Below are 55431 nucleotides of genomic sequence, written 5' to 3'. Positions count from 1 at the left end.
TAGATAAAGAGGCAAGCTTCCGTACCGGCCTCATCCGGGCGAGGGAAAATGCAGCACGGATCACGCTGTCCGGCACCGAGCGGCACATGAAGTCCTTTCTGGCAGGCCGAATTGATGATCTGGTAGCGAACTTTCGGGTCATAACATCTGTGAACCGCAATGTCGGCTTCTTCACCACTGGTTACAACTGGCTGATTCAGATCATCCCTGCTCTGATCGTCGCGCCGGCGTTTTTCCGCGGTGATATCGAATTTGGGGTGATTACACAGTCCGCAGCAGCATTCGCGATGCTGGTGGGCGCCTTTTCGCTGATAATCAACCAATTCAACTCGATCTCCAATTTTGCTGCCGTCGTGGCACGGCTGAGCACACTCTCGGCAGCGATAGAAAACCCCCGGCAGCATGTCCGATCGGAAATTCAGATCAACGACACCGGAGAGGACCTTGTTTATGAGAAGCTCACGATATTGTCAGAGCGGGATGACGCGCCGTTGTTACGGGAGCTGACCGTAGCCATTCCGTCTTGTGCCCGCGTACTGGTGACCGGCCGCGAAGACCAAGAGAATGCGTTTTTCAGGGTCACCGCAGGGTTCGCTTATCCGGGTTCGGGCAGAATCTTTCGTCCCGCCAACGCAGGGATACGCTTCCTGCCGCAGCAGCCCTATCTTCCGCCGAGCACGCTTCGACAGCTGATCGTTCCGTCGGCCGCGGGTGCTGAAAACCTGGATGAACGGATTTCGAGACTGCTTACCGAATTCGGACTCGGGCGCATTTCCGCAGCGGGGGGATTTGAACAGGTAGTAGAATGGGATACCCTTCTGACGCCAAGAGAGCAGCAGCTGCTCGCGATGGCGAGTGTATCCGTAGCGAGACCGCGCGTCATTGTGCTTGAGAGGACCGCGGCTACGGTGGGGTCGGACGAAGTCCGCAAGATTATTACGCGCTTTGCAGAGGACGGAATCGCCTGCGTTCATATTGGGAACGTCGCAGAGATATCATTTTATGATGCCATCCTGGAGTTTGCCGACGATGGCGCTTGGCAGTGGAGGAAACGGGCATAACCGCACAAGCGGTGGTGGCATGCAGCACAGAGACTGAGGCGAAAAGAAACTCGATGGGAGGCTGATGATGACGAATGCCGCTCTTTCAATCGATGACAACCAGACAAAGACGGCCCCGACCACCCCGCTTGGGGCCGAGGAACTCCGCTTGATGGACGCCTATTGGCGGGCATCGAACTATCTTTCGGTGGGGCAGATTTATCTACTCGATAACCCGCTTCTGAAAGAGTCGCTCAGGCGCGAGCATATCAAGCCGCGGCTGCTCGGCCACTGGGGAACGTCGCCCGGCTTGAACATGCTCTATGTGCACTTGAACCGGGTGATCAAGCGCGACGATCTCAACATGATCTATGTGATCGGGCCTGGTCATGGTGGGCCGTCGCTGGTCGCGCATGCCTATCTGGAGGGAACCTACAGCGAAGTCTACCCGAATATCGGGCAGGACGTGGGGGGTATGAAACGCCTGTTCAAGCAGTTCAGTTTCCCGGGTGGGATTCCGAGCCACGTTGCTCCCGAAACCCCTGGAAGCATCCATGAAGGCGGTGAATTGGGCTATGCCCTGAGCCACGCCTACGGCGCGGCCTTCGACAATCCTGATTTAATCGTCGCCTGCGTCGTCGGCGACGGCGAGGCCGAAACGGGCCCGCTCGCCACGGGATGGCACGGCAACAAGTTCCTCAATCCCGCCCGCGACGGATGCGTGCTGCCGATCCTGCATCTCAACGGCTACAAGATCGCCAACCCGTGCTTCCTCGCTCGCATTCCCCAGCCCGAACTGCAGAAGTTCTTCGAGGGGATGGGATATGCGCCGCTTTTCGTGGAAGGGAATGATCCGGACAAGGTGCAGCAGCAGCTGGCCGCGGCCATGGACACCGCCGTTACGGAGATCAAAAGGATCTGGGCGGAGGCGAGGGACAAGGGGAACGTCGGCCGTCCGGCCTGGCCCATGATCGTCTTCCGCACCCCTAAGGGGTGGACCTGCCCGAGCGAAATCGACGGCAAGAAGTGTGAAGACTATTGGCGCTCGCATCAGGTCCCGATGGGCGACATGGACAAGCCGGAGCACATCGAGATCCTTCAGCAGTGGATGAAGAGCTACAAGCCTGAAGAACTCTTCGACGGCGACGGTCGATTACGCGCCGAATTCGCGTCCTTGGCTCCGGCGGGTCATCGCCGGATGAGCGACAACCCGCATGCAAATGGCGGCCTGGTGTTGCGTGATCTGAAGATGCCGGACTTCCGCGACTACGCCGTCTCGGTGCCGAGCCCCGGATCGGTGACGACGGAATCCGCTCGCGTCATGGGCAAGTTCCTGCGCGATGTCATGAAGCTGAACATGGATAGCAAGAACTTCCGGCTGTTCAGCCCTGACGAGAACAACTCCAACCGTTGGCAGGACGTGATGGAAGTCACCAACCGTTGCTACATGGCGGAGATCTATCCCGAGGACGATCACCTGTCGCCCGATGGCCGCGTGATGGAAGTGTTGAGCGAGCATCAGTGCCAGGGCTGGCTGGAAGGCTACCTCCTGACGGGGCGCCACGGCTTCTTCTCCTGCTATGAGGCTTTCATCCACATCATCGACTCGATGTTCAACCAACACGCCAAATGGCTGAAGGTGTGCAACCACATTCCCTGGAGGCGGTCGATCGCCTCTCTGAATTACTTCCTGAGCTCGCATGTCTGGCGGCAGGATCACAATGGCTTCAGCCACCAGGACCCGGGCTTCATCGATCACGTCGTCAACAAGAAAGCCGAGGTGATCCGCGTCTATCTGCCGCCGGATGCGAATACACTGCTTTCGGTCACCGACCACTGCCTGCGAAGCCGCAACTATGTGAATGTCGTCGTGGCCGGCAAGCAGCCGGCTCCGCAATGGCTGACCATGGATGAGGCGATCAAGCACTGTGCCCAAGGCCTCGGCATTTGGGAGTGGGCCAGCAACGATCGAGGTTCGGAGCCGGACGTCGTCATGGCGTGCTGTGGCGACGTGCCGACGCTGGAGACGCTGGCGGCCGTGCAATTGATCCGCGAACATATTCCGGAGCTGAAGGTGCGCGTGATCAATATCGTCAATCTCATGAAGCTGCAGCCGTCAAGCGAGCACCCGCATGGGCTTTCCGATCGCGATTTCGACGCGCTGTTTACCAAGGACAAGCCGATCATCTTCGCGTTCCATGGATATCCCTGGCTTATTCACCGTCTGACCTACCGTCGCACCAACCACGACAATCTGCATGTTCGAGGATACAAGGAGGAGGGAACGACCACGACGCCGTTCGACATGGTCGTTCTGAACCAGCTCGATCGCTTCCATCTCGTCGAAGACGTCATTGATCGGCTGCCGCAACTCGGCGCTCGCGCGGCCTACTTCAAGCAGGCGATCCGCGACAAGCTGATCGAGCATCGGCAGTACATCCAGGAGCACGGCGATGACATGCCTGAGATCAGCGGCTGGAAATGGGGTGTCCGAGGACAGTCAGCCAGCCCGCGAGGGACGTCGACGGAAGGCGACAACACGTGAGCCGCCCAGTCGGCTGCTGAGGGGGCGGCTAGGCTGAGTTGCGATGAAACCAGTGCTGATACGCAAGTCACGCCTGACGACGCTCAGGCCGTCATTTGCGTGTTGGCACGGTGACTAGCTGTGTGAAGGCAAAATGGATCGCGAAGCTGTGGAATGGGTGAAGTCATGATCGAGATACCCCCCATCGCGCCACATATGGAGTCCGCGCCGAGCGACCAGGACTTGGCGCGATTGCAGTTAATGACCCTGCTGTACTACCTGCAATGCACCAATCCGGACAATGGGCTGGTGCGCGACAAGACGCAGGACGGTGCGCCGGCGAGCATCGCTGCGATCGGTATGGCGCTTGCCACCATTCCCGTCGTCGTGGAACGCGGCGTCATCATTCGCGAGTTTGCCGTCAAGATCGCCCGGCGTCGGTTGGAATTCCTGATGCATTGCCATCAGGGACCGGAACCTGACGCCTCCGGTTACAAGGGCTTCTTCTACCATTTCCTCGACATCGAGACGGGGCGGCGGGTCTGGCAGTGCGAATTGTCGACGATCGACTCGGCCTTTCTGTTTGCCGGCGCTTTGACGGCCGCTACCTATTTCGATGGGGATACCGAGGACGAGGTGAAAGTCAGGCATCTTGCTGCCTCGCTCTACGAACGGGCAGACTGGAACTGGGCGCGTGACCATGGTGCGACGCTGACGCATGGCTGGCGACCGGAGAACGGCTTCATTCCCTATCGCTGGCGTGGCTATGACGAGGGCCTGCTTCTCTACATACTGGGGCTTGGATCGCCGACCTATCCGCTGCCGCCGGAAAGCTATGCGGCCTATAGGGAGAGCTACGAGTGGCGTAACATCTTCGGGCGTGAACTGCTCTATTCCGGTCCGCTCTTTACGCATCAGCTTTCGCATATGTGGATCGATTTCCGCGACATCCGCGACGAATTCATGGAAGAGCACGACAGCGACTATTTTCAGAACAGCCGCCAGGCCACCTTCGTGCAGCAGGAATATGCGATCCGAAATCCGATGGAATTCGAAGGATATGGCGAACACTGCTGGGGATTTACTGCGTGCGACGGCCCCGGCTGGCGGACTCTAGAAACTGGCGGATTGCGCCGCGAGTTCTTCGATTACATCGCGCGCGGCGCACCGTTTGGCCCTGACGACGGGACAGTAGCGCCCTGGGTCGTCGTGGCATCGCTGCCTTTTGCGCCCGAGATCGTCATTCCAACCGTCCGCAATTTCGCGGGCATGAGTCTGGGGATGAAGCGGCTTTACGGGTTCAAGCCATCCTTCAATCAGACCTTCAAGGATGCGAGCAGTCCGACAGGGTGGTGGATCAGCCCCTATCATTTCGGAATCGATCAGGGGCCGGTGGCGCTCATGATCGAAAACTACCGCACTGGCTTCCTCTGGAATCTGATGCGCAATTGCGAACCCATCGTCCGCGGATTGCGCAGGGCCGGGTTTACCGGCGGCTGGCTGTAACAAAGGATGCGTGAAGGAAGCTCCCGGTGTCGCCAGGCAGCTGGAACATTTTGCCCGTAAGAATGGTTCAGCCCTCGTAGAAAACAGGGGAGTATTTCCTATGCCGGCGAAATCGAAATCACAGCAGAAGGCTGCGGGCGCTGCTCTCGCCGCCAAGCGTGGAGACATAAAAAAGAGCGAGCTGAAGGGCGCTTCAAAGGGCATGGCTGAGTCCATGAGCGAGAAGGAGCTGCACGACATGGCGTCGACCAAACGTAAAGGCAAACCGGAGCATGCCTCGAAATCGTGAGTGAGCGTCGCCATTGCACGCCCATCAAAGCTTGACCGATACAGCTTCAGGAAACGTCCGTCGTTGGGCAGAGGCGAACCATAGGTGTGGCGTACAATTTACACAGGAGCACACTTTGAACACGGCCAATCTTCAACTCGAAGGCCTCGTCATGGCAATCGCAGCCATGGCGGATGTCATTGTCGACAAGGGCCTGATTAGTCGCCAGGACCTCAATGCCGCCTTGGAAGCGACGGAGAGAGCGATCGCGGAGGACGGCAAGCGCGAACTATCCGATGCCAACCGTGCGGCGGCGCTGTTTCCGATCCGCGTCCTCCTGCTCGCCGGCCAAGATGCTCAGCGGGCGAAACGGTTCACCTTCTCGGATTATGCTGAACTCGTCGGCAGGTCGAGGTGAACACCGGATGTTGACGTATTCACGCCGGCATCGCCGGCTGAATAGCCATTCGCTGCCGGTTGCAAGCGCTGCTTATTCAGCAGTCGTTGCGACAGTATCGGCAAGCGAGATGGCTAATCGGCTTGCCTTGCAGCTTTAACCCAAGCTGATAGAGTGAATTGTATAAGCGCCACGCATTGTGCTGCCTGCATTTTTGTCACCATTTGAATGTGTTGAGGCACAATGGAAGCATTGAAGACTGCGAGTGTCAGCTATGGTGCCGAACCTGGATTGCGCTTTGCCCTGCTGCTTGACGGACAAGGTGGGTGCAGGCAACTGGACATGGCGCAGCTCTGCGCTTGGAGGCCGGAAGAAGGCGTCCTCTGGCTTCATCTGGAGCGCGATCACCCCGCCGCCGCTTCCTGGATTACGCACAAAAGCGCCCTCGATCCGTTTGTGGTCGAGGCGCTTCTGGAAGAAGAGTCCCGCCCTCGCGTCGAACCTGTCGACGATGGACTGTTGATTATCCTGCGCGGCGTGTGCGCCACGTCGCCGGAGGACGCGAAGGAGGCACCGGCGGATATCGACCTTGTGCCCCTGCATCTTTGGGTCGACACAAATCGCATCGTCTCGCTGCGCGACAGCGGTCATTACATTACCGCACTCCGCGACATCCGTTTGTCGCTGGAGAAGAACAAAGGCCCCCAGCGTACCGGCGACCTGCTTGCCCTGATCGGCGACAAACTGGTGCGCGATCTCGAAGCCGTGCTCGACGCCATGGACGAGGAAGTGGACGAACTCGACGAGATGATATTTCACGGTGAGGCGAGCCAGGTGCGCGAGCGCCTCAAGCTGCTGCGTCGGCGCGCCGTGCAACTTCGCCGCTATCTTGCGCCCCAGCGCGATGCGCTCAATCGGATAGAGCATGACGACGCACCCTGGTTGGCCGAGCGCGACAAGCTTCGCATGCGCGAGGTCATCGACAAGCTGATGCGCTTCATCGAATATCTCGATGCGATACGCGATCGCACGAGTATCCTGCACGACGACCTTTCGACCGTTATCAGCGAACGCATCGCCCGTAACTCCAACCGCCTGGCTGCGCTTGCGGCCCTGCTGTTGCCGCCGAGCGTGATTGCCGGCCTTTTCGGCATGAATGTTGGTGGCATTCCCGGCGTCAACGACACATGGGCCTTTGTGATCATCGTTGCATTCGTGACGATCATGGCGGTCGTGACACTGTGGATGCTGAAGCGCATCAACTGGCTCTAGGATCAGACACGAGCTGCATGCCAGCCCGGCCCGGCGCTTTACTCGACGCTGACATCTTTCCAGGTATCGAACGTCGCGGCCTGGCCGAGGCGCCGTCCCTGCCGATCGATGAGTTCCCAGACAATGGCATTTTCGATCCAGAAACGGCGGCCTGATTTGGCAATACGAAGGCCACGGTAGTCGGCAATAAAACCGTTGACTGTCACGGCATTGAGCAATCTTTCGCGCTCGGCCCGATCCGGCGCTTCAGCCGAAAGACGGGACGGCAAGGTAATGAACTCCGCCCATGTATATCCAAAGCAGGCCTGGGCGGCGCGGTTTGCATAGATGAAACGCGGATCGGCTTCACTATTGTGGGCAAGAACCACAGCCGGAGACTGGTTGTACAGCCACTCGGCACCTTGGCCCTCGGGTGTCAGAGGTCGTCCTACGCGGCGTTCAAAGCTCTCGGCCATCAGCGTGTAAAATGCCGGATCGGAGGACAAGTCGAGTCCTGCCATGTTGTAGTCGAATATCATGCCATGCATCCTTCAGCGACGACGAAAGTCGCTCCTTATGCCTGTCTTTTGTGAATTGGAGTCGAAAATGAGGCGCCCATTACCCGATATTGACGGCAGGAGCTGCCGGACGTGGCTTCATGAGGCAATGAGTTGGCCGGCCGGCATGGGCCGACCGCTGGATGCCGTTACCATTGAGCATTCGAGGCCGCTTCGATGGGCGCAGAGGGGGTATCTCCGAAAAGCTCCTGTGGTCTGTGGCCCGGTGAAAACTCGCCACCAAACGGGCCATGCGGTGTGACGAAAGCAAGATAGATCGCGATGGCAAATAGCGAAATCAGATACATGCCGAGCGGGAAGGCGAGGCTGAGGGATTGCGACTTCTGATCCCTATGCTGATGGCGCGTCATTTTTGAGTGCTCCGTGGAACGTCGGGCGTAACAAAAAGTTCTGCAGCGCTTTCCCGTTCGGGTCGGCTAGAGCGGTCGGGGAAAATCTCCCCCTTGGTCCTCGTCGCTTCGGGAAGACCGCCCAGGGCGGCTGGGCGGTCTTGCGGGATCCTGGGACCCGCGAAGCTTCGGGAGGGGATGCCGAAGCTCATTGGTAGCAGGAGAGAAGAGCTTGCTACCCGCCTCTCTTGAGGCTGGAAAAAGTCTAGTGCCAGGCGTGACGAAAGAGAATTATACAGTCGTCTTGTCTCGTCATACCTTCGGATGCGGCAGGAGACTCGTCCAGGAACTGGGCACGCTGCGGTGAAACCTTCGCGAGGCTGAAAACGGATAGTACCGGCTTGGGCTTTTCTTGGCCCTAGAGCCTTTATACGTGCCTCGGCGGCTCTCCAAGCGGCAGCTTCAGCTTGTCCGCCATGCGGGCGAGCTCCGGCAGGGAGGCAGCACGCATCTTCTGCATGACCTGGCTGCGGTGAACCTTCACGGTAATCTCGCTAACGCCCAGATCTCCGGCGATCTGCTTGTTGAGCCGGCCGGTTACTACCAGAGCCATTACCTCGCGCTCTCGCGGGGTCAAGCTATCGAACCGCACGCGCAACGTCTCCAGTGCCTTTTCATTTTCAAGCCATACGCGGTCGCGCGCCAGGCCGACGTAAACGGCATCGAGCAAATCCTGATCGCGGAACGGTTTCGTCAGGAACTCGATCGCGCCCTCCTTCATTGCCTGGACGGACATCGGAATGTCGCCATGCCCAGTGATGAAGACGATCGGGAGCTGCATGTTCGCCTGCGACAGCTGCCGTTGAAAATCAAGGCCGCTTTGCCCTGGTAGCCGGACATCAAGCACGAGGCAGGTCGGCCCGGCTGGCCGCCCAGAATTGAGGAAATCGCCCACCGAGGCGAGGAGCTTCACGTCAAAACCGACGGATCGAAGGAGACTGCCGAGCGCCTCGCGGATCGCCGGATCGTCATCGATGACAATAACGGTTGCTGGCGCCTCGGTCATCGTGAGCGCTCCCAAAGCTGAGCGAGCTCTCGTCGCGCGCTATCTGCGCCCATTATGGCAGCAGGCCGAGGCGGACTCGAAACGCTATAACGCCAAGGTGAACAGAACACTCCCCCTCTCTCCCTCCCGAGTTCCGGCACGCTAGAATGCCCCCTAATTACTTAAGCCACAAGGGCAAATGCGATGTGACCAGTCCGCCGGGTCAGCCGCTTTGCGCCTCCTCGTTGTGATGGTGCCGGCGTTAAACAACCTATACCATCGTATAGGCTCCGATGACTTTGTCGTCACTGCACGCTGTTGTATGTTGTCGCAGACGCTACAACGCTAGAATGCTTCACAACACCAAACGGCGAATTTTGGGGAGGCGGCAGTGCCAACCGTCAAGCCTCTGATTGCGATCGTCGATGACGACGTGTCGATGCGCGAGGCTATCGAAGGACTCATGAGATCGCTGGGATTTGACGCCGAGGCCTTTTCATCCGCGGACGATTTTCTGAGGTTTCCCGATCTCAATCGCACCGCTTGTCTGGTCACGGATATCCATATGCCCGGACTGAGCGGGCTTGATCTGCACCGCCACCTCGTTGCGCTGGGCAAGAATATTCCGACCGTTCTGATTACCGCCTATCCGGACGAAAATGCGCGCGCGCGGGGGTTCGGCCCGGGTATCGTCGGCTATCTGACAAAACCCTTTGGCGAGCAGGATCTCCTTGATTGCATCCGTTCCGCGCTGCCGCCTGGTAGCGACGACGGAGAGATCGATTTATGACTTGAGAGGAAGGCACCCCAGTCGTACAGCCCGGCCATGCTCCGACGAATAAAGCGCCTTCAGCAAGCTGTCGTCAGCTGCTGAACTCCTCCCGTTCCGAAGGCAGGGTGAACTGAAATACCGCCCCGTGAGGCTCATTCGCGCTTGCCCACAACCGCCCTCCATGGGCCTCTATGATCAGCCGGCAGATCGACAGGCCAAGTCCAAGTCCCTCCGCCTTCGTCGTGTAAAACGGCACGAACAGCTCCGCACTTTGCGGGTCGAGCCCGGTGCCGGTATCCCTGACGGCGACGAGCACCGCCGCGGATGCCTCAAGCCGGGAGGTGATCAGCAGCTCGCGCGGCCGGTCCGTCACCCCGCTCATTGCCTCGATGCCGTTCATCATCAGGTTGAGGATCACCTGCTGCAACTGCACGCGATCCCCCGCCACCGGCGGCAAGTCTTCCGCCAGCTCGGTGTGCAGCAGGATGCGCTGGCGGCGCAGTTCGCCTTGAAGCAGACCTACCGTATCCTCGATGAGGGCATTCAGTTCCACGCGCGTCGTGGCTGTTTCCGTCTTCCTGAGCAGCGAGCGCACCCGCCCGATCACCTCGCCGGCGCGGTGACCGTCCCGGACGATGCGCCCAAGCGCTTCCCTGGCTTCGCCGATGTTGGAGGGCTGGCTGGCAAGCCAGCGTAGGGCCGCATTGGCATTGGTGACGATGGCTCCCAGCGGCTGGTTGACCTCGTGCGCGATGGACGAGGTCAGCGCTCCCATCGTCGTCACCCGCGCTACATGCGCGAGTTCCGCCTGCGCCTTCTGCAATGCCTCCTCGGTCCGCCTGCGGTCTTCGATGTCGACGAGGAATCCGTACCATTTAAGGATATTGCCCCCTTCATCCCTGAGTGGCACGGCGCTTTCAAACAGCAAGCGATATTCGCCATCAGCCGCGCGGCGGATGCGCATCTCGGCTTCGAAAGGCTGGCCCGTGGCCAGAGATGCATGCCAGTTTGCGAGGTAAGCTTCGATGTCTTCCGGGTGAAATGGGGCTTCTGCTTCCCAGCTCCATCCCAGGGTTTCATCGAGGGACAAGCCTGTGAACTCCCGCCACCGCCGATTGATGAAATCGACGTGGCCATCGGGCAAGGCGGTCCAAACCATAGCGGGCACAGTCTCGATGACCTGACGAAGCTCTTCTTCACTCCGCCGGGCCGCCTCTTCGGCGCGTTTGCGTTCGGTGATGTCCTCACAGACGATCAGGAGCACGGTGCGCTTCTTCACCACCATCGCCCGGGCCGTCTCGCGGACGCAGAGCATCGAGCCGTCCTTGCGGATCTTGCGCAGTTCCCAGCTCATGGCCCGGCCAAGATGTTCGAGACAAGCGGCCGCATTCCTCTGGACGGCGTCCCGGTCTTCCTCGTGGAAGATGTCCCGTACGGGGCGGCCGATCAATTCGTCGACGGTGTATCCAAGCTGTTCTGCGCCAAAGGGATTGACGGACAGGATGGTGCCTGTGTCGTCGATCATGAAGTACATCGTCGGATTGTTCTCGAAGACCGCTCTCCATTGCTCCTCGCTCTCACGCAGCGCCTCTTCCGCCTGCTTGCGCTCCGTCAGATCAATCACGAAGGCGACGCCTTGATTATCGCTTTCTTCAAAGGTTGCCGCGCCGATCATCACCGGCACGCGGCTGCCGTCCTTTCGAAAGTACTCCTTCTCGATCGGTGGCCGGCTTCCGGTCAGTTTGTGCTCTTGTAACCACTGGACATCGCGCCCGTGCCAGTCCGGCGGTGTCAAGTCGGCCCAGCTCAAGCGCCCGGCGACAAGATCTTCACGCTGGTAGCCCACAATCTGGAGAAAGGCGTCATTGGCCTCGATTATCCGGCCTTCGAAGTCCCAGATGAAAATGCCGATGATATTGGCTTCGACCAAGCGCCGGATACGGGCCTCCCTCTCCCGCAGGACGGCCTCTATTTCGCTGCGGACTGCAACGTCTCGGGCAAGCTGAACATTGGCATTACAAAGACCGTGATAGGCTGTCTGAAGGTCGTCGGACAGCAGATTGAAGGCGGTCACCAGCCGCTCCAGTTCGTCCTCGTGCCGAGGGGGACGCCGCCGCAGCCGTAAATGCGGCGGCGGATCACTGATGCAGTAGGTGCTAACAAAGTTCGCGATAGCAAACAGATGACGCGTGATGAGATAATGAAAAATGTAAATGATGAACAATGATAGCAGTAATATTGTTGCTGCCTGCCCAAGGAAGATTGTCCATGCTCTATTCAGCAGCATACGATATATGCCGGCAAGCGTGGCTTCGATATGAAGTGTGCCGATCGTTTTCTCCTGTCCCTCCACATTGCGGCGTAGCGGATATTCCTGTGCGATGACGGATGAATCGGATGATTTCGCTCCAACCTGCACGGTAAACGGATTTCCGGTCGCGGTAGTCTCGCGGACCTCCACGGCGCTGATATCAGGAAGCTGGAGAATTCCGGTGAGTTGCAGCCGCAGCTGCGTTTGGTCCAAGGTCCAGAGACTTTCAGCCAGGCTGCCGAGATAGCTATTGCTGATCTGCTCAAGCCGTGACTCGAGGGCCGAAACATCGCGCCGGTAATCGATATAGAGCTGAAGCAGCGTCAAGATGAGCGTGATGGACACGCTAAAGAGGAGGACGCTGATCAGAAGGCGCAGCCCCAGGCTGTGGCGTATGCTGGCGGGCACCGCCAAACGTCCGCGCGTATGGGCTGCAAGTGCTCCGAGGACACCCGAATACCGTTTCAAGCGCTCACCATCCTTCGCTCCAGCGGCTCAATCGCCGACGCCCAAAAGGTCAAACGCTATTTCGTGGCGCGCTTAGTGCCCCTGGTTCCAACGGTGGCAGACTGAAGATAGCCGCATTCTTCCCTCGCACGCCGAGTAACGACCGCCGCTGGGCCGGGATCAGTCCGGCCTCTGACAGTATGGCCCTGTTTCCCTTGCTGTAACCGATGAAGATGATCGTCCACGTCAACGATTTTGTACGCTATCACTTGAGCGCCACTCAAGGCGAGGAATCTTTGCCCAGCCCGGCAGGGAAGGGTTCTCGAGCTCGATGACCGTTCGCTGTGAGAAGCGAAACTCGGCAATCGTCCGGGCAAAGTACTTTTCGAAATAACGGTCAAAGCTGCCATCCTTTTGCATTTCCTGTAGCCCGTAGCGGATTCGTTCCGCCAAGCGCGGTGCGGACTTCGAAACATAGGCGTACTGCGCGTAAGGGAAGTGTATGAGCAGATGCTGGTCGGTCGCCAGGTTCGGGTAAGCCTTTGCATCTTCATCATGTATTGCAGCAACCACGGTTGCACCGCGTGGAATCAGGTCGAAGCGTCCGCGTTCCAGCATTAGCATCAGCAACTTGGGATCTGTGGCAGTCACGACCTCCATGCCGTTGTGGCGAAATATCGCCGCCGTCGTCTCGCCTGACGCCCCGATCCGTAATTGCCTGAGGTCGGCGATATCTCGCACCTTTGCCACCCGGCCCTGATCGCTGGCGCGGATAGAGGCGATGCGATAGCCAAAAAGACCCTTGTCCAGCGGGATATCGATCGGGATCAAGTCCTCGTTCAGCGGTTCGAGGACCACGAGATTGATCAGATCACCTTTCACGGCCTCGCGCCTGAGCCTGGCGGTGCTCAGCTCCGTCATGGCAGGTTCGACTCGGTACGGCCCGTAGCGGGCAACGCTGCGTTCCAGCGCGGCATCCAAAAGCTCGTAGGTGTATCTTCGGCTAATCAGTTGCCGTTCGAACTCACTGCGGCGCACCACATCCTGGACCGGAGCCGCTGGCTCCGTGGCCATCACCCGCCACCCGCCTGCTGCAAGACAGCACAGCGCCAACAGCAGGGTGCTCACTAGGCTCGTCATTCGACGATGTGCAACCATGCCGGAACCCTCGGTCGGGGATCGCCAAGCCGCCTGGGCAAGTTCAGTCAAGGAATGCGGAGGCGGACAAGTTGCTAATATACATGAAAGCTTTAACCGGAACAATTTTGGCCGACGCGGGCTGAGTTACGGATATGGCTCAAGCATGCCGAACCACGCGACGAGGCCGATGACGAACAGTCCGAGGATAATCTCGGCTGCGGTCCCGACGGTTAATGCCGAAGTGGAACGGGATCTGCGTGCCAATCGAGGCACGAACACGTAGCGGTTCAAAATCGCCGTCAGCGTCATCATGGCGACCAGCCCGATTTTGATTGCCAGCAGCCGCTGATAGTCGATGGTCCAGTCAGTGGGTAGGCGGCCAAGAATTAGAAGCATGTTGGCGACCCCCGAGAGGACGACGATAGTCACGGCGACATGCCCGGCTGTCGAGAAGCGGATGAGCGCCGTTCTGGCCTCTTGTCTCTTTGAAGGGTCGGCCGACGGCCGCAGGATGATGAGCAAAGGCAGCAGCGCGCCGAGCCAGGCTCCTCCGGCAAGTATGTGGACGATGTCATTTGCCTGATGAAGGGTTCGCAGCCAGCCTTCGTTCATGGCAGCATGCCCCGTCACCGCTTGACTGCAGAGGAGCAAGGCGCACGTCGCTGCAGTTGCAGAAAGTCGGTGGCGAGGCGGCAGGGCGCCCGTGGCAAGAAGCAGCAAAGTAGCGACCACCTGGCACACCCAAGCGGTTCCGACGGTCGTCTCCGATGCGACGCTGGCCAGCATCTCGAAGCTGATCGCGTCCTGCCAGCCTTCTCCGATCGTGGCGGCACGCAACGGAAGTGTGGCGGCGGTCGCGATCGTCACGCACACGATAGCGGTTGTTCGGAATGGATAAAGGCGCGCCCAAACGTTCGACCGCAAACCGCTCGGCACGAGCGTGCACAAATAGACACTGGTGCCCCACAGCAAGAGCGTGGCAGCGTCGAAGAGAAACCGGCAAAGGATGAGCGCGGCGCCGGGACCGATCACGGCTTGACGGTGAAGTTGTAGGAGCCGCTGGTCTTGTGGCCGTCGGTCGAAAGCACGTGCCAGTCGACGATGTAAGCGCCGGGCTTCAGCGGGTCGGAGATGGGTACCATCAATGTCTTGTCGCCGTCCATCAACTTACTGTCGCCAAGCTTGACATCCTGCTGGTCAGGCCCGGTCACCTTGATGCCTGAGAATTTGAGGTTTAGCCCCTCGGTGAAGATCAGGTCAATCTCGCTCGGTGCTGCAACGGAAGCGTTGTCGGCCGGTACGGAGGACGTCAGGTGCGCGTGGGCGAAAGCCTGGCCCGCAAGCACCGCGCTCGCGATTGCGGCATAGGAGAGAAGGCGGGTAAGTCGTGGCATTGGGATGTGCCTTTCGGTTGAGGTTGGGACATGCGATGAACGCCCCGGTATTCCGGCGGCCGCGAATATGACCATCGGAAATGGTAGACATTCGCGGATCGGATTTATTCCGCGGCGTGTAGTCAAATCGCCTTGCCCCGAGTACGGTCGCGGCCTTCGCTGCCTGGAATACCGAGATCGAGCGCGACAGGACCGATGCCGTGGCGTCGGTTTTGCTAGTTGACGAGATCGAGAATCCCAAGCGAATTCCGCTCTGAAATGGCGCTTGCGGCGGATAGGCGCACCAGCACCACTGATACGATCGCGGCGCCGTTGAGGCCTCAATCCGGGCTGCCGGCAAAGCGGGCGGCTAACTTTCTCTTTCGGAACTCCTCGGTAACGAAATCCACGAAAGCGCGGGTCTTTGCGGGCAGGAGCGAACGGGTCGCGTAGTAAAGCGAGATTGGCCCGGCATCGGCGTACCAGTGCGGAACGAGACGGACGAGCTCGCCGCTGTCGAGGTAGGGCAGCGCGTCAGGTTTAGCGATCAACGTCACGCCGAGACCGAGCACCGCGGCGCGGCACATGGCAGCCGGATCGTTGACGACGATCTTTTCCTGAAGCTCGGCCGCCACCTCCTCGCCGGCGGCATTGCGCATCAGCCAGCGGCGAATACGGCCGGTATGCATCGAGCGCATCACGATGCCGTCGAGGCCCGCCAAGCCGGCTGGATCGGCAGGTGGCGTGCGGCTCTGCATGTAGGAGGGGGAGGCGACTGCGATCAGATGCGCGGGGGCAAGCGTGCGGGCGATAACGCCCGGCGTCAGCTCGAAGCCGCCGCCGATCGCCGCGTCATAACCTTCCGCGATCAGATCGACCGGACGGTTCTCGAAGGTCCATTCCGGCCGGATGTGAGGATAACGCGCGATGAAGTCCGGCAGCAGCGGCAAAAGATAAGCGATACCAAAAGTCGGGCTCAGGCTAACCTTCAGGATGCCGGAAGGCTCACCACGATCTGTGGAAATATCCGCGATCGCATCCTGCAGACGCTCCAGGTGGTCGCGGATTGCAAAAAGGAAGCGCTCGCCGGCTTCCGTCAATGTCAGTTTGCGAGTGCTGCGCTGGAAAAGCCGGACGCCGATATTGGTTTCGAGTGTTGCGACATTCCGGCTGACCGCGGCCGGTGTAATCGTCAGCCGGCGCGCCGCAGCCGAGAAGCTGCCGAGTTCGGCGCTGCGCACGAAGGACTCAAGATTCGCAAGCGTTTCCATCGCTTATTTTCAATCCTTGTTGAAGCGATCACGAACTCTTGGGTTGTAACACAAGACTCCGATTTTTGAGGAGAGCCAAAAAGGCGGACTTAAGCTATATAAATCCTAGGTATTTCTTGCTCATTCGTGCTTTCGGCGCTATTTGCATATTAGAGGACAGCAGGGCGCGCGGAGCCCTGTAGGGCAGTCGATAATGTTAACAAAAAAAGGCAAATATGGATTGAAGGCACTGGTCGATCTGGCGCGTCTCGCTCCAGGTGAAACCGCCTTCATCAACGATGTCGCCGCGCGCAACAATATCCCCAAAAAGTTTCTCGACGCGATCCTTCTGGAACTGCGCAATGTCGGCATCCTGCGCTCGAAGAAAGGGCCTGGCGGCGGATATTCGCTGTCGCGGCCCGCATCGGAAATTCGCATCGGTCATGTCATCCGCACGCTCGATGGCCCGCTTGCTCCCATTCGCTGCGCCAGCCGTACGGCATACGAAGCCTGCGACGACTGTTCGGATCCGGAAACCTGCCACGTCCGCAGGTCGATGACCGAGGTGCGGGATGCGATCGCCGATATTCTCGACAGCATGACGCTCGAACAATTCGTCGCAAAGGGCGGCAAAGTTGAAGGCCACGACGACGAAAAGGTCCCGGTTTCCGCCGCGAGTTGATCAGCGATTCTTCCGCAAGTGGTGGGTCGCGGCGCGGCGATGAAGGACATCGAGTGGGGTTCCCAAAGCTCGGATGCGAGCGTTTCGCCAGTGACGATCGAGGTTGAGGCCGATGCTCGCGGTATTTTTCCCGGCCAGTTCGAAAACCAGGCTTGAGGCATTCAACGCTAGTTCGCTCGCTACGGCCCGCGCGGCGGTCGCGGAGAAGTAGGCATCTTCGGCAGCCTGGCCAACGATGTTGATCTGGGCCATGTCGAGCTGGCGGCCGGCCCTTTCGAGAAGAGCGGATGCAGCCTCTGCGCTGATCGCCAGTTTGCCGACGTCACTTTCCTGCGTGGTGCTGACACCCGACGAAAGAACCGCGCGCGCGATCCCCAGATCGACAGCGGCATGCAGCAGTTCGCCGATCGCCGAGGGTGTTTTCGCAGCAGGAGCGATCGCATCCGCATTGACATGCACCTCGTTGGCAACGATCGCGGCCGTGCCATTGGTGCGCTGGCCAAAGCCGTCCCAATCATCGACCAGTTGAAGGCCGTCGCTGTCGCGTGGCACGTAGAGCGTGCTCTGATCACTTCGGATCGCGATCCAATCGACGAAGAGGACGGCAGGAGAAGATGTGCTGCGACCGTTCAGTCGGTGTCCGAGATCATTGGCGCTGGTTGCTGCGGTGTCTGGAAATGAAGCCGCTGCAAGGCGATCGCCGGCAAGTACGCGAGCGAAAAGCAAGCGCTTCAGCTCTTCGCTCGCGTGCTGCCGCAACCCTTCGAGCACGGTAAAGTGGACTTCGAGAAATTCACCGATCGAGGGGTCGCCTTCGGCGATAATCGCAACGATTTCGGCGAGCAGCGAATTGGTGACGTCCAGCCCCTCATATTCGGCAGGGACGGAGAGGGCGGCAAGGCCGGATTGCGAGAGCGCATCGATTTCCTGGTAAGGCAGGATGCGGTTGATGTCCCGCTCGCTCGCTTGCTGTTGAAAGGCGGCGGCAAGGCTGCGGGCCGTATTGATCGCCTCTTCCTCGCTTTCGATGCGCTGTGCAACCGGCCTCGTACGGTCGTGAAATTGCGATACGGTTCCCATCGGTCGGTCTCGTGTTCAGAGATGACAGGAGTGGAGGATTGCCGCCGGAATGATAAGGCCGGCTTTTCTACAAAATTAGTATGGTTTGAATTTTCTTACCAGGTTAAGAGGAAAGGCCACGCTCAACTCCTCACAAACCTGGCATTTCGCACCGCAGCAGCTTTCAGCCGTGCGCGGAATTGATTATGGCTCATGCGTCAGTACCCGCCAAGAGGTTTCCCATAATGCTATCGTCTGCCCGGCAACGCCTTCAGCTCGATTGCGGCGATATGCCTATTTATGCCATCGGGGACATTCACGGGCGTCATGACCTGCTGCAGATGGCCGAACACACGATTGTCAAGGATGCGGCGCGTCTGCCGGGCCGCAAGCTCATCATCGCACTTGGCGACTACATTGATCGCGGTCCCTCGTCGGCGCAGGTGATCTCGCATCTGATGTCGCCGCCGCCGGAGAATTTCGACCGCATCTGTCTGACCGGCAATCATGAAATGATGATGCTCGACTATATCGACGGGAATCTTTCATTTTCCGAATGGATGCGCATGGGCGCCGACGCGCTGCTGCGCTCCTACGGTCTCGATGCCGAGCATCTGCCGCTGATCTTTCCGACGGCTGCGAAACTCGACGGCTTCATCCGGCAGTCGTTGCCGCGCCAGCATATCGATTTCATGCGGGCAATGCCGATCCTGGTCGATACGCAGGACGCGTTGTTCGTGCATGCCGGGATCGACCCCGCCTTCACGCTCTCCGAACAGACGGACGAGGATCTCGTCTTCATCCGCGACCGCTTCTTCAACAGCAGCAGCTTGCTACCGAAGCTCGTCGTTCATGGCCATACGCCGGGTGACGAACCGGAGGTGCAGCCGAAGCGGCTCAATCTTGATACGCGTGCATTCAAAAGCGGAAGGCTGACCGTCGCCCGCCTGTGGCGGGGACGGGTTCACCTCTTTTCGACCTGATCAGGCCTCAGCAGCCTGGCGCTTCTGCGGAACTTCTTCCGTGTAGTAGCTGACATATTTGTGGTGGTAGCGTTCCGTGCCGCCGAAATTGCTGAACTTGCCGAGTTCGGCCATATCCGTCTTGTTGAGGATGACGCCGAGGATCTTCTGCTTGATCTGCGGTTCGGCATTCACGATGTCGCGGACGATGCTCGTCGGTGTCTGGCCCCATTCGGTCACGAACAGGAAGCCATCCACCTGCGGTGCAAAGGCCTTGGCGTCGACGACCGGGCCGAGCGGCGCAAGGTCGACTACAATGTAGTCGAACATCTTCCGGGCATTTTCCATCAGGTTGAACATGCCTTGCGAGGCAAGAAGTTCGCTGGTGTGCATCAGGTGGTCGTTCGTGACGACCGGCAGGATCGCAAGCTTGGTGCGACTGTCGACCTTGACGGCGCTTGCCCACGGCACCTCACCGAGGACTGCTTCCACAAGACCCTGCTGCGGCGGTGACTTCAGCATCTGCGTCAGGCCTGGATTGCGAAGGTCGGCGTCGATCAGCAAAGTGCGCTTGCCGCTGGACGCGAGCAGGGCTGCGAAGTTCGCCGCTGTGGTCGACTTGCCTTCGCCGGGCAGGGCGGAGACGACGCCGATGACACGATCGCTCTTGCCCTGGAACATGACGTCGCTCGCAAGCTTGGCATTGCGCAGCGTTTCGGCAAAGACCGAGCGGGGCGCTTCGAGAACAATACGCATGATGCGTTCGAAGCTTGCGCCATCATCCGGTGCCTCGGCGGTCTGAGGGAGCGGATCCTTACGCGGCTGGAAGACCTTGCGTTCGCGCGGCGGCTTTCCGACCAGCGGCAGATAGCCGAGGAACTTCAGGCCCAAGATGCTGCGCACATCGCCCTCGACACGGAAGAAGCGTTCGCGGAATTCCTGGAACGCGGTCAGCGCACCGCCGGCCATCAGGCCGAGAACGATGGCGAGACCGAGCGTCATCGTTTTCTTCGGGCTCGACGGCGACGTGGGGATACCCGCTTCGGAAATCACGCGTGCCTTCGCGATGGGGAAGGACTGCTGCTGCGAAGCCTCTTCGTAACGGCCGAGATAGGATTCGTAGAGTGTCTTCAAGGCGGTTGCCCGCTGCTCGAGATCGTTGAGCTGTACGATCGACTTGTCCGATTCCGAATTTTTGCCGGTCAGATGCCGGATGTTTTCGCGCAGCGACTGTTCACGCGATTGAGCAACCTCAAACTCGTTGCGATAGCTGGAGGTGAGCTGCTTGAGTTCCTGGAAGATCTGACGTGTCAGGTCTTCCTTCTCACCGCGAAGCTGCACCGCTTGCGGATGGTCGGCGCCGTAGTTGGTGGTGATCTCCTGCTCGCGGCGGCTGACCGACAGATAACGCGTGCGAAGGTCCTGGATGACGGAGTTATCCGTTTGGCCGGAGGAGATTGCGGCGTTGTTGACCGCCGCTTCCGGGCCTTGATCGACGATCGACTTGAACTGGTTGTAGCGAGCCGAGGCGCTTGCGGTATCGGCCTGTGCGACGATGAGCTGCTTGTTGAGGTCGGCAAGCTGCTGGTCAGACATAAGCTCGCCGTTTGCCGAAGTCAGGCCATTCGCGGCCTTGAAATTCGCGACGTCGAGCGCCGCCTGCTGCGAACGGTTGCGGAGATCGGTAAGGCGTTCCTGCAACCAGACCGAGGCGCGTTCGGTTGCGTCGAAATTCGCGTTGAGCTGGTCGTTCAGATAAGCGTCGGCATATGCCTTGGTGATCCTTGCAGCCAGCATCCTATCGGTCGAGCGATAGGAGACCGCGATAACGGAGCTGCGGGAAACGCGCTCCACCCCCAGTGCCTGCTGCAGCATGGCTGCGGCTTTCTGGCGGCGGCCGTTAAGGGCATCTGCTTCGGAGACCGGCGGGCCGCCCGGTGTCAGGGCACTGGCAATAAGCTTTATGCCGGACTTCACGAGGTCGACCGGCGACTGGCCGGCGTCGAGGACTGTGTCGTTATCCGCGAGCTTCTGAGAGTCGACGACCCGCAGCGCGAGTTCGCTCGATTTCAGAATTTCGACGGCACTGGCGATCTGCGTATCCATCTGCTGGGCGTTGGCGGCCGGCGGCTGATCCTCGGCATATTTGGTCATGCTGTCGTCGAGCAGGATTTGCGTCATCGACGTATAGACGGGTGTCGCAAGAAACAGATAGACGGCAGCGAGAGCCACGAACGCAACGACGCAAAGCACGATCGAGCCTTTGCGGCGCAAGAGGATCGCGATCAGCCGATCGATATCGATGAAGCTGTCGGAATCGTCGCCCGCTTTCGGTACGGCGCTGTGCAGGGTCAGGTTTCGTTGATTCATGAGCTCATCCTTTGGGCGAACGCGGTGCGCCGCCGAACGTTGGAATGTCTGTCTTTTGTCCGGCGAGATTGCGGAATGCCGCCGCCATTCTGTTGAGGCGTGCGGCGATCGGCATCTTGAGGTGGCGAAGGGCAGCAGGATCGCGCCATGCCACCCTGATCGCGCCGGAGATCGATCTGTTTTTGATGTTTTCCACCAGGATCAGGAACGACGCCGCCCGTCGCAGACTCTGTGCCCGGAATTTCTGTGCAGCCATGGCATCCGCATCGAGGGTGTGTTTCCCGAGAAAGACCCTGTCTCCCTCCACCATCGCCTCGATATGCCGGAGTTCCAGCACCCGCGAGATGGAGCCCTCGCGGATATTGTAGTTATAGCCGGGGATCGGCTCGATGACGCAGCGCGCACCGAGCGCCAGCGCCGAAGCGAGGAAAACATAATCCTCGCCGATCCGCAGGTTCTCGTCGAAGCGTAGCGCATGCTTCTCGATGAAGGTGCGCTCGAAAACAGGCTTCAGATAACCAAAATTATGTGTCGTTTCGAAAAGCGCGTTGGAGCGAATGAAGTCGGGCAGCGTCAATTCCGGCATGGCCGCCAGAGCGCTTTCGGCAAACATCGTTTCCGGGGGCGAGCCATCGGCGCGGATCACCCGAAGATTATCGACCGCAATCTGTGCACCTGAGCCTTCGGCAAGGGCGATCAGTCGCGCAAGCCGGCCCGGCTCGATGGTGTCGTCGGAATCGAGCACGGCAATCCAGCGGCCGCTCGCCGTGGCTATGGCGGCATTGCGTGCTACGGCCGGCCCGCCATTCTTCTCAAGCGTCAGCAGCCGGACGTTTTTATCCGCGTAACCTCGCGCCACCTCGCCGGTTTCATCGGTCGAGCAGTCGTCAGCAACGATGACCTCGACGGTCACGCCGGTCTGCGCCAGCGCACTGTCGATCGCTTTCGCGAGCGTTTCGGCTGCATTGTAGGCAGCCATGATGAAGCTGATGTCCGGCGGCGCTTTCGTCATGCAGTCCCCTCCGCCGCGCCGTATTGGCGGATCTCGCGCACACCTAGCAGGCCGCTGACGACACCGAGGTGCATCATGCCGCGAAGCGCGTAGCGATAACGCGGGACCGGAACGAGGATGCAGACGAAGGCGACGCCGAGGCAATAACCGGCCTTTGCCGTCGCAAGACCGATCTGCTTCAGACGGTTGAGGCCCTTGTGCTTCTCCTGCAGCAGCCGGCCGTGCGTCTGGCCGAAGCGGAAGCGGCGCTTCGCAAGCCACGAAAGCTCCGCCCGGTTTTCCGGTACCGATTCATAGACGTGCGCTTCGGGGGCATAGGCAATGCGCCCGCCATCCCGGTGCATGTGGCTGAAGAACTCGGTGTCTTCGCCGCCCGTCTTTCCGAGTGCCAGGTTGAAGCGGCGGTTCTTGACATGCGGCGAGCCGAGGCGAAGCAGCACATTGCAGGTGTAGCCGGTGCGGATTTCGCCGCCGACCCAGACCGGCAGGGTCGAATGAAAATCGCCTTCCCGCATCCAGCTTGGCGCCGTCTGGGAGTAGACGCTGCGGACCGGTCCAAGGACGGCGTCTGCTTCCGTCTTCTCAGCCGCACTCAGCAATTCGACAAGCCAGTTTTCCGAGGCATCCTCGTCATCGTCGATGAAGGCCAGGAAGTCGCCGGTCGCGTTTTCGAGACAGGCATTGCGGGCGATCGAAATGTTTGACGCCGGGCAGTGCACATAGGCGATTACGTGCGGGACCCTTGAGCGGAGAGCGTCAACGCGCTCTCGTGCGCTCGGCGTCGCGTCATTGTCGGCAACGATGATGCGCAGTTTTACGTTTTCGGGAACCGCAAGACCGGCAAGCGAAAGCAGCGCCTCATCCAATGAGGCGCGGCGATAGGTGCAAACGCCGATATCGATCTGCATGCGTTGGTCCTTCATCAGGAAGCCTTGCGGTTGCGGAAGCTTAGAAGCTCCATCCAAAAACCTGCCGACCAGGCGAAATGCATCACCATGGCCGAGAGTGCGGCAAGCGGGCCGTACGGGTTGCGCTGGCCGACGGCCATCCAGAAGCCGTAGCCGACGCAGGCGACCGCCCAGAGGCTGAATGGTATGACGGCGATCCAATTCAGCACGGCCAGGAACGCGCCGATAAACAGCGGCACTACGGCAAGCGGCAACATCTGACGAAGCTTCGGCATGCTGCCGTGCTTGAGGATGTTCTTCGCGCGGCCCCGACCATAGCCAAGATATTGGCGGAAAAGCGTCCGGACCGTTGATCTTGGGTAATAGATCATCCGCGTCTTGTCGGTCATCCAGATACCGAACCCAGCCTTTTTCAGGCGGTAATCCAGTTCCGCGTCCTCATTATGGCTAAATGTCTCATCGTATCCGCCGACGGACTCGAAGGCTGCGATGCGCATCAGCGCATGGTGGCCATGATCGGCCCAATGGCCCTTGGCACCCTCGCGGTGCTTGGAGCCGCCATTGCCAAGCTTGGAGTTCTGCGCGAAGGCCGTTGCCTTCTGGAAAATGCCGTGTCCAATCGTCTCCATCGCGACGACGACCGAATCCGCCTGGACCAGCTCGGCTTCTTCGACAAGCCGCTGGCAATAATCCTCCGGATAGTCGCCGTGGGCGTCGATCCGGATCAGGTATTCGTAGTCGCGTCCAAAGGTTTTGACCGCCAGGTTGACGGCCGCGCTTTGAATCCGGCGGGGGTTGTCGAGAAGGATGACGCGGGGGTCGGCTTCGCTGATCCGCGCGACGATGTCACGGGTGCCGTCGGTGCTGCCGCCGTCGGCGACGACGATGCGGGCATTCAATTGATCGAGGGCCGGCCCCAGTCTCTCGATCAGGGGGCCAATGTGCTTTTCTTCATTCAGGCAGGGGATGACGATAAGGCTGGCGACGCTGGAACAAACATCAGTCTTCATTGCAGTCAAACCCTCTTGAGCTGCGGTTGCGGGAGCATAGGAAGCGGTGGACGCCTCTGCGGCGGAGGATACAAGGCGGGACAAGTTATCGACCAAGGCGCGGCAATCGCTGCGATCGGCGAACCAGCTTCTGCGATCCTCGGCTGCGACGGCCGCCGCAAGGGCGCCGTAACGTTCGCCGGTGAGGCCGTCGAAGAGCGCCTCGAGGCTTTCAGGAGAGGCGTCGTGCAGCGTCAGGCCAATGTCCTTGGCGGAGAGGAAGCGGGCTGTTTCGGTGCCGGCGAGCGTGATCGGCACGCTTGCGTAAAGGCAGCCTTCGTAGAGCCGGTTGGGAAGCAGCCAGTTGGAATTGAGACCCTCCTCGAAGAAGTCGATGGCCCAGGAGGAATGGACGTCGCCGTAGATCGCTGAGAGATCTTCCGGGTTCTTGTACGGCCCCTCGAAGCTCAGATAGGGCTCGTTGGCGACAAAGGTGTCGAAATCCTCGAACTCGGAATAGGCGGGCCGGCCGCGCAGCACGATGTTGACGCGACCATCCATGCAGCGGGAGAAATCGGCAAGCAGTTTTAGTGACTTGCGGCAACGGAGCGCCCCGAACCAACCGATCTTCCAGGGCTCGCCGTCCTGCGGCGGCAAGCGGAACGGCTTGGCTTCCGGCATCCCGTCCAGCGCGAGCACCTTGTTTTCGACAAGCATGATCGGCGCCTTGAGAGCAGAGCGCGGAACGAAGTAGTTGGCGATAAAGGCCGGCGAACTGGTCAGGATCAGTTTGGCGTCGCGTCCGAAATGGGCTTCCGCACGGCGGATGGCCTTGCCGGCTACACCGTCGCTCACGAGAAGGCGATGGATGTCGAGGCATTCGTAAACGACGGGCACGCCGCCGAAGAGCCGGCTTGCGCGGTCAGCGACGGCGAGCGATTCCAGATTGCGCCCGATAATCACGTGAGGGCGCTCGACGCCCCTGAGCAGGCGGCGCAGTCCGGCAACGGCCTTTGCGACGGCGGCCATGCGCTGGCCGAATCTGCTGTCGGCGGTCCGCCCGAGCTCGATCGGCGTAAGGCCATCGACGGCGGCGAGGGCATTCTCACCGCGCCGGAAGCCGGCCAGCGTCACCGCCGCGCCGCCCTCCCTCAGCATCAGCACGCGGCGGCGCACAGCCGGATCGGCAAGGTCGTGCGCCAGGTAGAGGACTTTAAGCATCAATACTCCTTTGCGTAGACCGGAATTCACCGGAGTCCGTTCGGTTGGTGCTGTGCAGTGTCTTGGCAGGTTCTGCACGCTCAGTTGAGCGTGCAGGCGATCGAACCCTGGAACTGGCATTTATCGCCGGGCGCCGTGTAGGCGAACCGGTCGATTTCCATCGTCGTGGGTTGTGTGTAGGCAAACTTGCCCATCCAGTTCGCCAGCGTGTCCGATCCCCAGAGGCTGAAGAAAATCTTCTGCGGGCTCTGAGGGATCTTGGATGGATCGGTGACCTCCTGAACGAGTTTGCCGTTCAGGTAATAGCGAAGCCGGGCCGGCTCCCAGACAAAGGCATAGTCGTTGAAACCCTGGTCGGCAGCCTGGCCGACCGGCACGAGCTTTTCGTTACCGCCCTTCGCCTTGATGTACTGGTTCAGCTGAACGGTCGACGTGTCCTTGCCAAGCACTTCGAAATCGATTTCATCGTGCTGCTGTTTGTCGGCCGGGCCGATATAGGTGAAGAAGGCGGAGTTCAGGCCCGGGCCGGTTGCCGCCTTGATCCGCGCTTCATAGGTGCCGTAGCTGAAGCGCTTCTTCGTCTGGATCTCGCCGCAGAGATAATTCCGGTCCTTGGACTTACCCTCCGTGAAGCCTAGGCCCAGCATGCCGCCCTCAGCTTTCACCTCGTTCTTCGACCAGGTGCAGTTCTGGTGAGCGCCATTGTTCCAGCCGTCGGATACGAACCAGACGCTGCGATCGATCTTGTCGAAATCGTCGACGAAGGATTTGCCCGTTGCCTGCTGGGCATGGGCGGGAAGGGCGCCCAGAAACAGGGCGCCGATTGTCAAGCTTTGGCAAAGCAGTCGCGCATGGGCGATTTTAGCCGTCATGTGTCACCTTTGCTGTGGAATGAATTCTGCCGGGATTTCCCGGCGCGAAGCGGGCGAAGACCCTTTCTTCGACCGGCCACCGGTCAGTACGGCGTAGAGACGCGGAGCGGTGTTGCGGACGAGGTTGTTGGAAACCGCAAGCACCGGGAAGAGAACCAGTAGCGAGCCGCAGAAGAAGAGCGGATAGAAATCGATCCCCATCTTTCCCCAGACCATCCAAAGAAAGACGAGCAGCGGATAATGGGCGCAGAAGATCCAGAAGCTCAGGCTCCCGGTTTTCGAAAGACGCTGGCCCAGACGGGTTTTGATGAGCAGGGCAGACAACATCCAGAAACCCGCAGCTCCGCCGATCGCCAGGGCGTTGCGGGAAAGTTCGACCCACGAGGGCATCAATGGACCGGTCGTGTAGATCGCAGTGGCAAGCAGCGCTGAGGCGATAAAGAGAACCGCGACGCCGAGCGGGGCGAAGCGATCAAGCGCCTTGATGTCGAGCTTGTAGAGGCTTGCATAGATGCCGAACGTGAAGCTGAAGAGAATCGAGCGCTTGATCACGATGTAGAGCGACAATTCCGGAATGAGCGCGAGAAGCAGCAGCGCCGACAGCGTCAGCAGCGGAACGCGACGGATGAGCCAGGCAAGCAGCGGCGAAAGCAGGATGCAGACGAAGAGGTCGCGCAGGAAATAGAGCGGGATGTTTGCCGGGAAATCCTCGAGCGCGAACAGCTGGCTGAGAAGCCCACGGACCGATGCTGTCCAAGGACTGATGACGTAGCCATCGCCGATGCCGACACTCAGCATTGCCAGCACGGCGATGAAGAATGCCGTATTCCAGAGGAGAAATGGCAGGAAAACGGTTTGCGCCTTCGTTCGCACGGTCTTCAAGTAATCGAACCCCTCCATGCCGCCACGAAACAGCAGATAGCCGGAAATGGCGCTGAGGCAGGGAACCCCAACACGGAAGAGCGCTTCGCTCAGGAACACCCGCAGCCAGTCGAAGAAACCGTAGTTTCCGTTGAACGGCGTGTTGGCAGGATCAAATGGTATATGGACGAACACGATGCCCGAAATGAGCACGATGCGCATCAGGTTGATCCGAGAGGATATGTTTGTGTCTACGTTCACGTTATCAGTCACCCCTATTCGGCCGCACCTCCCCTTACGGCCGTTTCAACGAGACAGACTCCAGCCCGCGATCCAAAAGCTAGAGTGTTTTCACGGAAGAAAATATGGCGCTGCAGCAAAAATGATCGGGTGTCCCGTCTTGACACAGCCGAGGAAGCTCCGCATCGGCAGCCGGTTTTGTCGCGCACCGGCTTAGAGAAGCGGCTGAACGCCCCATACGACAATGTATTTCGGAATATGATAATAAAGCAGGATTGGGCCGGGCCTGGAGCACGCGTGCAAGAAAAGTTTTTCGCGCTTGGTGAAAGATGTCAGCGGTTTCCGGGGCCACGCAGTCCCGAATTGCGGCGAGAATGTGATTTTTGATATCCTTGGTGCGCCTTTTCAGCACATGCCTCTCTCGAGGCCAAACTATTGGGCTTTGACAAATTTCGGCCCGAATGACCTTCATCATTTCGCACTGCAGCAACTTGTTCGGTGCAGCTCTCGGCTCTATGTGCTCGATCACCGGACGGTCCTTCAGGAGAAAGAATGGCGACCTTCACGATCATCATCCCCTTCTACCAGCGCGAAGACGGCATCCTTCGCCGCGCATTGGCTTCGGTCTTTGCGCAGAGCTTTCAGGACTTCGATGTGATCGTTGTCGATGACCAGTCACCCTATGCGGCCGAAGACGAATTGAAGCCGCTCACCCAAGACCAGCGGGCGCGGATTACGATCGTCAAGCAGCTGAATGCAGGCCCGGGCGGAGCGCGCAATACCGGCCTGGACAACGTTCCGGCCGCTACGCGCTTCGCAGCCTTTCTGGATTCCGATGATCTCTGGACGCCGGCGCATCTGCAAAATGCCCATGATGCCCTGCAGAAGTTCGATGCCGACTGTTACTGGGCGTCAATCCACGGCGGCGAAGAGTTCGATTACCATTTCGGGATCGCCGATCTGGAGAGGAGCGAAAAGGCGTTGCGCCTTTCCGACCATCCGCTGCTGCTCGAGATTCCGGACCTTGCAGGCGTGATGCTGAAGAACTGGGCCTTCCTGCACATGTCATGCATGGTCATCGGCCGGCCGCTGATCGAGAAGGTTCGCTTCGACGCGGCACTTCGGCTCGCGGCGGAAGACGTTCTGTTTTTCTGCGACTGCATGCTCGCGGCGCGGCGGATCGTTCTTTGCGGGGAGGCGGGTGCGCTTCGCGGGGAGGGGATCAACATTTTCCACGGCGTCGACAACGCCTCGCCGGAGTTCCTCAAGCAGCAGTTCATAACCTGGATGGCGCTCGACCGGCTCGAAAGCCGTTTCTCCAAGCGTCCGCAGGAAATCGAAACGATCAAGGCCTACAAGAGCCGGGCACGGAAACAGGCGCTCTGGAGCCAGGCCGGCCTTGTGCGCAGGCGACGGATGCCGGACTTCCGGCTGCTGGCACGATGGGCCTGGCGCGATCCGGCCTTGCTCACGAGCGTGCTTCAGCTCGCCGGCGGAAAACTTTCGAAATAGACAGGCTTACTCCGCAGGCGACGGCAAAAGATATCTGAGGCCACCGGCTCCCTTGGTCGCGATGTCGACGCCGCCGGGGCTGCGGAAGCGTTCCGTCTTGTCCATGAAGATGCCGCCGGCGATTGCGGGGATGGCCAGGGGATGGGTCAGGGCATAGCCCAGGGCTGCACCGGCGCCGGACTGCTTCTTCACATCGAGGAAGTGGCGAAGCTCGTATTTGCCGCGAACGTGGCTCTCGTGCCGGCGCACGGCTGCGGCGGCTTCTGAAGACAGCTTGCAATTGGTCAGAATCGCCTGGTCCGCTTCATAGAGCCTGCGGATATCTTCCGTCCGGTGGCTTCCGCTCAAGGAGTTGCCTCGCACGACGGCGCCATACCCGCAGCTATGGATCACCTTGTAGCGTGCGCCGTTAGCCAGCGCGCGGACGTAGAGATCGTAGTCCTCGCCGAGGCGCATCTCCTCGCGATAGCGCAGCTTGTAAGCATCAAGAAACGCACGCCGCATGACCGGCTTCAGGAAGCCGATTTCCCCGCGCCGCACCCCGCGCTTCGAGATATTGCCCTCGACAAAGCTCACCAAGTCAAGAAACAGCGGACGATCGGGGAAATGGTCGAGTTGCTGCGGCGCGCGCGTGACAGTCTCGGCTTCCACGAAAGCGATGTTATCGGCCACCAGATCCCAATCGTCTTCCGCAAGCATCCGGCTGAAGCGGCCTTCGAAGAAGAAGTCGTCGGCATCGAGAATGCTGATCAGCGGCGCGGAGGAGACCTCGATCGCATGGTTGCGGGCGGCGGACGGACCCCTGTTCTTCTCGAACGAGACGACATTCAAGCGATTGCTGCCGTCATCGGCAGTCCTGGCGACATCGGCCGTTCCATCGGTGGATCCGTCGTCGATCACGACGACTTCGGCCACTTGCTTTTCCCGCAAGGCCGAAGCGATCGCCATACCGATCGTATCGGCCGCGTTCTTGGCGGCAATGATTACGCATATGCTTGCCGTAGCCGTCTCAACCACGTCGTACCCTCCGTTGTTTCGCGCAACAGTTAGGACGTCGCCGCTTCGACGGCAATGCAAAAGACCTTCAAAAGATATTACGAGGCCCGGGGCGTCACGTGCCGGAAGCGTGCTTTCACTGGTTGAAAGGCTCGGAACTTTTGAACGGCGTAACGACAAGCGTTTCCTTGTCGTCGCGAGCCGGCGACATCACCGCAGTCCCCTTGGCGTTACGCGCCTTGCTTTCTTTCCAGACGAGGAAAAGCACGCCGCCAAAGTAGCCGATCTGCAAAAGTACCGCGCTGATTGCTGTGTCGGTCAGCGTATCGACGAGAGAACCGTTTAGGTAATAGGTCGCAATCGCAAAGACCGCCAAAGCGCCGAGCATGCTGACGAAAACACGAGGTGCGTACATAATCCTGCCTCCCCTAAGGAGGTCGTTCAATGAACATTCATTGAATTCGGGCTGCCTCCCTGGGACCCTTTACTTTGTATATTTTAGATAGCCTGTGGTTTCAACCGAACAGAAGCATTCTTTCGTTATCCGTTGCTCGTTTTCTACAGTATTCGGATTAAGGTTTCGTTCCGGCCTTGGATAAAATCGGCGAATGCTCGTTAAGGATTAACTCCGGCCTCCTTCCTTGCGCTCATCCTACCTGAGATTGCGGAAAATTTGGCGTTGCACCTTGTGCGAAGCGCCATATTTCCACATGGTGACTAACGCAGGAGAGGTCAATGCGTTCAACTTTTATTACAAAGTTTTCATCTAAAACGATTTGAGTGTGCGGCGCAAAATCCATGGTGCGTCGCAATAAAATCGGCAATAAGGCAATATAGTTGACCTATTCCCAGTAGTGCCGGGGCTGCATAACCAAATTCGGCGGCAAATCGGCAGAAGGGGTTATTCTTCAATCTTTTTGCGCCGCAAAGCAAACACCAAGATCTTTAGTGCCGCGCAACGAGACTATTCGAAAACATTGCAGGCTCTGCATCTGCACTTAAGTGATGGCTCATAAACGAAAAAGCGCTTGCGGCGCTCCAAAAACGGCCCGTTACACAATCGCCATGAAATTGTGGCTTAAAAAAACAAAATCGGCCCATACACTCCGAACTCGTCAACGCCAGCCTATCGGCCTTGGCATACCGACCAAACGGCAAACATAAGTGGAGTTAACTCTATGAAGTCTGCGACGAGATCGGACAGTACGCCATTCTTTGGCGTGGTTCATGCGAATGTCTTTCCGCCGACCGGCGGGATAATCAAGCGAGCATTCGATATCTCAGCTGCCGCGCTCGGGCTCATTTTCCTGAGCCCGGTGTTTCTAATGGTGATGCTGCTCGTAAAGCTCTCCGACAGGGGACCAGCTTTCTACGGACATCGCCGTATCGGCCACAACGGCCAGGAGTTTCGTTGCCTGAAGTTCCGAACCATGGTCGTCGATGGCGACAAGGTTCTGCAGGAGCATCTGCGCAACAATCCGAAGGCAATGGAAGAGTGGCGTTCAACGCGCAAGCTTCAGGACGATCCGCGGGTCACCGCTGTCGGAAGCGTGCTGCGCAAGCTCAGCCTTGATGAACTGCCGCAACTCATCAACATCCTTCGCGGCGAAATGAGCGTCGTCGGGCCGCGGCCGGTGGTGCATGACGAACTGGAACTCTATGAGTCTTCCGCCGTCTACTATCTTCAGGCTCGCCCTGGGCTTACCGGCCTTTGGCAGATCAGCGGACGTAATGACGTGTCCTATGCCACGCGCGTTGCTTTCGACACCCACTATGTCGAAAACTGGTCGCTCACCCGCGACGTTATGATCATTGCCCGGACGATCCCCGCCGTCTGCATGCAGCGCGGCAGCTACTGAGAACGCCGCTTCCAAATACACCAGTGACGTACGGTATAGCTTTTGGCTTGCCGTGCCGATTTATGGGAAAGACTGAATGAGAGAAATCCTGTTACGCCGTAACCTGCTTGGAAACTCCTTTATGACTGGCCTCGCTTTCGTTGCGGGGTTTGGCATATTGGTCGGCTCTTCTAGCTTTGCAAAGGCTGATGACTACAAGCTGGGCACGATGGACAAGTTGCGCATCCGCGTTGCCGAATGGCAGACGGCGGAAGGATCGATCCGCGACTGGTCGGTGGTCAGCGGCGACTATACGGTCGGCCCCGCAGGCAATCTCTCGCTTCCGTTCGTAGGCGACCTCCCAGCCTCCGGAAAGACGGCGGATGCGATCGCGCAGGAGATCGGTGTCGCGCTGCAGAAGCAGTTCGGCCTGAAGGACCGGCCCTCCGCATCCGTCGAACTTGCCGAATTCCGGCCCGTCTTCCTGACAGGCGACGTCGACAAGCCGGGCGAATATCCTTTCGCACCGAATCTCACCGTCGTGAAGGCTGTCAGCCTCGCCGGCGGGCTTCACCGCGCAGACGCCGGCCAGCGCTTTGCCCGCGATTTCATCAACGCCAAGGGTGATGCAGTCGTCTACACGACGGAAAAGAATCGCCTGCTCGCCCGCAAGGCACGGCTGCAGGCCGAGATCGCCGGCCAGGAGACGATCGACATGCCGAAGGAGCTGAAGGATCTGCCGGAGGCAAAGGCGCTGCTTGCCAGCGAAACAGCATTGATGTCGACGCGCAAGAAGCGGCTCACGCTGCAGCTCCAGGGGCTCGAGGACTTGAGATCTCTGCTGCAAGCCGAAATTGAGTCTCTCGCCAAGAAGACAGAGACGCAGACACGCCAGCTCGAGCTTGCCAAGGAAGACCGCGATAAAGTGGAAAACCTTGCCGAGAAGGGGCTTGCGCTCAGCGCCCGCAAGATGGCATCCGAACAGCGCGCAGCCGATATCGAGGCCACTCTTCTCGACATCGACACCAATTCGCTGCAGGCCAAGCAGGACATCAACAAGGCCAATCAGGACGAGATTACGCTCCGCAACGACTGGGACGCCACGCTGGCGCAGGAACTGCAGGACACCGAAAGCGATCTGGATACGCACAACCTGAAGCTTGCGACCAGCGATGCGCTGATGTCGGAAGCTCTGGCGCAATCGAATGATGCCGCACGGTTCGACCCGGACAATAGTGCCAGCATCAGCTACTCGATCGTGCGGGAAGTCGACGGCCAGTCGAAGGAAATTCCGGTGCAGGAAAACACCGCACTGCAGCCCGGCGACCTGATCAAGGTCACCGCCGGGGTCGCAATGAGATAGCGGAGACCCGCATGCGGATCGCCAAATCGGTGCTGATAAAACCAGCTGAGAACGAAATCTACGCCATTCCGGCGGTAGCGCTTTCGCTCTTCTGCTTCGCCTATTCGCTCCGTTTCGGACAGCCGGCGATCCTGCTTTACTATGCGTTGTGGTTGCCGCTCATCGCAGTCGATTATCGTAAGGTGCTGGGCAGCTACAGCCGGTTCATCTGGATTTTTGCCTTTGCCGGTTTCGCATTTCTTTCCGTCTTCTGGTCGCAGGTCCCGAGCGTCTCGATGCGGGCGAGCATCCAATTACTGACACAGGTGGCCTGCGCGCTGATCGCCGTTCGCGTGGTCGACGTCCGGACCCTGACGCTTGGGATGGTGGCAGGCACTGCCATTGTGCTCCTTTATTCGATCCTCTTCGGCTTCTACGAATATGACCCGATCGACGGGACCTACAGTTTCGTCGGTGCTTTCGCGTCCAAGAACCAGCTTGCCTTCTACGCATCCCTGGGCATCATTTTCGCATATGCCGCCGTCTTCATCTACGGCGAACGCCGTCTGTGGATGATAGCCTCCGTCATCGCCGGCCTTATGTCCGCCTATTGCCTGCACGCCGCGCAATCCGCGACCTCGGTCATCACGACGGCAGCTATCGTCGCCCTGCTGATTGGCTTACGCGTCGTGCTCATGCTGTCGCCGGATAATCGTAAACTACTGGTCGTCGGTGGCGGGGTTGCGGCAATCGTGCTCGCCGTCGCGGGTGTCTATCTCGGTGCCGTCGATGCGGTCCTCGGCCTTTTCGGCAAGGATTCGACCCTGACCGGGCGTACCTATCTGTGGCAGCAGGGTATTGCCGCAGCGACGCAACACCCGGCCTTCGGTGTCGGCTACCAGGCTTATTGGGTGCAAGGTTTTTCCGAGCCGGAGCGGCTATGGAAGGAATTCTTTATCGGCTCGAGAAGCGGCTTCCATTTTCATAACACCTACATCGAGACGGCAGTCGAACTCGGCCTGACCGGTGTGCTCATTCTGGCCGCCACAATCATCGCAACGCTGTGGGGGCATCTGCGCCGGCTGCTGGAGGATGTGCGCAACGATGAATCCTATCTGCTGTTCGGCATCATCGTGCTGCTTCTGTTCCGCTCGTTCGTGGAAATCGATATTCTGACACCTTATAACGTCGGTACGTTCCTTCTTTACTTCACCGCGGGAAAACTTGTCGGCGCGCGACAACGTTCGGCGATGGCCGCCCTGCGACGTTATCAATCCGTTTCGCCTGTCAATTCCTGATCATCTGCATCTACGCCGCGGGAGCGGAGTAAACGGGGAAATGCATGAAGACCCTCTACGGGATCCAGTATTTGCGTGCCTTCGCGGCACTTGCCGTCGTCGTTTTTCATGCGGCGGAGAGAAGTAGCGAGCATTTCGTCATCGGCGCTGCCGGCGTCGATGTCTTCTTCGTCATCAGCGGATTCATCATGTGGGTGATCAGCGAGCGCAAGCCGTTGACGCCGCAGCGCTTCCTGCTCGACCGAGTCCGCCGCATCGCCCCCTCATATTGGCTCGTGACCATGATCATGATCGCCGGCGCACTGGCAGGGCTGTTTCCAAACCTGCGGCTTGCTGCCGGCCACGTCCTGGGTTCGCTCTTCTTCATTCCTGTGCATTCGCCGAGCACGGGCGAGATTTGGCCAGTCCTGGTTCAGGGCTGGACGCTGCAATTCGAGATGTTCTTCTATGTCGTTTTTGCCGGTGCGTTGTTCCTGCCGCGCCAGTGGCGGCTGCTCTTTCTCGCAGCGGCGTTCGGGCTTTTCGTCGTCATCGGCGCGATCTGGCATCCGTCCTCGCCGATGCTCGCCACCTACACCCGCCCGATCATCCTGGAATTCCTGGGCGGTGTATTCATCGCCGAACTGTGGCTGCGCCGCTGGATCGCGGGTCACAGCCTCGGGCTCGCCTTCGTCGGCGCAGCACTCTGCGGCTTTGCGGTGATCTATCTGAGCGGAGCGGAATTCGACGAGTTCATCTGCGGCCCGCTGGCGATGGCGCTGGTGTACGGGATGGTGTCGCTGGAGGCGGACGGCAGCATCGGCCGCGTGCCGGTGCTCACCTATTTCGGCGACGCTTCCTACTCCATCTACCTCTGGCACACGCTGGCGGTGTCGGTTGTCATCAAGGCCTCCGGACTTGCCGGGATCCCTGATACTCTTACCGTGGTTGCGGCCACTTGCGCGGGAACGCTCCTGGGAGTCGCCGCCTACGAGATGATCGAAAAGCCGATGCGCAAGCTGCTGTCGGGCGACACGTTCAAGCGCCGCCCGCTCGAACGTCCTTCGTAGTCTCAGCGTCCAGTTCATCGACAGACGCTTGCTCCGCAACCGCCGTCTTACGCCAGCGGGCGCGCAGCACGACGTAAAAGACCGGAGTCAGGAACAGGCCAAAAAGCGTGACGCCGAGCATGCCGGAGAAGACGGCCGTGCCAAGCGCCTGGCGCATCTCCGCGCCTGGGCCTGTTGCGATCATCAGCGGCACGACGCCGAAGATGAAGGCGAATGCCGTCATCAGAATGGGGCGAAGGCGCAAATGGCTGGCTTCAATCGCCGCTTCCACCGGCGTCTTGCCTCCCTCTTCCGCCTGTCTCGCGAATTCCACGATCAGGATTGCGTTCTTCGCCGCAAGTCCGATCAGCACGATGAGGCCGATCTGCGTCAGGATGTTGTTGTCCATGCCGCGGAAATGGACGCCAAGCAGGGCCGCGAGAATGGCGAGCGGCACGATCAGGATGATGGCGAGCGGCAGCACCCAGCTTTCATACTGGGCGGCCAGTGCCAGGAATACGAAGATGACCGACAGCGCGAAGATATAGATCGCGGTGTTGCCGGTGCCGCGCTCTTGGAAGGCGAGCTCGGTCCAGTTGAACGTCGTTCCGGGGGGCAGTACCGAGGCTGCGATCTTCTCCATGCTATCGAGGGCGGTGCCGGTCGACACACCCGGCGCCGGATTGCCCTGCAGCGGTACCGAGACATACATATTGTAGTGCTGGACGAGCGCCGGCCCGCTCCTGTCCTGAACTTCGATGAGCGTTCCCAGCGGCACCAGCGCGCCGGTCGCCGAACGGACCTTCAGGGCAAGGATATCGTCCCGTTCGAGGCGGAATTCCTGGTCGGCCTGCGCTCGCACCTGATAAACCCTGCCGAAAGCATTGAAGTCGTTGACATAGGACGTGCCGAGGTTGATCGAGAGCGTATCGAATATGTTCGAGATCGGGACGTTCAGCATACGGGCCTTGTCGCGATCGATATTGAGGAAGAATTGCGGGCTGGATACAGAGAAGGTGGTGAAGACGCCTGTCAGCCCCGGCGTCTGGTTGGCGGTGCCCATCATCTGATAGGCAAGGGCCAGAACCCGCCGCATGTCGCCGCTTTCGAGGTCCATCAACTGCATTTTGAAGCCCCCGGAATTGCCAATACCCCTGACGGAGGGGGGCGGGATGGCAATGATGAAGGCTTCCTGGATGCCCTGCAGGTTCTGGTAGAGCTGACCGATGATCCGGCCGGCGCTCAGACCCTGCTCAAGCCTGTGTTCGAACGTGTCAAAGGGTGCGAAGACAACGCCTTGATTGGACGCGTTGGTGAAGGTGGCACCGCTGAAGCCTGCAAAGGCCACCGAGTGAGAGACGCCAGGCGTTTTGCCGATGATTTCCGCCGCCTGCTGCACGACGGCGTCGGTTCGGTTGAGCGAGGCGCCCTCGGGCAATTGAATGACGACGATTGCGTAGCCCTGGTCCATGTTAGGGATAAAGCCGCTTGGGACGATTCGGCCCATGTAGTAGGTCGACGCCAGCAGTGCCGCAAATACCAGCAGCGCACAAAACACGGCGGTCCTTGTCCCAACGATGTGGCGAACAAGCCATGAGTAGCCGTGGCTCATCCGGTCGAAGCCGCGATTGAAGCCGTTGGCGAGGCCGCGGCCCAGTCGCGTGAGCGGATTTCGCGTCTCTTTCGCATGTTCTTCGTGCGGCCGCAGCACGAGCGCGGCGATCGCTGGCGACAATGTCAGCGAGTTGATCGCCGAAATCGCCGTTGCGACCGAGATCGTCACCGCGAACTGCCGGTAAAACTGGCCGGTAATGCCGGGGATGAAGGTTGTCGGGACGAAGACGGCGATGAGGACAAGGGAAATGGCGATGACCGCCGTTCCGACCTCGTCCATGGTGACATGCGCCGCTTCCCTCGGCGTCATGCCCTTGGCCAAGTTTCGTTCGACGTTCTCGACGACGACGATCGCATCGTCCACCACGATGCCGATGGCGAGCACGAGCCCGAAGAGCGTCAGCATGTTGAGCGAGAAGCCGAACGCGAGCAGCAAAGCGAAAGTGCCGATCAGCGACACGGGGATCGCCACGATGGGGATGATGGCCGTGCGCCAGGATTGCAGAAAGACCAGCACGACAATTGCGACCAGCAGGGCTGCTTCGAAAATGGTCTTGTAGACCTCTGATATGGACTCCGAAATGAACTCGGTCGGATTGTAGACGATGTTATAAGCCAGCCCCGGAGGAAAGTCCTTGGCGAGCCGTTCCATGGCCGCCTTGATTTCGGCGGCGCCAGCCAGCGCATTCGTGCCTGGACGTGAGAAGATGCCGAGCGCCACCGCCGGCTTGCCGTCGAGGTAGCTGTTGGTGACGTATTGCTTGGCGCCGAGTTCGATGCGGGCAACGTCTTGCAATTGTACGAGGCGGCCGTCCGCTGTCGCTTTCACGATGACGTAGCGGAACTGCCGCGCATCGGAGAACCGGCCCTGCGTCGTCACGGTGTATTGGAATGCATTTGTGCCGGCCGCCGGCGGGCCGCCGATCGAGCCGCCGGAAACCTGCACGTTCTGCTCGCGCAAGGCAGCCACCACATCGTTCGGGGTCATGCTATAGGACGCCAGCCTCTGCGGATCGAGCCAGATGCGCAGGGCATACTCGCGCTCGCCGAAGATGGTGAGATCGCCGACGCCGTCAAGGCGCACGAGCACATCGCGGATGCGGCTACGGGCATAGTTCGAGACGTAAAGCTGATCGTAGCGGCTGTTTGGAGAGAGGATGTGCACGACCATCATAAGATCGGGCGAACTCTTCGTGGTGGTGACCCCGGTGCGGCGAACCTCCTCGGGCAGCCGCGGTTCGGCGATTGCTACGCGGTTTTGGACGAGAACCTGTGCCTGATCCAGGTCGGTGCCGAGCTTGAAGGTGATCGTCAGGGACATCGACCCGTCGTCTGTCGCATAGGAGGACATGTAGAGCATGTTCTCGACGCCGTTGATCTCTTGTTCGATCGGCGTTGCGACCGTGTCGGCGACGGTCTGGGCGTCGGCGCCGGGATAGTTGGTGCGCACGACGATGGTGGGCGGTGCTATTTCGGGAAACTGCGCCACCGGCAGCTGGAAATAGGCGAGACCGCCGAGAATGAGCAGAACTATGGAGAGAACGGACGCGAAGATCGGCCGGTCCACGAAGAAGTGCGCAAACCTCATTGGGCCAGCTCCATGCTTGCAGCTTCCGGCGGGATATCCTCGCGGCTCTGCGGCAGTTCTGTCATCTGCGGCGTGACCTTGCTGCCCGGGCGGGCGCGCATCAGGCCGTTGACGACGATCGTCTCGTTGCCGTCCATGCCTTCGCGGATGGCGCGGTAGCCGTAAAGCCGCGGACCAGTTCGGACCGGTTTCGTCGAAATGGTGCCGTCTTTGCCGACGACATAGACGACGCGCTGGTTCTGGTCGGAGCCGATTGCGTCGTCCGGCACGAGAATGGCCCTATAGACGTTCGACGCCTCCACTTGCACCCGGCCGAAGAGACCGGGCTGAAGCACGAATTTCGGATTGTCAAAGCGGGCGCGGACCCGCATCGTGCCGGTCTGGCTATCGACCCGGTTCTCGGCGAAGTCGAGTTTGCCTGTGAACGGCTTATCGTTGGAATCCGTGATGCGGACCTTAACTTCGAGACCGCCGCCACCCTGCTGAAGCTCGCTGCCGCGTTCACGCGCAGTCTGCGCGAAGTTCAGGAGCCGGCGTTCATCGACGTCAAAATAGAAATCGATCGGGTCGAGTGAAACGATGGTCGTCAAAACCGATTGATCGGCCTGAACGAGATTGCCCACGGAAATCAGCCGGCGGTCGATGCGGCCGCTGATCGGGGCGGTAATCGTCGTATATTCCAGATCGAGCTTTGCGCGGTCGGCCGTTGCTTGAGCGCCTCGGAGATTGGCTTGAGCGGAATCCCATTGGCTGCGACGTTCTTCGAGCAAGGAAATCGACTGGCTGCCGCTGGTCGAGAGCGATGCCGTTCGCTTGTACTGCGCATCGGCATACGTCAGCGTCGATTTCGCCACTTCCAGCGCAGCATTCGCTTGGTTCAGGGCAGTGATGAACGGCCGCTGGTCGATGACGAACAGCAGGTCGCCTTTCTTGACCAGAGAGCCGTCGGTGAAGTGCACCTCCTGCAGGTAGCCGCCGACGCGCGATCGCACGGAGACCTCGTCGACGGGCTCGAAGCGGCCGATGAATTCGTCATTATCGACCACGTCCCGGACGACGGGCTTGGCGACCGTGACGGACGGGGGAGCCGGAGGGGCTTGCTGTGCCATTGCAACGATCGGCGCAAGCGCTGCAAAGCCAACAAATGTCAGGATGTTACGAAAAGAGTAAGGCATAGCAACCCCCGCTGCTGGGCGGCCGTTATACCGCCGATCTTACACTGTAACGATGCGATTCATATCTGCTGATTTGGAACCCGGTTTCCCGTGCTCGTCTTCCTGTCTCGTCACGCGGCTGGTCGCCGCGCCTGGTTTTTCGAAGAGGCAGAGGTTCGTCCCGGGCAAACCTCTGGCATAGGAATATAGACGCCAGTGGACGAAAATTGCAAACGCCAACCGCTCGCCGTTTTGAGATTTGCGTGAGGCCTTAACCCTCGACGATCTGCTCGCTCTCGGGCGACGACGCAGCGAGCTCGGCCCAATCGAGTTCCTGCTCCAGGATGTGGAACATATCGTCGTCGATGGCGTCGGCACGGCGCATTTCGGCGAGTTTTTCCCGCTTGGCAGCGATGATGTTCCGCCGCAGTTCGTCCATTTCACCCACCTCTCGCGGATGCTCGCCACTGCGCGCGATCTCGCGCTCCGAAGCGTAGACATCGCGCAGGATTTTTGCCGACTTTCCCTGCTTGGTTTCGAGTTCCTTGAGCGCGGTTTCGATCAGTTCGACGCGGGCCTGCGACAGATCTTTCCCCCATGAATGGTCGGGCTCGAAGCGGAGAAAATGGATAAGCGGGCCGAGCGTAAGACCCTGTATGATCAAGGTGCCGAGAACGACGGCGAGCGCGGCAAGCAGAATGATATCGCGGGACGGAAAGTCGAAGGGCAGAGCAAGCGCGGTCGCCAGAGTCACCAGCCCGCGCATGCCGCACCAGCCGGCAACGAGGCTCATGGCCAGCGTCGGCGCCTGCTTCGTGGCATGGCGCGACGGGAAGAGAGCCATCGTGCGGTTATAGAGGAGTTCCCAGAGCATGCGTACGACGACGACGGTAATGAAGACGGCAATGGCGACGGTTATCGCGAATGTCAGCCGGTCCGGTTCCATTTCGAGGAATATCTGCCGGGCCTGAAGGCCCATGAGCAGGAATGCCAGGACGTTCAGAAGGAAAACCGCTGCCTCCCAGACGGAATAGGAGTGAATGCGATGACGGGCGCTTTGGCGCTCCGGCATGTAACGGGCAATGACCATCGCATAAGCGACGATCGCCAGGATCGCCGAGAGATGCAGATGTTCGGCGATGATCCAGGTGCCGAAGGTGGCGACGAATTCCAGCAGCGTCCCGCCGAGCGTGCCTGCGAGCTTGATGCCGATCAGCATGTAGGCGCGGCCTGCGAGATAACCGAAGATGAGTCCGCCGGGAACGGCAAATGCAAGCAGCGGCAGGACGCTCGCGAAGAAACTGGGGCTGGCGGCGGCCGCGACTGCGGCGCTGAAGATGAGCAGCGAGACCGCGTCGTTCAGCAGGCTTTCGCCTTTGAGAACGACGTAGGTTTGGCGCGGCAGGTTGAACCTTTCAAGCATCGCTGTCGCGGCCGCCGCGTCGGGCGGGGCGACGATGGCACCGAGCGCGATCGCTGCTGCGAGCGGAAGGCCCGCGACCGTCACGCCGACGAAGGCGACTGCGGCCGTGGTCAGCATGACCGCGATAGCGGCGAGCGAAACGAGCGGCAGCCAGTTCTGCCTCAAGGTTCTCGGCGGCAGATCATAGGCCGCGTCGAAGAGAACAGGGGCAATGAACAGGGCGAGCGCCAGCTGAGGGTCGATGCCGATTTCCGGCGCCCAGGGAACAGCGGCGACGATGACCCCGGCGATCGCAAGCATGGTCGGATAGGGGATCAGAAATTTCCGCGAGAACTGCAAGAACACGATCGCGACCAGCAACAGGCTCAGCATGCTCTCGAAAAACGCCATCGATTTCCCCATCGCCATCAGTGTTTGAACAAGAACTAGCGCGGCGGCGGCGCTTGCATACGGCGCCCTGGTGCTCGAGAAGCGAATGCTTAACTATGGCCTGCGACATTTTGGCCGCAGTCGCAGAATTTCCGGCGGCTGATCTTGTTCCGCGAACGGTCAGAACGTATTTGCAAGATCATAAGTATGCTTATAAATAGCTGGCATATCTTGAGTGCCCATCCTATCTCATGAAGTCAAACCTAGTGCAGGCGTGCCCGACACCGGTCGCCGAGAATGAGCTGAACCATGGCTGACAAATCCTCCCTGCGCGTCGTTGGTGACGCCAGTGCAAAGAACCTCACCGAAGACAAGAAGATCTCCGAAACCCAAGAAACGGTAGCCGAAGCGCCTTCATCCAATCCAGCGCCGGTTGCCGCCGTGGCTGCGCCCGACGGTACCAAGGTCCGCCGTCGGCGCAGCCTCACACGTCCCGTGCTGTTCGCGCTCCTGCCTGTCGCCCTCGTAGTCGGCGGCTATTACTACGTGAACGGCGGACAGGTGATGTCGACCGACAACGCCTATATCCAGGCCGATATGGTTGGCCTGACGACGGACGTTTCCGGCATCGTCGACCAGATCAACGTACACGAGAACGAAGCCGTCAAAGCGGGGCAGGTGCTCTTCAGCCTGAAGCCTGACAGCTTCCGGATCGCGCTCGACGGCGCAAAGGCGCAGCTCGGCGCGCAGCGCAACCAGATCGAAAACCTGAAGGCCAGCTATCAGCAGTCGCTCGCGGAAATCACGCAGGCGGAGGCAGACATCCCATATTACCAGGCGCAGTTCGCCCGTCAGCAGAATCTCATTAACAGTTCCGCGGCGACGCGTTCGGCTTATGACGAGGCAAAGCACGACCTCGATGCCGCGCTTCAGAAGGTTGCCGTCGCCAAAGCGCAAGCCGCGGCCACGCTCGCCCAGCTCGGCGGCGACGCCGGCCAACCGGTCGAGCAGAACCCGCTCTATCTCGAGGCCAAGTCGAAGGTGGACGATGCGCAGCGCGAACTCGACCACAGCGTCGTCAAGGCACCGTTCGATGGCATCGTCACCAACGTCAACGCGCTGCAGGTTGGCTCGTACCTGCAGGCCTCCCAGCAGGCTTTCTCGCTGGTCGCCACCAACCATCTGTGGATCGCCGCAAGCCCGAAAGAGACCGAGCTTACCTATGTGAAGCCGGGCCAGGAGGCGGCCATCTATGTCGATACCTATCCGGGCGTTGAATGGAAGGGCCAGGTCGAGAGCATCAGTCCGGCATCCGGTTCCAGCTTCTCGCTGCTGCCGGCGCAGAACACCACCGGCAACTGGGTAAAGGTCGTCCAGCGCATTCCGATCCGCGTCAGCATCGAGGATGCTGCCGGTAAGCCGCCGCTGCGCGTCGGCATGAGCACGATCGTCGATGTCGATACAGGCCACGCCCGTGGGCTGCCTGATTTCGTCAATAATCTGTTGGGCCGTTCCGGCGGCAAGGACCATGAGTAACGCTGCAGCATCTCCGGCCGCGCCCGTTGCCAATCGCGGCGCGATCACGGCCTGCGTCATTCTCGCCGTTATCATGCAGGCGTTGGACACCACCATCGCCAACGTGGCGCTGCCCTATGTGCAGGGCAGCGTTGCGGCGAGTGCCGACCAGATCAATTGGGTTTTGACCTCCTATATCGTCGCGGCTGCCATCATGACGCCGCCGTCGGGCTTCCTGGCTGCCAAGTTCGGCCGCAAGAACGTCCTGCTGACGGCGATCGTCGGCTTCGTCGTGGCATCGGTCCTTTGCGGACTGGCGCAATCGCTGAACCAAATCGTTGCGTTCCGCCTGTTGCAGGGCCTGTTCGGCGCCGCTCTCGTTCCACTCTCTCAGGGTATCCTCCTCGACATCTATACGGTCGAGGAGCGCGGCTCGGCTATGGCCTTATTCGGCGTCTCGGTCATGGTCGGGCCGGTCCTGGGCCCGGTCATCGGCGGTTGGCTGACGGACAACATCAGCTGGCGGTGGGTGTTCTACATAAACGTGCCGATCGGTGCGCTGGCGTTTGCCGGGATTGTCATCTTCGTGGCGGAAACGAAGCGGGATGCTCTGGCGAAACTCGACTGGTTCGGCTTCGGCATGATGAGCCTCTTCATCGCCGCGCTGCAGCTGTTTCTCGATCGCGGCGAGCAGCTCGACTGGTTCTCGTCCTGCGAAATCATGATCGAGGCGATCGTCTGCGCGGCTGCCTTCTATCTGCTCTTGGTGCATACGCTGACGGCCGAGAAATCCTTCGTGAATCCACGATTGTTTCTCGACCAGAACTTTGCGGTCAGCATGGTGTTCATCTTCGTGGTCGGCGTCACCTATCTCGCTTCGCTGGCGCTGATGACGCCCTATCTGCAGACGCTGATGGGTTATCCGGTGACAACCGCCGGGATCGTCATGGGCCCGCGCGGCATCGGCACCATGCTCTGCATGTTCATCGTTGGCCGCCTAATCGGCAAGGTCGATACCCGCTGGCTGCTTCTGGCGGGCCTCGGCCTGACCGCATGGGCGATGTATGACATGACGGGCTGGACGCCGGACGTTTCGCAATGGACGATCGTTTCCGTCGGCTTCATCCAGGGTGCGGGTCTCGGCTTCCTCTTCGTGCCGTTGACGACGATCGCCTTTTCGACGCTGCCAGCGCATATGCGCGGCGATGGTACGGGCCTCTACAACCTGTCCCGCAACATCGGCTCCAGCGTGGGCATTTCGATCGTCTCGGCGCTGATCGTCGAGAATACCCAGAGCAATCACGAGTCGATCGCCGCCTATGTCACGCCGTTCAACCGGGCCTTCGATGCCGCCGCTGCACAGTCGCTCAGCCCGCTCACCGCGGCAGGCCGGGCGTCGCTCAATGAGCTCGTCACGCTGCAATCGACGATCATCGCCTATATGGACGACTTCAAGCTCCTGATGCTGATGTCCGTGGCCGTGATGCCGCTGGTGCTGCTGCTGCGCAAGCCCAAGGCCGCTTCCGCCGCCCCATCCGATCACAGCGCCGTCATGGAATGAGGTTCCGGGCGTTCGCGCCATTCCGGACGGAAGGCCGCTTGGTACGTTTCCGGAATTGCTCTAGCGGAACGGCTTGCTCAGATACCGCGAACCCTGAATGCCGAAGCGCCACGGCGCTTCGGCATTTTTCGTGATCCCGATCCTTGTGCCCGCGACGATCGGAACCGGCGCGGAGGGTGAGATGGAATAAGGCGGGTGATCGAGCAGCCGATCGTTGAGTGCGATATCGATGCCGAGCGCCTGGCAGAGCTTGCCCGGGCCGCTGCAAAGCCGGGTCAGAACATCGGTACCGCGACGCTCGGTCATCGCAGCGATCCCGCTTTCTGGTTCGAGGGCGCGGATCAACACGGCTGAGCCGGGCGTGCAGACGAAGTTCAGGCACCAGTACATGCCGTAGATACGGTAGATATAGACGTTGCCCGGCGGGCCGAACATTGCGCCGTTCCGTTTCGTCGGGCCGCGGAAACTGTGCGAGGCCTCGTCGTGCGGGAAATAAGCCTCTGTCTCGGTGATCCGCCCGCCCGCACCGTTGACGAGCAGATGGCATCCGATGAGATCGCGGGCGACGGCGATCGCATCGCGCTCGAAGAAGCTTCGAAGTTCATTGCCGGTCAAAGGACCGCTTCCGATGGCGCCCGTGTTCGTCATTCAAATCCCGTTCTCTGATTTCGGCCGATATCACCGCGTGCCGGGCGCCGCTACCCGAAACTTGGCGGCTGCTGTGCGAAGACTTTCACCAGCCAGTCTATGAAGACGCGAACACGGGGCGAGAGCTGGCGGTTGCGTGGATAGAGGAGCGAAACCGGCGTTTCGGTCAGCGGAAAATCCGGCAGCACATGAATAAGGGTGCCAGCGGCCAGGTCCTTTTCGGCGTGGTAGCGCGGCACCTGTATCAAGCCCAGGCCGAGGCGGGCGGCCGACATGAAGCTCTCGGCGGCGTTGACGGTGACCGTCGCGGGCAGGGTGACATTGCGGATGCTGCCGTCGACCAGGAATTCCAGTGGCATTACGCCGCCGGTCGCGGTCGAACGGAAGCCGACCATGCGGTGGCCGTCCAGCTTGTCCGGATGTTCGGGAATGCCATGGCGCTCGAGATAAGCGGGCGAGGCGAGGGTGATCTCCTCCAGCATGGCCACACGCCTTGCGATCATGTCGCTATCCTGCGGAATGCCGACCCGCAGCACACAATCGATGCCCTCGCGCACCAGGTCGACCAGCCGGTCGCCTTCGCTCATGTAGAATTCGATATCCGGGTACGTCTCCAGAAATGACGGCAGGCTTGGCAGGACGAAATGCCGGGCAAGCGTGCCGTGCACGTCCACCCGAAGCGTGCCTTTCGGCTTGGCGCCGGCAAAGGCGCCTTCGGCATCCTCGATGTCGGCGAGGATCGACAGGCAGCGCTGGTAATAGGCTTCCCCGTCGAGAGTCGGGCTGACATGGCGCGTGGTGCGCTGAAGCAGGCGAACGCCAAGCCGGGCTTCCAGCTGTTTCACGGCGTCGGTTACCGTCGAGCGCGGCAATCCTATATCTTCGGCTGCAAGGGTGAAGCTGCGCCTCTCCACAACGCGGGAGAAAACCCGCATGGCATCGAACCTGTCCATCGTATTTGTTCGTCATTTCCGCATAGTGATGCCGAAGAATGCATGATTATCCGCAAAGTGAAAAGGGGCATCTTCTTCTCATAGGAACGCGCTGCGGCGCAAATGACTGAAGGAGAAAGAAAATGGCTAACAATAACGATAAGGTTGCTCTTGTCACCGGCGCTTCCCGCGGCATCGGGGCGGCTGTCGCCGAGCGTCTCGCCCAGGACGGCTTTACCGTCGTCATCAACTACTCCGGAAATGCCGCTCCCGCGGAAGAATTGGCTCGGAAGATCGAGCAGTCCGGCGGCAAGGCTCTGACGGCGAAAGCCGACGTCAGCGACGCGGAAGCCGTGCGCCGCATGTTCGATGCCGCAGAAGCAGCGTTTGGCGGCGTGGATGTGCTCGTCAACAATGCCGGCATCATGATGCTTTCGCCGATCGCCGACGCGGACGATGCCCATTTCGACCGTCACATCAGCGTCAACCTGAAGGGTACCTTCAATACGCTGCGCCAAGCCGCCAAGCGCCTTCGTGATGGTGGCCGGATCATCAATTTCTCGACGAGTGTCGTCGGCCTCAAGCTCGAGACCTATGGCGTCTATGCCGCTACCAAGGCTGCCGTGGAGACGCTGACGGCGATCATGTCGAAGGAAATGCGCGGCCGGAATATCACCGTCAACGCAATCGCCCCCGGCCCAACCGCCACAGACCTCTTCCTCAGCGGCAAGTCCGAGGAACTGATCGGCCGTATGGCGAAGATGAACCCGCTGGAGCGTCTCGGCACGCCGGAAGACATCGCCGCCGCGGTCGCCTTCCTCGCCGGTCCAGACGGCAGCTGGATCAACGGCCAAGTGCTGCGTGCCAACGGCGGCATGATCTGACGTCCAGCCGGGAGGCGGTCATCCGTCTCCCCTTTCTCCCCGAATATTCACCGATCTGATTTGAAGAAGGAGCAGCACAATGAGCAAGCAAGTTATCGTCGTCACGGGTGCATCGAGCGGCTTCGGTGCGATGACCGCACGCGCCCTCGCAAAAGCAGGCCATACCGTTTATGCCGGCATCCGCGCCACGCAAAGCCGCAATGCCAAGGCCGTTGAAGATGCGGCAGCGTTCGCTAAGGAAAACAACGCCGATCTGCGCAGCATAGAGCTGGATGTCACCGATAATGTCTCGATCGAGCAGGCGGTCGAAAAGATCGTTGCCGAAAACGGCCACCTCGACGTCATCGTCCACAATGCCGGTCATATGTCCTTCGGCCCGGCCGAGGCCTTTACGCCGGAGCAATATGCGGAACTCTTCGATATCAACGTGCTCTCCACGCAGCGCCTCAACCGCGCGGCCCTGCCGCAGCTGCGCAAGCAGGGTAGGGGCCTGATTGTCTGGGTCTCGTCCTCCAGCACCCGCGGCGGCACGCCGCCCTTTCTCGCGCCGTATTTCGCAGCCAAGGCCGCGATGGACTCGCTGGCCGTCTCCTATGCCAGCGAACTGACCCGCTGGGGCATCGAGACCTCGATCATCGTTCCCGGCGCCTTCACCAAGGGCACGAACCACTTCGCGCATTCCGGCTCTCCGGCCGATACCGGACGCGCTGCCGAATATCTGGAAGGTCCTTACCAGGGCGTTTCGGACAAGGCGCTGCAGGGGCTGGCAGCACTTGAGCCTGCCGATGCCGATCCTGAAGAGGTTGCCCGCGCCATCGTCGACGTCGTCGGCAAGCCGTTCGGCAAGCGTCCGTTCCGCGTCCACGTTGATCCGTCGCAGGACGGTGCCGAGATCGTCAACGGCGTTGCCGATCGCGTCAGGGCCGAACTCTTCTACCGCGTCGGTCTGGAGGACCTGCTGAAGCCCTCGGTGATCGACTGATGCGGGCTTGATTGTTGCATTTTTGCGAACACTGCTATGAGAATCAAACGCCTTACAAAGTTCGCATTAGGGCGTATCTCTATTCGGCAAGGGGCGACGGGAAGTCTCCGTCCTGCCGCCCACCTCCAAGGTCCGCCGGGCCATTTCCCCTGGTGACGCGGTGGACCTCGAAATTCAAAGTTGATCCGATCGCGGCCCGTCGAAGGTTTCCCTGCCTTCCGGGCCGCTTCCGTCTTCAGGGCTCGTTGAGCTTCGCGTCGGCAAGCAGCTTCACCAGCCAGTCGACGAAAACGCGCACCTTGTTGCTCAAGTGCCGGTTCGGCGGATAGACGACGTAGAGCGGCAGCGGCTCGCGGCTCCACTCGGGCAAGACTGGCACCAGCTCGCCCTTGGCAAGGGCGTCGCCGATCATGAAGCGTGGAATCTGTGCAATACCGAGACCATTCAGGACAGCCGTCACGTACGTCCGGCTGTCATTGACGGCGACGATGCAGCGCGGATTGACTTCGAGCTCTTCGTTGCCCTTGCGAAACTCGAAGGGAAAGGCGCGGTTGGTTTGAGCGCGGAAATAGCTGACCGAATAGTGGTCGGCTTCCAGTTCCTCGGGCCGGCCCGGGATGCCGAACTTTTCGATATAGCGCGGGGCAGCGCAGGTTATCATTTCGACCTCCGAGACGCGCCTTGCGATCAGAGATTGATCGGCTGGCGTACCGCCGCGAAGGGCACAGTCGACATTCTCTGCAAGGTAGTCGACGTTGCGGTCGCTGACGCCCAGATCGATGCGGATTTCAGGATATTTCTCGTAGAAATCGCAGAGCGCCGGAACAACAATGGTATCGGCAAAAGCACCTGCCATTTCAACGCGTAAGCGGCCGCTCGGAAGGCTCTGCGAGTTGGAAAGGCTGCCGTCGAGTTCTTCGAGCTCGGAGACGATCTGAGAGGCGCGTTCGTAATAAAGCGCGCCGTCTGTCGTGACCATGACGCGTCGCGTCGTCCGGTTGAGCAGCTTGGTGTGCAGATGCGCCTCCAAGCCCTGAATGAGATTGGTGATTGTCGCCTTGGGCATTGAGAGCGTCTCGGCCGCTCGCGTAAAGTTGCCCGTCTCCACGACGCGTATGAACGCGCGCATTGCCGAGAGTTGGTCCATTGGAGATCTCCACAGTGTGCACTGCGATATTATTCGAAAATCGGAACAGTGTAATCGTAATAGACCTTCTTATTCCGCGATGTGAATAACAATATGTTTTTTGGTAGAATGGCAAGCCATAGCTGTTTGCGCCGACCAAATGAAAGCCGGAACGATGGCGATGCAGGTGAAAGACATAGTGCTGGAGAAGGTGGCCACTGGCCCCGTTTCCGCACGCGTCTATCAGGGCGCCGAGTTTGGCAAGGGGGCGCCGATCGTTCTGTTCTTCCACGGCGGTGCCTTCCTGCAATCTGGCATCAAGGAAAGTGCTGTTGCCGAGAGCATGGCGAAAGCCGGCGCGATCGTTGCGATCCCTGATTACAATGCGCCGCTCGGCAACGTCTTTCCGAAGCCGCTCGAAGTCGGCTATTCCCTCTTTTCCTATCTTGCCAACAAGCGCGCCTCGGGCATCGGCGATCGCAATTCGCTGCTCCTGGTCGCCGGCGAAGAGGCTGGCGGCAATATTGCGGCCGGTGTAGCGCTGAAGGCGCGCGATCATTATGCCGATGCGCTCGATGGCCAGATACTCATTTCCCCGCTTCTTGATCCGTTCATGGGTACGGCCTCCATCCGGAAAGCGGATGGTATCGGCATGCGTCAGCGCTGGACGGAAGGCTGGAGCCATTATCTCAGCGGCGGCGGGTGCCATCCCTACGCCGCGCCCTGTCTCTGTTCGCGCATCGCCGGTGTTGCTCCGGCTCTCATTTTTACGGCGGAGGACGATCCTCTGCGCGATGAGACCGTCGGTTACGGCGCCCGCCTCAAAACGGCCGGCGTCGCAGTTCGCCAGCACATCCTCCCCGCCCGGGCAGGCTGGCCTTCGATTTATGGCGGGAAAACGGACGGCACTTCGAATTGGCAGGAAAACGTCAGCCGCGAGTTCGAAAGTTTCCTCCGAGAGTTAAGCGTTCAGCAGCAATTGCATTGAAGACAACCTGTTTTGCCGGCCGTAGCGGCCGGAAGGAGAGTACCAATGACGTCCAGAAAGAAACGCTGGGCCCTGGTGGGCGCCGGCATAGGTGTTGTTGCGTCTGTTTCGGCGGCCGCTATCTTTTTTGAATTGCCGATGAGCACGGCTGCGACCGCCGCTTCGGAACCCGCGCAGGCTCCCGCTGTGCCGGTCACCGTTGCCGTGGTCCAGAGCCGTGACGTGACGGCCTGGGAAGACTTTTCGGGCCGCCTGGAAGCGGTAGACCGCGTTCAGGTCCGCCCGCGCGTTGCGGGTGCCATCCAGTCCGTGCATTTCCGCGAAGGCGCGCTGGTGAAGGCGGGCGATCTGCTTTTCACCATCGACCCGGCTCCGTATGAGGCTGCAGTCGCGCAGGCGCAGGGCCAGGTCGCTTCGGCCGAAGCCAAGGTCGGCCTGGCGCAGACCGAACTCGACCGCGGCCGCAAGCTTTCCGACAACCGCACGATCTCGCAGAGCGACCTCGATCAGCGTCAGAGCACGCTTGCCGAGGCACAAGCGGGCCTTCGTTCGGCTCAGGCGGCCCTTCAATCCGCCCAGCTCGACCTCGACTACACGCAGGTGCATGCCCCGGTTTCCGGCCGCATCGGCAAGATCGAGGTCACCGTCGGCAACCTTGTCGCTGCTGGCTCCGCCTCGCCGGAACTGACGACGCTCGTCTCCGTCGACCCGATCTATGCGAGCTTCAATGCAAGCGAAGAAATGGTGACGAAGGCGCTTTCGGAGCTTCCGGCAACCGACGCCGCGCTGCCGGCCGTCGAACGGATCCCGGTTGAAGTCGGCACGCTTGCCGATGACGGCACGCCGATCAAGGGCAAGCTGCAGCTCGTCGACAACGAAGTCGATGCGGCAAGCGGCACCATTGCGGTCCGCGCCGTCTTCGACAATCCCGGCGGCAAGCTGATCCCCGGCCAGTTCGTACGGGTCCGCATGGGGCAGCCGAAATCCGAGAACAAGATCGTCATCAACGACCGCGCGGTCGGCACTGATCAGGACAAGAAGTTCGTCTTCGTCGTCGATGGCGAGAACAAGGTCAGCTACCGGCAGATCCAGCTCGGCTCGCTGTTCGACGGCCAGCGGGTGATCGAAGGCGGCCTCACTGCCGGCGAGAAGATCGTCGTCAACGGGCTGCAGCGTATCCGTCCGGGCGCAGTCGTGGCGCCCCAGATGGAAGAGAAGGTCGCGACCAACTGAAAAATTCCCTTCTCCCCCACGGGGAGAAGGTGGCCCGAAGGGCCGGATGAGGCGGCGGGTGCGGCCGGGACGGCCTCGCTTTCGCTCAGCCGTTCGCTCCTTCGTCGCTCACCCCCTCATCTGTCCTGACGGACATCTTCTCCCCGCTGGGGAGAAGGGGATGGGCCGCAATCCAAAATATACCACCCGCCGGCGGCCTCCCATGCCGCCGGAGAGGGACCTTATTTCCATGTTCACCCCGGAGAGGGCTTTGATATGAACATCTCCAGATTCTTTGTCGACCGCCCGGTGTTTGCCGGTGTTCTTTCGGTCCTCATCGTCGTCGCCGGCCTGATCGGCCTCAGGGCGCTGCCGATTTCGGAATATCCGGAAGTCGTGCCGCCTTCCGTCGTCGTGCACGCCACCTATCCCGGCGCCAACCCGTCCGTCATCGCCGAAACGGTGGCGACGCCGCTCGAAGAGCAGATCAATGGCGTCGAGGGCATGCTCTACATGTCCAGCCAGGCGACCTCCGACGGCGCTCTTAACGTCACCGTGACCTTCCAGCTCGGCACCGATCCGGACAAGGCGCAGCAGCTCGTGCAGAACCGTGTTTCGCAGGCCGAGCCGCGTCTTCCGGCGGAGGTGCGCGCGCTCGGCATCACCACGGTCAAGAGCTCGCCCGACTTCATCATGGTCGTGAACCTCGTCTCGGATGGAGACAATCATGACATCACCTACCTGCGCAACTACGCGACCCTGAACGTCAAGGACCGGCTTGCCCGCATCCCGGGTGTGGGCCAGGTGCAGGTCTTCGGCGCCGGCGACTATTCGATGCGCGTCTGGATCGATCCGCAGAAGGCCGCCGAGCACAATCTTGCCGCCAGCGACATCAGCAATGCGATCAATTCCCAGAACGTGCAGGCCGCCGCCGGCATCATTGGCGCGTCGCCGAGCCCGACGGGCGTCGACCTGCAGCTCAACGTCAATGCCCAGGGACGTCTGCGCACACCTGAGGAATTCGGCAACATCATCGTCAAGACAGGCGCCAACGGTGAAATCACCCGCCTTCGCGACGTTGCCCGCATCGAACTTGGTGCCGCCGACTATAGCCTGCGTTCACTGCTCGACGGCAAGCCGGCCGTCGCCGTCGCCGTCCTTCAGGCGCCGGGTTCGAACGCGATCGAGATCGCAGACAACGTGCGCGCCACCATGGACACGCTGCAGCAGGCGATGCCTGATGGCGTCAAGTACGAAATCGTCTACGATACGACGAAGTTCGTCCGCGCCTCGATCGAAAAGGTCATCGATACGCTGCTCGAGGCTATCGCGCTCGTCGTTCTCGTCGTCATCCTCTTCCTGCAGACATGGCGTGCCTCGATCATTCCGCTGATCGCCGTTCCGGTATCGATCATCGGTACGTTCGCGGTCATGTATGTCCTGGGCTTCTCGATCAACGCGCTCAGCCTCTTCGGGCTGGTGCTGGCGATCGGTATCGTCGTCGACGATGCGATCGTTGTCGTTGAAAACGTCGAACGCAATATCGAGAACGGGCTTAGTCCGCGCCAGGCCACCTATAAGGCCATGAAGGAAGTGTCCGGCCCAATCATCGCGATCGCGCTGGTGCTGGTCGCGGTCTTCGTGCCGCTCGCCTTCATCTCCGGCCTGTCGGGTCAGTTCTACCGCCAGTTCGCGCTGACGATCGCGATTTCGACCGTAATTTCTGCCTTCAACTCGCTGACGCTCTCCCCGGCGCTTGCCGCTCTTCTTCTGAAGGGGCATCACGCACCGAAGGACTGGCTGACGCGGTTCATGGACGCGATCTTCGGCTGGTTCTTCCGCGGCTTCAACCGCGCCTTCGGTGTCGGTTCCAGCTACTACGGCAAGGGCGTGGGCGGTCTCCTGTCGCGCAAGAGCATCGTCATGGTGGTCTATCTTGCCCTGGTGGGAACGACTTACAGCCTGTTCACCACGGTTCCGGGCGGCTTCGTGCCGTCGCAGGACAAGCAGTATCTGATCGGCTTCGCACAGCTGCCGGATGCCGCAAGCCTCGACCGCACCGAAGACGTCATCAAGCGCATGACCGATATCGCCCTGAAGCAGCCGGGTGTTGACCATGCGATCGCCTTCCCGGGCCTGTCGATCAATGGCTTCACCAACTCCTCGAATGCCGGCATCGTCTTCGTGACGCTGAAGGACTTCGACGAGCGCAAGACGCCGGACCTTTCGGGCGGCGCGATCGCCATGGCACTGAACCAGAAGTTCGGCGCCATCCAGGATGCCTTCATCGCCATGTTCCCGCCACCGCCGGTCAACGGTCTCGGCACGACGGGTGGATTCAAGCTGCAGATCGAGGATCGTGCGGGTCTCGGCAACCAAGCGCTCGACGAGGCGACCAAGGCAGTGCTCGGCAAGGCCTACCAGACGCCTGAGCTTGCCGGTCTGTTCTCCAGCTTCCAGGTCAACGTGCCGCAGCTCTATGCCGATCTCGACCGCGCCAAGGCCGAGCAGCTCGGGGTCTCCGTCACCGACGTCTTCCAGACGCTGCAGATCTATCTCGGCTCGCTTTACGTCAACGACTTCAACGCCTTCGGCCGCACCTACAGCGTCCGCGTCCAGGCCGATGCCAAGTTCCGGGCACAGCCGGAAGATATCGGCCAGTTGAAGGTCCGCTCGGCATCGGGCCAGATGATCCCGCTTTCGGCGCTGCTGAAGGTGGAGCCGAGCACCGGTCCGGAGCGTGCGAACCGCTACAACGGCTTCCTCGCGGCCGATATCAACGGCGGTCCGGCACCGGGCTTCTCGTCCGGCCAGGCGCAGGCGGCAATCGAGAAGATCCTGAAGGAGACGCTGCCTCCGGGCATCGACTTCGAATGGACGGATCTGACCTATCAGCAGATCCTTGCCGGCAATTCGAGCGTCGTCGTCTTCCCGCTCGCCCTACTGCTCGTCTTCCTCGTGCTGGCTGCCCAGTATGAGAGCCTGACCCTGCCGCTGGCGATCATCATGATCGTGCCGATGAGCCTGCTGGCCGCACTGACCGGTGTCTGGCTCACGGGTGGAGACAACAACATCTTCACCCAGATCGGCTTCGTGGTCCTTGTCGGCCTCTCGGCGAAGAACGCGATCCTGATCGTGGAATTCGCCCGCGAGCTCGAATTCGAGGGCAGGACGCCGGTCCAGGCCGCAATCGAGGCAAGCCGCCTGCGCCTGCGCCCGATCCTGATGACCTCCATGGCCTTCATCATGGGCGTGGTGCCGCTCGTCACCTCGACGGGTGCCGGTTCGGAAATGCGCGCCGCCATGGGTGTCGCCGTCTTCTCGGGCATGATCGGCGTGACCTTCTTCGGCATCTTCATGACGCCGGTCTTCTACGTGCTCTTGCGCAGGATGACGGGCAACCGTCCGCTGATCCAGCACAACGACAATCATCCTCGGGATGAAGAAGAGCATGTCCGGGTCGCCGCCGAATAAGCGGGAGCTCGACGAGCAAAAAAACGAAGGCGGGACATCGGTCCCGCCTTTTTCATTTGCGCGCAGGCGTCATCTGTCTATGTTTTTTGACGAACGTACATCGCATGCAGGGAGCAATCCCTCGCTCGGGAGGAAGGAATGACCGACAATGAAACGCCGAAACGTCGCCTGCGTTCGCAGGACTGGTTCGACAATCCGGACCATATAGACATGACGGCTCTCTACCTCGAGCGCTTCATGAACTACGGCATCACACCGGAGGAGCTGCGCTCCGGCAAGCCGATCATTGGCATCGCCCAGAGCGGCAGCGACCTGACCCCCTGCAACAGAGTGCATATCGAGCTCGCCAAACGCGTGCGCGACGGGATTCGGGATGCGGGTGGCATTCCGATCGAGTTTCCGACACATCCGATCTTCGAAAACTGCAAGCGGCCAACGGCGGCGCTCGACCGCAATCTCGCCTATCTCGGCCTTGTCGAAATTCTCTACGGCTATCCGCTCGATGGCGTCGTGCTAACGACCGGCTGCGACAAGACCACG

General features: G+C 60.2%; 45 protein-coding genes and 1 pseudogene. 22 read left to right on the top strand and 24 right to left on the bottom strand.

The window, feature by feature from the left end:
• The 6 genes from ACPYOJ_RS17995 to ACPYOJ_RS17970 all read left to right on the top strand — a co-directional run.
• On the top strand, window positions 1-1061 hold a 1061-nt coding region (locus ACPYOJ_RS17995), incomplete at its 5' end, for an SbmA/BacA-like family transporter (RefSeq protein WP_481417459.1).
• 67 nt (window positions 1062-1128) lie between these two features.
• Window positions 1129-3585 (top strand): phosphoketolase family protein, encoded by a 2457-nt coding sequence (locus tag ACPYOJ_RS17990; RefSeq protein WP_481417458.1) that lies wholly within the window; start codon window positions 1129-1131, stop codon window positions 3583-3585.
• Window positions 3586-3750: 165 nt separating this feature from the next.
• Complete coding sequence (locus ACPYOJ_RS17985; protein WP_481417462.1) at window positions 3751-5070, top strand: glucoamylase family protein; 1320 nt, start codon at window positions 3751-3753, stop codon at window positions 5068-5070.
• Window positions 5071-5170: 100 nt separating this feature from the next.
• Window positions 5171-5359, top strand: coding sequence for a DUF3008 family protein (locus ACPYOJ_RS17980; protein WP_168832428.1), 189 nt, complete (start codon window positions 5171-5173; stop codon window positions 5357-5359).
• A gap of 115 nt (window positions 5360-5474) precedes the next feature.
• The gene (locus ACPYOJ_RS17975) at window positions 5475-5756 is read left to right on the top strand and encodes a hypothetical protein (protein ID WP_481417457.1); all 282 of its coding nucleotides are present in this window, start codon (window positions 5475-5477) and stop codon (window positions 5754-5756) included.
• Between the two features lie 222 nt (window positions 5757-5978).
• Complete coding sequence (locus ACPYOJ_RS17970) at window positions 5979-7007, top strand: CorA family divalent cation transporter (RefSeq protein ID WP_481417456.1); 1029 nt, start codon at window positions 5979-5981, stop codon at window positions 7005-7007.
• 38 nt (window positions 7008-7045) lie between these two features.
• Here the strand turns inward: ACPYOJ_RS17970 and ACPYOJ_RS17965 are convergent, their stop codons facing one another.
• The 3 genes from ACPYOJ_RS17965 to ACPYOJ_RS17955 form a co-directional block, all read right to left on the bottom strand.
• Window positions 7046-7525, bottom strand: coding sequence for an MEKHLA domain-containing protein (locus ACPYOJ_RS17965; RefSeq protein ID WP_481417455.1), 480 nt, complete (start codon window positions 7523-7525; stop codon window positions 7046-7048).
• A 167-nt stretch (window positions 7526-7692) separates the two neighbouring features.
• Complete coding sequence (locus tag ACPYOJ_RS17960; protein WP_481417454.1) at window positions 7693-7914, bottom strand: hypothetical protein; 222 nt, start codon at window positions 7912-7914, stop codon at window positions 7693-7695.
• A gap of 406 nt (window positions 7915-8320) precedes the next feature.
• Entirely contained in the window at window positions 8321-8959 is a 639-nt protein-coding gene (locus ACPYOJ_RS17955; RefSeq protein ID WP_481417453.1) for a response regulator transcription factor, read from the bottom strand.
• Window positions 8960-9329: 370 nt separating this feature from the next.
• Between ACPYOJ_RS17955 and ACPYOJ_RS17950 the strand changes: the two genes are divergently transcribed.
• Window positions 9330-9728, top strand: coding sequence for a response regulator transcription factor (locus ACPYOJ_RS17950; RefSeq protein ID WP_481417452.1), 399 nt, complete (start codon window positions 9330-9332; stop codon window positions 9726-9728).
• A 73-nt stretch (window positions 9729-9801) separates the two neighbouring features.
• Here ACPYOJ_RS17950 and ACPYOJ_RS17945 read toward each other — a convergent pair whose 3' ends face one another.
• The 5 genes from ACPYOJ_RS17945 to ACPYOJ_RS17925 form a co-directional block, all read right to left on the bottom strand.
• Window positions 9802-12489: a PAS domain S-box protein gene (locus ACPYOJ_RS17945; protein ID WP_481417451.1), complete on the bottom strand. Its 2688-nt coding sequence runs from the start codon at window positions 12487-12489 to the stop codon at window positions 9802-9804.
• Between the two features lie 225 nt (window positions 12490-12714).
• On the bottom strand, window positions 12715-13596 hold the full coding sequence (locus ACPYOJ_RS17940) for a substrate-binding periplasmic protein (protein ID WP_481417450.1): 882 nt from the start codon (window positions 13594-13596) through the stop codon (window positions 12715-12717).
• 156 nt (window positions 13597-13752) lie between these two features.
• A complete protein-coding gene (gene copD, locus ACPYOJ_RS17935; protein WP_481417449.1) occupies window positions 13753-14640 on the bottom strand; it encodes a copper homeostasis membrane protein CopD in 888 nt (295 codons plus the stop codon).
• On the bottom strand, window positions 14637-15002 hold the full coding sequence (gene copC, locus ACPYOJ_RS17930) for a copper homeostasis periplasmic binding protein CopC (protein ID WP_481417448.1): 366 nt from the start codon (window positions 15000-15002) through the stop codon (window positions 14637-14639). Before copC ends, copD begins: the two co-directional genes overlap by 4 nt.
• Window positions 15003-15322: 320 nt before the next feature.
• Window positions 15323-16252 (bottom strand): LysR substrate-binding domain-containing protein, encoded by a 930-nt coding sequence (locus ACPYOJ_RS17925; RefSeq protein ID WP_481417447.1) that lies wholly within the window; start codon window positions 16250-16252, stop codon window positions 15323-15325.
• Between the two features lie 193 nt (window positions 16253-16445).
• Here ACPYOJ_RS17925 and ACPYOJ_RS17920 point away from each other — a divergent pair, with 193 nt between their 5' ends.
• Window positions 16446-16913 carry an RrF2 family transcriptional regulator gene (locus tag ACPYOJ_RS17920; RefSeq protein WP_168832440.1) on the top strand — a complete coding sequence of 156 codons (468 nt, stop codon included), beginning with the start codon at window positions 16446-16448 and terminating at the stop codon, window positions 16911-16913.
• On the opposite strand, the gene ACPYOJ_RS17915 is transcribed toward ACPYOJ_RS17920, so the two are convergent.
• Window positions 16914-17993, bottom strand: a complete 1080-nt coding sequence (locus tag ACPYOJ_RS17915) for an acyl-CoA dehydrogenase family protein (RefSeq protein WP_481417446.1) — start codon at window positions 17991-17993, stop codon at window positions 16914-16916.
• A gap of 224 nt (window positions 17994-18217) precedes the next feature.
• Between ACPYOJ_RS17915 and ACPYOJ_RS17910 the strand changes: the two genes are divergently transcribed.
• A complete protein-coding gene (locus ACPYOJ_RS17910; protein ID WP_481417445.1) occupies window positions 18218-18955 on the top strand; it encodes a metallophosphoesterase in 738 nt (245 codons plus the stop codon).
• Here ACPYOJ_RS17910 and ACPYOJ_RS17905 read toward each other — a convergent pair whose 3' ends face one another.
• The 7 genes and pseudogenes from ACPYOJ_RS17905 to ACPYOJ_RS17875 all read right to left on the bottom strand — a co-directional run bounded on the left by ACPYOJ_RS17905 (window position 18956) and on the right by ACPYOJ_RS17875 (window position 27428).
• A complete protein-coding gene (locus ACPYOJ_RS17905; protein WP_481417444.1) occupies window positions 18956-21304 on the bottom strand; it encodes a polysaccharide biosynthesis tyrosine autokinase in 2349 nt (782 codons plus the stop codon).
• A gap of 4 nt (window positions 21305-21308) precedes the next feature.
• Window positions 21309-22316 carry a glycosyltransferase family 2 protein gene (locus ACPYOJ_RS17900; RefSeq protein WP_481417443.1) on the bottom strand — a complete coding sequence of 336 codons (1008 nt, stop codon included), beginning with the start codon at window positions 22314-22316 and terminating at the stop codon, window positions 21309-21311.
• Window positions 22313-23224: a glycosyltransferase family 2 protein gene (locus ACPYOJ_RS17895; protein WP_481417442.1), complete on the bottom strand. Its 912-nt coding sequence runs from the start codon at window positions 23222-23224 to the stop codon at window positions 22313-22315. Before ACPYOJ_RS17895 ends, ACPYOJ_RS17900 begins: the two co-directional genes overlap by 4 nt.
• Window positions 23225-23238: 14 nt before the next feature.
• Window positions 23239-24234, bottom strand: a complete 996-nt coding sequence (locus ACPYOJ_RS17890) for a glycosyltransferase family 2 protein (protein WP_481417461.1) — start codon at window positions 24232-24234, stop codon at window positions 23239-23241.
• Window positions 24235-24264: 30 nt separating this feature from the next.
• Window positions 24265-25434: pseudogene (locus ACPYOJ_RS17885) on the bottom strand (glycosyltransferase); the annotation flags it as partial.
• A gap of 80 nt (window positions 25435-25514) precedes the next feature.
• Entirely contained in the window at window positions 25515-26306 is a 792-nt protein-coding gene (exoK, locus tag ACPYOJ_RS17880) for an endo-1,3-1,4-beta-glycanase ExoK (RefSeq protein WP_168832447.1), read from the bottom strand.
• A 3-nt stretch (window positions 26307-26309) separates the two neighbouring features.
• On the bottom strand, window positions 26310-27428 hold the full coding sequence (locus ACPYOJ_RS17875) for an acyltransferase family protein (protein ID WP_481417441.1): 1119 nt from the start codon (window positions 27426-27428) through the stop codon (window positions 26310-26312).
• Window positions 27429-27959: 531 nt separating this feature from the next.
• Between ACPYOJ_RS17875 and ACPYOJ_RS17870 the strand changes: the two genes are divergently transcribed.
• Window positions 27960-28919, top strand: a complete 960-nt coding sequence (locus ACPYOJ_RS17870; RefSeq protein WP_481417440.1) for a glycosyltransferase family 2 protein — start codon at window positions 27960-27962, stop codon at window positions 28917-28919.
• Between the two features lie 6 nt (window positions 28920-28925).
• Here the strand turns inward: ACPYOJ_RS17870 and ACPYOJ_RS17865 are convergent, their stop codons facing one another.
• Both ACPYOJ_RS17865 and ACPYOJ_RS17860 read right to left on the bottom strand, forming a co-directional pair.
• Window positions 28926-29936 carry a glycosyltransferase family 2 protein gene (locus ACPYOJ_RS17865; RefSeq protein ID WP_481417439.1) on the bottom strand — a complete coding sequence of 337 codons (1011 nt, stop codon included), beginning with the start codon at window positions 29934-29936 and terminating at the stop codon, window positions 28926-28928.
• A gap of 115 nt (window positions 29937-30051) precedes the next feature.
• A complete protein-coding gene (locus tag ACPYOJ_RS17860) occupies window positions 30052-30330 on the bottom strand; it encodes an exopolysaccharide production repressor protein (protein ID WP_481417438.1) in 279 nt (92 codons plus the stop codon).
• A 763-nt stretch (window positions 30331-31093) separates the two neighbouring features.
• Here ACPYOJ_RS17860 and ACPYOJ_RS17855 point away from each other — a divergent pair.
• The 4 genes from ACPYOJ_RS17855 (at window position 31094) to ACPYOJ_RS17840 (ending at window position 35442) form a co-directional block, all read left to right on the top strand.
• Window positions 31094-31774, top strand: coding sequence for a sugar transferase (locus tag ACPYOJ_RS17855; protein ID WP_481417437.1), 681 nt, complete (start codon window positions 31094-31096; stop codon window positions 31772-31774).
• 121 nt (window positions 31775-31895) lie between these two features.
• Window positions 31896-33116, top strand: a complete 1221-nt coding sequence (locus ACPYOJ_RS17850) for a polysaccharide biosynthesis/export family protein (protein WP_481417436.1) — start codon at window positions 31896-31898, stop codon at window positions 33114-33116.
• A gap of 11 nt (window positions 33117-33127) precedes the next feature.
• The gene (locus ACPYOJ_RS17845) at window positions 33128-34393 is read left to right on the top strand and encodes an O-antigen ligase family protein (protein WP_481417435.1); all 1266 of its coding nucleotides are present in this window, start codon (window positions 33128-33130) and stop codon (window positions 34391-34393) included.
• A gap of 44 nt (window positions 34394-34437) precedes the next feature.
• Window positions 34438-35442, top strand: coding sequence for an acyltransferase family protein (locus ACPYOJ_RS17840; protein WP_481417434.1), 1005 nt, complete (start codon window positions 34438-34440; stop codon window positions 35440-35442).
• Here ACPYOJ_RS17840 and ACPYOJ_RS17835 read toward each other — a convergent pair.
• From ACPYOJ_RS17835 to ACPYOJ_RS17825, 3 genes are all read right to left on the bottom strand, one after another.
• A complete protein-coding gene (locus ACPYOJ_RS17835; RefSeq protein ID WP_481417433.1) occupies window positions 35411-38623 on the bottom strand; it encodes an efflux RND transporter permease subunit in 3213 nt (1070 codons plus the stop codon). The two genes, ACPYOJ_RS17840 and ACPYOJ_RS17835, sit on opposite strands and share 32 nt — an antisense overlap.
• Window positions 38620-39798 carry an efflux RND transporter periplasmic adaptor subunit gene (locus ACPYOJ_RS17830; RefSeq protein ID WP_168832457.1) on the bottom strand — a complete coding sequence of 393 codons (1179 nt, stop codon included), beginning with the start codon at window positions 39796-39798 and terminating at the stop codon, window positions 38620-38622. The genes ACPYOJ_RS17835 and ACPYOJ_RS17830 overlap by 4 nt, the downstream gene beginning before the upstream one ends.
• 250 nt (window positions 39799-40048) lie before the next feature.
• A complete protein-coding gene (locus ACPYOJ_RS17825; protein WP_481417432.1) occupies window positions 40049-41590 on the bottom strand; it encodes a cation:proton antiporter in 1542 nt (513 codons plus the stop codon).
• A gap of 288 nt (window positions 41591-41878) precedes the next feature.
• On the opposite strand from ACPYOJ_RS17825, the gene ACPYOJ_RS17820 reads away from it, so the two are divergent.
• Both ACPYOJ_RS17820 and ACPYOJ_RS17815 read left to right on the top strand, forming a co-directional pair.
• Entirely contained in the window at window positions 41879-43105 is a 1227-nt protein-coding gene (locus tag ACPYOJ_RS17820; RefSeq protein ID WP_481417431.1) for an HlyD family secretion protein, read from the top strand.
• Window positions 43098-44645, top strand: coding sequence for a DHA2 family efflux MFS transporter permease subunit (locus ACPYOJ_RS17815; RefSeq protein ID WP_481417430.1), 1548 nt, complete (start codon window positions 43098-43100; stop codon window positions 44643-44645). The genes ACPYOJ_RS17820 and ACPYOJ_RS17815 overlap by 8 nt, the downstream gene beginning before the upstream one ends.
• Window positions 44646-44705: 60 nt before the next feature.
• Here ACPYOJ_RS17815 and ACPYOJ_RS17810 read toward each other — a convergent pair whose 3' ends face one another.
• Window positions 44706-45293, bottom strand: a complete 588-nt coding sequence (locus ACPYOJ_RS17810; protein WP_481417429.1) for a DNA-3-methyladenine glycosylase — start codon at window positions 45291-45293, stop codon at window positions 44706-44708.
• Between the two features lie 50 nt (window positions 45294-45343).
• Window positions 45344-46246 carry a LysR family transcriptional regulator gene (locus ACPYOJ_RS17805; protein ID WP_481417428.1) on the bottom strand — a complete coding sequence of 301 codons (903 nt, stop codon included), beginning with the start codon at window positions 46244-46246 and terminating at the stop codon, window positions 45344-45346.
• 122 nt (window positions 46247-46368) lie between these two features.
• Between ACPYOJ_RS17805 and ACPYOJ_RS17800 the strand changes: the two genes are divergently transcribed.
• Window positions 46369-47109 carry an SDR family oxidoreductase gene (locus ACPYOJ_RS17800; protein ID WP_481417427.1) on the top strand — a complete coding sequence of 247 codons (741 nt, stop codon included), beginning with the start codon at window positions 46369-46371 and terminating at the stop codon, window positions 47107-47109.
• Between the two features lie 79 nt (window positions 47110-47188).
• Window positions 47189-48091 carry an SDR family oxidoreductase gene (locus tag ACPYOJ_RS17795; protein ID WP_481417426.1) on the top strand — a complete coding sequence of 301 codons (903 nt, stop codon included), beginning with the start codon at window positions 47189-47191 and terminating at the stop codon, window positions 48089-48091.
• A gap of 235 nt (window positions 48092-48326) precedes the next feature.
• On the opposite strand, the gene ACPYOJ_RS17790 is transcribed toward ACPYOJ_RS17795, so the two are convergent.
• The gene (locus ACPYOJ_RS17790; protein WP_168832465.1) at window positions 48327-49238 is read right to left on the bottom strand and encodes a LysR family transcriptional regulator; all 912 of its coding nucleotides are present in this window, start codon (window positions 49236-49238) and stop codon (window positions 48327-48329) included.
• A gap of 154 nt (window positions 49239-49392) precedes the next feature.
• On the opposite strand from ACPYOJ_RS17790, the gene ACPYOJ_RS17785 reads away from it, so the two are divergent.
• From ACPYOJ_RS17785 to ACPYOJ_RS17770, 4 genes are all read left to right on the top strand, one after another.
• Entirely contained in the window at window positions 49393-50205 is an 813-nt protein-coding gene (locus tag ACPYOJ_RS17785; protein ID WP_481417460.1) for an alpha/beta hydrolase fold domain-containing protein, read from the top strand.
• 45 nt (window positions 50206-50250) lie between these two features.
• A complete protein-coding gene (locus ACPYOJ_RS17780; RefSeq protein ID WP_481417425.1) occupies window positions 50251-51438 on the top strand; it encodes an efflux RND transporter periplasmic adaptor subunit in 1188 nt (395 codons plus the stop codon).
• Window positions 51439-51693: 255 nt separating this feature from the next.
• A complete protein-coding gene (locus tag ACPYOJ_RS17775) occupies window positions 51694-54891 on the top strand; it encodes an efflux RND transporter permease subunit (protein ID WP_481417424.1) in 3198 nt (1065 codons plus the stop codon).
• A gap of 138 nt (window positions 54892-55029) precedes the next feature.
• Window positions 55030-55431 (top strand): dihydroxy-acid dehydratase domain-containing protein (locus ACPYOJ_RS17770; RefSeq protein ID WP_481417423.1); only part of this gene is annotated, 402 nt, incomplete at its 3' end.

The organism is Rhizobium sp. SVR5-9E, assembly GCF_056755095.1.
The sequence above is the reverse complement of the archived record's forward strand: the minus strand, read 5'-3'. Positions and strand labels throughout refer to the sequence as shown.

Excerpts from the sequence above, each read along its gene's own strand:
- ACPYOJ_RS17990 (WP_481417458.1), top strand. The coding sequence starts at position 1,129 with ATGACGAATGCCGCTCTTTCAATCGATGACAACCAGACAAAGACGGCC.
- ACPYOJ_RS17985 (WP_481417462.1), top strand. The coding sequence starts at position 3,751 with ATGATCGAGATACCCCCCATCGCGCCACATATGGAGTCCGCGCCGAGC.
- ACPYOJ_RS17980 (WP_168832428.1), top strand. The coding sequence starts at position 5,171 with ATGCCGGCGAAATCGAAATCACAGCAGAAGGCTGCGGGCGCTGCTCTC.
- ACPYOJ_RS17970 (WP_481417456.1), top strand. The coding sequence starts at position 5,979 with ATGGAAGCATTGAAGACTGCGAGTGTCAGCTATGGTGCCGAACCTGGA.
- ACPYOJ_RS17965 (WP_481417455.1), bottom strand. The coding sequence starts at position 7,525 with ATGATATTCGACTACAACATGGCAGGACTCGACTTGTCCTCCGATCCG.
- ACPYOJ_RS17960 (WP_481417454.1), bottom strand. The coding sequence starts at position 7,914 with ATGACGCGCCATCAGCATAGGGATCAGAAGTCGCAATCCCTCAGCCTC.
- ACPYOJ_RS17955 (WP_481417453.1), bottom strand. The coding sequence starts at position 8,959 with ATGACCGAGGCGCCAGCAACCGTTATTGTCATCGATGACGATCCGGCG.
- copC (WP_481417448.1), bottom strand. The coding sequence starts at position 15,002 with ATGCCACGACTTACCCGCCTTCTCTCCTATGCCGCAATCGCGAGCGCG.
- ACPYOJ_RS17925 (WP_481417447.1), bottom strand. The coding sequence starts at position 16,252 with ATGGAAACGCTTGCGAATCTTGAGTCCTTCGTGCGCAGCGCCGAACTC.
- ACPYOJ_RS17920 (WP_168832440.1), top strand. The coding sequence starts at position 16,446 with ATGTTAACAAAAAAAGGCAAATATGGATTGAAGGCACTGGTCGATCTG.
- ACPYOJ_RS17915 (WP_481417446.1), bottom strand. The coding sequence starts at position 17,993 with ATGGGAACCGTATCGCAATTTCACGACCGTACGAGGCCGGTTGCACAG.
- ACPYOJ_RS17910 (WP_481417445.1), top strand. The coding sequence starts at position 18,218 with ATGCTATCGTCTGCCCGGCAACGCCTTCAGCTCGATTGCGGCGATATG.
- ACPYOJ_RS17905 (WP_481417444.1), bottom strand. The coding sequence starts at position 21,304 with ATGAATCAACGAAACCTGACCCTGCACAGCGCCGTACCGAAAGCGGGC.
- ACPYOJ_RS17900 (WP_481417443.1), bottom strand. The coding sequence starts at position 22,316 with ATGACGAAAGCGCCGCCGGACATCAGCTTCATCATGGCTGCCTACAAT.
- ACPYOJ_RS17895 (WP_481417442.1), bottom strand. The coding sequence starts at position 23,224 with ATGCAGATCGATATCGGCGTTTGCACCTATCGCCGCGCCTCATTGGAT.
- ACPYOJ_RS17890 (WP_481417461.1), bottom strand. The coding sequence starts at position 24,234 with ATGAAGACTGATGTTTGTTCCAGCGTCGCCAGCCTTATCGTCATCCCC.
- exoK (WP_168832447.1), bottom strand. The coding sequence starts at position 26,306 with ATGACGGCTAAAATCGCCCATGCGCGACTGCTTTGCCAAAGCTTGACA.
- ACPYOJ_RS17870 (WP_481417440.1), top strand. The coding sequence starts at position 27,960 with ATGGCGACCTTCACGATCATCATCCCCTTCTACCAGCGCGAAGACGGC.
- ACPYOJ_RS17860 (WP_481417438.1), bottom strand. The coding sequence starts at position 30,330 with ATGTACGCACCTCGTGTTTTCGTCAGCATGCTCGGCGCTTTGGCGGTC.
- ACPYOJ_RS17855 (WP_481417437.1), top strand. The coding sequence starts at position 31,094 with ATGAAGTCTGCGACGAGATCGGACAGTACGCCATTCTTTGGCGTGGTT.
- ACPYOJ_RS17850 (WP_481417436.1), top strand. The coding sequence starts at position 31,896 with ATGACTGGCCTCGCTTTCGTTGCGGGGTTTGGCATATTGGTCGGCTCT.
- ACPYOJ_RS17845 (WP_481417435.1), top strand. The coding sequence starts at position 33,128 with ATGCGGATCGCCAAATCGGTGCTGATAAAACCAGCTGAGAACGAAATC.
- ACPYOJ_RS17840 (WP_481417434.1), top strand. The coding sequence starts at position 34,438 with ATGAAGACCCTCTACGGGATCCAGTATTTGCGTGCCTTCGCGGCACTT.
- ACPYOJ_RS17835 (WP_481417433.1), bottom strand. The coding sequence starts at position 38,623 with ATGAGGTTTGCGCACTTCTTCGTGGACCGGCCGATCTTCGCGTCCGTT.
- ACPYOJ_RS17830 (WP_168832457.1), bottom strand. The coding sequence starts at position 39,798 with ATGCCTTACTCTTTTCGTAACATCCTGACATTTGTTGGCTTTGCAGCG.
- ACPYOJ_RS17825 (WP_481417432.1), bottom strand. The coding sequence starts at position 41,590 with ATGGCGTTTTTCGAGAGCATGCTGAGCCTGTTGCTGGTCGCGATCGTG.
- ACPYOJ_RS17820 (WP_481417431.1), top strand. The coding sequence starts at position 41,879 with ATGGCTGACAAATCCTCCCTGCGCGTCGTTGGTGACGCCAGTGCAAAG.
- ACPYOJ_RS17815 (WP_481417430.1), top strand. The coding sequence starts at position 43,098 with ATGAGTAACGCTGCAGCATCTCCGGCCGCGCCCGTTGCCAATCGCGGC.
- ACPYOJ_RS17810 (WP_481417429.1), bottom strand. The coding sequence starts at position 45,293 with ATGACGAACACGGGCGCCATCGGAAGCGGTCCTTTGACCGGCAATGAA.
- ACPYOJ_RS17805 (WP_481417428.1), bottom strand. The coding sequence starts at position 46,246 with ATGGACAGGTTCGATGCCATGCGGGTTTTCTCCCGCGTTGTGGAGAGG.
- ACPYOJ_RS17800 (WP_481417427.1), top strand. The coding sequence starts at position 46,369 with ATGGCTAACAATAACGATAAGGTTGCTCTTGTCACCGGCGCTTCCCGC.
- ACPYOJ_RS17795 (WP_481417426.1), top strand. The coding sequence starts at position 47,189 with ATGAGCAAGCAAGTTATCGTCGTCACGGGTGCATCGAGCGGCTTCGGT.
- ACPYOJ_RS17790 (WP_168832465.1), bottom strand. The coding sequence starts at position 49,238 with ATGGACCAACTCTCGGCAATGCGCGCGTTCATACGCGTCGTGGAGACG.
- ACPYOJ_RS17785 (WP_481417460.1), top strand. The coding sequence starts at position 49,393 with ATGGCGATGCAGGTGAAAGACATAGTGCTGGAGAAGGTGGCCACTGGC.
- ACPYOJ_RS17780 (WP_481417425.1), top strand. The coding sequence starts at position 50,251 with ATGACGTCCAGAAAGAAACGCTGGGCCCTGGTGGGCGCCGGCATAGGT.
- ACPYOJ_RS17775 (WP_481417424.1), top strand. The coding sequence starts at position 51,694 with ATGAACATCTCCAGATTCTTTGTCGACCGCCCGGTGTTTGCCGGTGTT.